Genomic DNA, 57,671 nt, shown 5'->3' with positions numbered 1-57,671 from the left:
CTCTTCTACTGTTCTATGAAAAGAATCATTCCACCTTAATAGATGAATAAATTCTTCTCTTGTTCCAGTAAAACCGTATAGATCTTTTATTCGGTTTATCATATCCGCTTGCCACACCGCTGGAATAGTAGAAATGCTTGGAAGATCATTAAAACGATAATATGTTCCATCTAACTTCAGAGCATATGGATAATAATATGCATACACTTTTTCAAACGTTTCTCCTGTTTGAAGTGTTAGTTTGCTATTAAGATGTTCTCTAAGTTCATATCCGGTTTCTGTACTATCCATAAGTTCAAGTTGATCCTTATCCATGAATGTTAGCCAAATTTCCGTTTGTGCCCCACGATTTGGTGCAATTACTGCTGGTAATGCCCCGTAAGGAGCTAAAAATGGGCCAAAAACAATATCTGAATCAAGCATCGTACCTTTCATACAAATGAGTATTTGTTTCGAGTTTTGATTTAAGCCAAATTTGTACACAAGTTGTGCAATACATACGTTTGATCCATAAGCAACAACTGGAAATCTATCATCGATCGCACTTACTCCCTCTGTCTCTAACAATTCCCCAATATTAAGTATCGCTCCATCGCCCGTTAAAAATGAACCTAGTGGGTGACTATTATTTGAAACATGAACTGAAAGTTGTTCAATTTTAGTATTATTTGATTCTTCAATTTTATGTACTCTGCCATTCATAAAAACAAATGAACTAGGTGGTCTTGGTCCTGGATAAATGTCTGGGTGGTCATAAGGGCTAATAGTAAACGGCTTGTTTTCACGGTACAAAAACATTTCTCCCCTTTTGAATTCATGTAATTTTATGTTTGTATTTTGTTAACTAATCTTAGCTAATTTTCGAAAACTTTAAAATAATAGCTTACTTCATTACCGTTTCATGGTACTATATAAACAATTTAAGCAATTAACGTAACAAAACATTTTTGAGGAGGATATTACGTGATGCGTGCATACAACTTTAATGCTGGACCATCTGCACTACCACTAGAAGTTCTACAAATCGCTCAACAAGAGTTAGTAAATTTCCAAGGAACTGGGATGTCTGTGATGGAGCTTAGTCATCGTAGTAAAGAATATGACGCCGTTCATGAGAAAGCGAAAACTCTACTAAAACAATTACTTAACATCTCAGATGAATATGAAGTTTTATTTCTTCAAGGTGGGGCTAGTCTTCAATTTACAATGATTCCAATGAATTTACTTTCCAAAAATACAGTTGCTAACTATGTTTTGACAGGATCTTGGTCTGAGAAAGCCTTAGCTGAAGCTAAAAAAATCGGGCATGTCCATGTATCTGCATCTAGTAAAGAAAATCAATACAAACACATTCCATCAATTAATGATTTAGAAATAAGTGATAATGCTGCTTATTTACATGTTACTTCAAATAATACGATTTATGGTACCCAATGGTCGGAATATCCACAGTTAAATAATGTTGAGCTTATTGCCGATATGTCTAGTGATATTTTAAGCCATGAAATTAATGTGGAGCAATTCTCGATGATTTATGCTGGTGCACAAAAAAATCTAGGACCATCTGGTGTAACGGTTGTCATTCTAAAAAAAGAGCTACTCACTAACAGCACTAATGAATTACCTACGATGCTAAACTATCGTACGCATGCTGACAAAAATTCCTTATATAACACTCCTCCTACATTTGCTATATATACTTTATCACTTGTTCTCGAGTGGTTAGCTAATAGCGGTGGTGTGAAAGGAATAGAGAGAGTTAATAATGAAAAAGCTTCTCTTCTATACAGTTGTATTGACTATAGTAATGGGTTTTATAAGCCTCATGCAAAGATGGATAGTAGGTCAAAAATGAACGTAACATTTACATTACCTTCTGAAGAGTTAACAAAGAAATTTCTCGTCGAGGCAAAAGAAAAAGGCTTTATCGGTTTGAGTGGACACCGCTCTGTAGGAGGGTGTCGCGCATCAATTTATAACGCTGTACCACTAGAAGCTTGTGAAACCTTAGCATATTTCATGAACGCCTTTTATAAGAGGAACCAGCTCTAAACGCTAAAATCTTTTATAAAATGAAATTTATAAAAACCCCGATCTTTGGTCGGGGTTTCATCATCTAAAGTAAATGATTGATAGAGCTAATAGCAAACAAACAAATCCACCTCCACCTAGGACAGCTGCTTTTTGACGAAGTATTTGTTTAGGTGGGTAGGCGACAGCTCTTTGAATTAGTGAGAAATAATTTATCATGCCAACAAAGAATAATAGACTTAAAACGAACAATAACAAGATTAACACTGTCAATGCAGTCCCCCCTTTAATTGATATTATGGTGTTTTAAGAATAACTATGTGTTTTGATTTAAATAAATTTCGTTTATTTTAAAATTTCCGAAATTTAATCCTTTATTAATTTTTATTTTATTGGCATAATAGATTGTAATAAAAAATCCAAAGAAAAGTAGGTGACTAGTTGTGACGAAAGAAAATAATTTTTCTATGAAAGAAGCAATGTTATTTAGCCAAAGAATGGCTCAACTCGGTAAAGCACTATGGAAGACTATCGAAAAGGATTGGCAACACTGGATCAAACCATATGATTTAAATATTAATGAACATCATATACTATGGATTGCTTACCATTTAAATGGTGCCTCCATCTCAGAGATTGCAAAATTCGGAGTCATGCACGTTTCAACTGCCTTCAACTTTTCTAAGAAATTGGAAGAACGAAATTTATTGCAATTTTCCAAAAAAGAGAATGATAAAAGAAATACCTATGTAAAAATTACTAGTCAAGGAGAAGAAATATTATTAGAGTTAATGGAGAGTTATGATCCAACAAGACATTCTACCTTTCAAGGTGCACTTCCAATAAAAGATTTATACGGGAAATTCCCTGAACTTACTGATGTAATGTGTATCATTCGTAGTATATACGGAGACGATTTCATGAGGATATTTGAAAAATCTTTTGAGAATATTGAAAAAGAATTTGTTGAAGTAGATGGAAAAATTAGAAAGCACAATCAGCTACAAGAAGTTATTGAAGATAACTAAAGTCTATTTTAATAATTTCATAAATTCTTCCATCAACGGAGTGTACATTTGTTGTTTTAACATAGCAGTTACTGTATCTTTTACATTCATTTTAAATTGGATTGTTTTGGAAAATTCGATAAGAAGCGGGGTAAATACTAATAGGCCTTCCGCTTTTTGTTCTTCAAGTTTTATGCTCAATTTTTCACAAATTGATAGAATTTCATCTACATCTTCTTTTGATAATTGTTCCTTGATGACCATTTGATAAAATGGCATATGATCTTCTTCAACCATTTTTAGTAACAGTGTTTGATAATACTCTATCTTTTCTATTCGACCAATAAATTCGTCCATACTACTATTCCCTTCCATAGCATTTACTTTTAATTTTTCCATATTTCTAATACAATAATATCTAAAAAGATACATGAGTACCAACATCTTTTCATAAGTTCTCTATAACAACTATTTTTCATAAAATTTGTTCGTAACCTTGTAGCTATGGTTCCTAAATTAGAAGATTACGTAATAGTCATCGTTTAAACAAGAATAGAAGACATGAAATCTATTTTATACATGCTTTTTAGTACTAAAACCTTAGACTAAGCATAAATATTGATAGTTTTGTAACAGCTATTGATTTTTTCAACAAATGAGCGTAAAGTATGTTTGTAAGTTCGTAGATTATAGATTATAGATTTTATATTATAACTCATTTAGGACTGCAATCTTATAGTTCGGAAGGTGATTATATGAATTGTTGGAAAACAATCAATTTTTCTCGAGATGTTGGATTCCATCGAATCATACTCATTTCACTATTAACCATGTTAAGTACATTTATATTATTTTATTTACCATTAAATTTATATTACTCTTCAACTAAGTTGCATGGGGATAGATTTATTTATTTTATCATAGCATTACTTATGACCATAGTATTTCATAAATGCTTGCATGCTATACCTCTTATACTTATGAGAAAGAAAGTAAAAATTGAATTAAAATGGGTTACAATCATTCCCATTTTCACGGTGCGATTTTGCAATATGATATCTAAACCAATGTCTATAATGGTGTTTTTAACACCGTTTGTCATGTTTACATCCATATGCTTGCTTCTAGCTGTGATGTTCCCAAGCTATATCCACTATTTTTCAATTATCGCAGCAGCTAACTTAGGTTTGTGTGTACCAGACTTTATATGCTTAAAGCAATTTATAAGTGCTCCTAAACGCTCAGTTATTGAAGAAATTGAAGACGGATATGATATTTTAGTAAAAAGTAATTAACTCTACAGGTACTTACTACAATAGCTTTCTTAAGGGCATCCAACAAAAATGGGTGCTCTTCACTATTTTTCAGAGTTCACTTACAGAGTAGTTCACTCATTTTCAGTAAGTAAAGCGTGTTATCGTTAATTATAGCTTTTCTTACATGGCTGTTTTCGCATTGATTGTTGTTTTTCTTTATAAAATATAATCACGTATACATCTAGCGTTTGGCATCTTTTCTATTTTTACAATTATTGAGCTTTTACGAAAAGATCCTCTTACTAAGACATAAACGCGAATAAAATTAGTGTTTACGCCATCTTTTCTTCTTAAACTTAATGCAATCGTATAAACCAATATTTAGCTTTATAAAATATATAAAATACCAACAAATTTTACGAAAAAAGCTAAATAATGACGTGTGTATAAGACCGTTGATCAAAAGCTTTAATACAATAACAAAGCATAAGGGTATCTTTTTTGCTAAATTTTTGATATTGTTATAAACATATACAAAATGTAGCATCATCAATTAAATTCCAGGGAGGGAATCTCAAATTGCTAATATATTTTATTCCTTTCGCTTTATTTGTCCTATATTATATTAATAAATTAACAAACAGTTTATGTATTCAAAAAGAGATTCCTGAAGAGCGCCAGCCAAAAGTATTTCGAACAATCAATGTCCTTATAACCATCCTGCTACTTTCATCATACGTTGAGGTCATGTACACTTGATAACTCATTACCCTAACTAAACGATCAAGTTGACTTTTAAATTTTTATAGTTTTCACTTCAAAGCTGACAAATTATTTTGTCAGCTTTTGCTGTTTTTTACTAAGTCCCTTTTCATAGACTTTTTTCACTTGTATTTGATTAACTATTGTGTACTTTATGATTTTTATAGTCTTTAGAGGAAAAAAGATAACACCAACGTTAGTTATATTCTTTTTGAGTTCTAATTACGACAAGGAACAATTAATGCGCAGCCAACTTTTACTAAAGCTCTTAGCATTAGTTTTGTTGTTTACTTCAATGTGAGTAACTAATGTATACTATTTAATTTCTTTAGTCTTTAGAGAAGAAAAGAACCCCGACCGTTAAGCTCTTATTACGATCAGCAGCAATTCATTCGATAACCGCCTTACATAGAGCTATTAACGAAAATTATGTGCCAATCGTCATGAAGACATGATATCCAGTTTTTATATCTAAGCACGAAAAACAATATTTATTAGCTAAGCTCTTTTCGTAAACTTTGTTGCTATTTTTATCAATTTAGTATAAAAAAGTGGTTTTAAATTATTAGTCATCGTAATACAGAAGAAAAGGTGTCACGAACTCTAATTGCGTACGGTTTATTTCTTAATACGAAAAAAACAATCATTGCGAAAACAGCCATTAGATAAGGTCCTTACAAATACAAACACTATATTTGGAGTAGATCTCCTTATCATTTCCGATGTTTATAATGTCACTGGAACTATGAGTTTGAATTCTAAATACAGTAACGACTAATGATGAAACTACGATACAAGATCTTCTATTTCTGTAAGGACTAAAAAATAAAATAATTTCTTTCTCATTTCAAAATATGTTATAGTAGTTGTTGTGGCTTAGATATCATTTAATTTACCGATATAGGAGTGTTTTTAATGAAGAAAATGTTTATCGCATTCACAGCAGCAGCAAGTATATTTGCGCTTTCTGCATGTAATAATGCTGGAGATAGTGAAGTGATCGTAGAAACAAGTGCAGGAAATATTACTAAAGATGAATTTTATGATGTAATGAAGGATCGCGTTGGTGAAGATGTTTTAAGAGAAATCGTATTTACTAAGGTCTTAGAGGACAAATACGAAGTTACAGATGAGGAAATTAACGAGCAACTTCAAACAATAAAAGATCAGTACGGTGAACAATTTGAAATGCTTCTTCAGCAATATGGTTATCAAGATGAAGAGCAACTTAAAGAAACGATTAAGTTAGGACTACTATCAGAAAAAGCTGCAACAGAGCGTGAAGATGAAATCGAAGTTACTGACGATGAAATTAAACAGTTACATGACAGCATGGAAGGGCAAATTAAAGCTAGTCATATATTAGTTACTGATGAAGAAACAGCAAAAGAAGTGAAGGACAAGCTTGATCAAGGTGAATCATTTGAAGACTTAGCGAAAGAGTACTCTACTGATACTTCTGCTGCAAACGGTGGAGACTTAGGTTGGTTCGGAAAAGGACAAATGGTACCTGAATTTGAAGAAGCTGCATTTGCGTTAAAAGAAGGCGAAATAAGCGATATTGTACAAACTGAACACGGATTTCATATTATCATGTTAACAGAAACTGTTAAACCACTTGATGAAATGAAAGATGAGCTTACTCAGCAGATTCGCGAATCTAAAATGCGTCAACCAGATTTTGTTGATAAGATAATGTTAGAAGACGTAGAGGCTGCTAAAGTAAAAGTGAAAGACGATGATTTAAAAGATATATTTAAAACGAATGAGTAATAAACAAAATGTACTATATAACAAAGCAAAACGCTCGTAATTAATTACGAGCGTTTTGCTTCTTCTTCATTAATGATCTCATGATTCATGTTTCGCTTCTCACGCTCTTTTTTCATTCTCTCCATGTACACATTTCCTTCTCTCTCAATATAGGATTGTTCTATTTTCCTCTCCTTCATCGTAATATGAAAGGACATATACCCAGAAAACAAAATCCCTAAGATGACCAAAAATACCCACCAAGGAATGATAAACATGCTTTATCCCCTGCCTTTAACTCAAGATTCAATGACTGTTGTCGAATGAATCGTTACTTAGATACAAATCATTAGTAACGATTGGACTTCAATAAAGAGACTACAAATTTAAAGTAGACGCTCGTACACGCTCTAGCTGTACTTCCAACTCTTTATTGATTATATGCATAGGGACAAGCATTTATCACTGTTGCAATAGACAAGATATAGTGTTTATTGCAATTGAAGGTGGGTATAGTGAACAGCTAGTTTTGAGCTAAGCTGTTAGGTGTTAAGCTCTACTTGTGAAAAGTAGGCTTATAAAATGATCTATTGTCAAGCGCAAAAACCCTTTCGCTAAACTCTCCTGGCTTCACACGTTCTAGTGCACGGTCCAGCATATTCATTTTGGCATCTATATTGTCAATATAATGCAATATTTCAGCTTCCTTTATCATTGGTGGCTTTGGACTCCCCCATTCGGCTTTGCCATGATGGCTCAAAGTCAAATGCTGGAGTACCATTACTTCTTCACCATCAATACCGAGCTCATCAGCAGCTTTACCTATTTCATTTACCATGATTGTAATATGACCTAGTAAATTACCTTCTACAGTATAAACTGTTGAGATAGGTCCAGATAATTCAATTACCTTTCCTAAATCATGTAAAATCACACCTGCATATAACAAGTCTTTATCTAGAGAAGGATATTGGTTAGCAATTGCTTTGGCTAAATCGAGCATGGAAACGACATGATATGCAAGTCCAGAGACAAACTCATGATGATTTTTTGTAGCAGCTGGATACTCTAAAAAAGATTGTTGATATTTTTTTAATAGATGCCGAGTAATCCGCTGGATATTTGGATTTTTCATTTCAAATATAAATTGGGTTATACTGTCTATCATTGACTCTTTAGACAGAGGGGCTATCTCGATAAAATCAGACATTTTAACTCCATCACTTTGATTCGCAGGACGAATGTTACGAAGCTTTAATTGATTTCTTCCTCTGTAATTATGTATATCTCCAACAACTTTAACAATATTTTCACCTGCATATACGTCCTCATCTTCAGTGGAAGCATCCCACAGCTTTGCTTCAATATCACCACTTTTATCTTGTAAGATTAACGTTAAAAATGGCTTTCCATTACTAGCTATACCTTTTGTTGCAGATTTTATTAATAGAAACACATCAACCTGCTCACCAACATCAAAATGTAAAATTCCTTTCGACGACATGTGTTCACTCCCCCTCATTCACTTATATATAAGTTCATTTCATTATATCATGATTCATTAATCCTCGACGTGAATAGTAACTTTCCGCTGTTTATTATATAACCAAACTTTCATTGAAATCATCCCAATTACCATGATCAATGCTCCAAAGAAATATGGTAAATGTATATTTGCCTCGAACAAATTACCTGCAATTAACGGACCTGCAACATTTCCTAAGCTTAGAAACGAATTATTTAACCCCATGACCATACCTTGTTTATTACCAGCAAGCTTAGAAATAAGAGAGTTTAGTGCTGGACGCAAAATTGAATTCCCAAGGAAGAAAATACTAGTTGTCAAAATAACCATGCTGTAACTCTTGGCAAATGTCATGATTACGAAGCCAATCGCACTAAGCAACAACGACCCTGTTACTACTCTTTCATCTCCAAAGCGATTTACTAACTTCCCTACTATAACTCCTTGTGCAATTGTACCAATTAACCCTACAATGAGTATAATCGTTCCTACTTCACTTGGACTGTATTGATACCGTTCCATCGAATAATACCCAAAGATTGACTGAAAATTTGCTAAACCAAAACTCATGATAAAAACGAGCACTAATAGGAAACCTACAGGACTGACAAGCGCTTTAGCTAATAGCTCAAAGTGGTTAGAAGATTTTTCTTGTGTTTGAGTTTGAGCTCGCATATCCTTCGTATACGATTCTGGTAAGATAAGCATTGATACAACCCCTGCTATAGTCGCTGCTATGCCAGCAAATAAAAATGGATAAGATAAATCAAATTCTGCTAACCATCCCCCAATACCAGGACCAACTACAATACCTAAGCCCATTGCGGCTCCGAGAATACCCATTCCTTGACCACGTTTGTCTTCACTTGTTACATCTGATACATATGCCATTGCGGTTGGCATAAGAGCAGAACCAAATGTTCCAGCAAGAATTCTAGACAAGAATAGCATCCACAAGCCTGTTGCGTAAGCAAATATAAATTCAGCTACAGCAAAACCAAAGAGGCCGATTGTAATAAGAGGCTTTCTGCCAATTTTATCAGAGAGGCGCCCCCAAAGAGGTGCAAATAAAAATTGCATAAACGCAAAAACAGCAACAAGCATCCCTAATACTCTAGCATTAGCATTGAATGCTTCTACGTAGAAAGGTAATATTGGAATGACTAAGCCAATCCCTACCATAATAATAAATAAATTAATACTTAACAACAAAAGTGGACCACGTTTAAATGTGGATTCGTGTGTTGAATTCATATACCTATCCTTTCAGTCTTATTTTCCAATAAGATAATTTCGTTTTCATGAAAATAGTCAAGTATATATTCATGACATGTAAAAAATAAAACCTGATGCTTTTTAGCTATATCTCTAATTAGCTCGACTGACTTCGCTAACCGATCTCGATCAAAATTTACGAAGCTATCGTCAATAATAATCGGGAACTTTTCTCCTTTCCCTACTTGCTCTGCAAGTGCTAGACGTAGTGCTACATACATTTGTTCGGTAGTTGCTTGACTTACTTCATTAGGTTGGAAAAAAAGGCCATCCTTACGTTTTAATAAAAAGCTATTGTTTTCATTTGGAGGCAACACTTCGATATACTCTCCATTCGTTAATAATTTCATATATGCTGTCGTGTTTTTTAGTACATTGGGTAGACGTACATGACGATAATGATCGATCGTATTCGTAAGAATTTTTTTTGCTATTGCATAGCTCGCCCATTTTTTCGCTTCCTCATGAAGCTGTGACTTTTCACTCTCAAATTTATGTAGTAATTCAGCATATGTTCCTCCTTCTTCAAGTTGAGAAAGAAGGACCTTTAATTCTGAGAGTTCTTCAATAAAACTTTGTTCTTTCATAATTATGCTTTTAAGCTCGTTATCATACTTCTCAACCTGCTCTGGTAAAGGTGCTACATCTCTAGGGAGTTGATTAGTTAACTCATCTCCACGTTGAGTTAAAATTTGAGCCTCAACGATAGCTAGTCTCTCTAAGATTTGTTGACTATCTTTAAAGGCCTTTTCTTTCAAACGAAATTGCTCTTCATCTTGGACTTCAGCAAGTTGGAATAAATGTACAATATCATTGTGCAAATGATTTTTTTTAGCGGTAATCTCATGCAGTTCATCGTCTAATGAATTTATGCTATTTGCTTTTTCTCGCAACAGCCTTTTTTTATCCTTTTCTTTCGTTAACCGCTTATCAATGTTGTATAGCGTTACACTCATATCTTTATCATTCTTTTTGATTTGGAATAAATCTGCTAACTCAGCCACTTTACCATCAAATTCATTCATATCATGTTCTAACAATTGTTTTTTTTCAGCTATCAATTGCTTTCCTATTATCAGTTCTTTTATTTTCTCTATAATAAGTAATATTTCATATAATTGCTTTGCTGAAACATCCTCTTTAATAGGAAATCCTAAATCTAAATTATGCAACTTCTTAGAAAATGCAAACTTGTCCTGTTCCCAATCTGTATATTTCTTAACGATCTTTTCATATGTTCTACCACGTTGTTCAACTGCTAATTTTTCGATCTCAAGTAATTGACTATAATGGTCATCTTTCACTAACATTCGTTCTAAGTCTGAAAGGTGATCATTAGACAAATTTAAAAGTTGTTGCTTATTTTCATCAATAGCACTTATTATCTCAGCTTTTTCTTTCTCAAGCTCATTTAACAATATTTTTTCGGAGGGCGAATTGAATCTAAGTAACAGTGGGATAAATAGGATAATAATTCCACCTAATAACATGATCCATTTACCAGTAAAGATCGCTCCTCCAACAAGCCCAACAAGCAACATGATACTCAAAAAACTGACCAAATTTATCTGTTGTTTTTTCTTCTTTTCAACAAATTTAATCGTATCAACTTTACGAGTTAAGCGAGTATAACTCTTTGCTAAATGTTCCTGTTCATGCTGTAACACTTGCAGTGAACTATGCTGTGCAATTTGTTTCTCATACTTGTCACGCTGTTCATCCTGTAAGGTTTGTTGTTCAAATTCAATGAGCCTTTGTTCGCTTTCTTCTAAATCTTCCTTTGCACGATTAAACCGCTCATCTAACACTCGTTTGTCATGAGCCAGTTCTTCTTCAATTGTTATAAGGGTAGAAAGTTGATCTTTTTTTAGTAAACCAGCATCGATTTGAAGAATATGTGTTTCGTCAAGATCAAAGGGTAACTTTGCAAACTCAAAATGTAACTCTTTTTGCTGCTGATCAATTTGAACAGATAACTCATTTTGTCTTTCCAACATCGCTTGAAATAAGCTGTAATTCGACTTGACCTCTTGAACTTTTTCTTCAGCTATTAACATGCTTTCAACTACCGCTTCATTTTGCTGCTCTTCAATAAGGTCTCTTCTTTTTGTTATTAAAGTATCATATTGTGCTTCATAAGCTCTTTTTTCAGCATATAGTTGTTCAAAGCGGACTAGTCCATCAGCAGGAAAAGGATGATATGTCGGTAGCTTGTCTAATTGTGTACGATATAATGCTCTCTTTTCAAACAATGGCTGTAGCTCAGTTAGTTTTTTTACGATTACTGTTTCTTGTTCAATCCTTTTTTTATTTACCTTTATTGTTTGTAATTCTTCCTTTATAACTGTCGTTCGATTCATTAAATTTTTGTATTGATTACTTTTTTCCTGCCATTGTAGAAGCTGTTTATTCTGTTCAGCTAGTTGAGGTAGCATCTCGTTAATTAGCGGTTTTCTACCATTTGGCTTAAAATATTCATCTATCTTTTTTGAAAGCTTTTGCTCAGCTGATAGAATGGCATCCGATCCTACAGCGCCAGAGGAAAATAAATAACGACCCAAATCCTCAGTTTTCATTGTATGGATATTTTGTAAGCCATGAATATTAAATGAAAATATCGACTGATAGTTTGATTTATCCATACCTTGAACAATCATTTGCAGTGCTTCTTCTCCAGCCTTTGTACCATCAGAAAACGTCACTGTAACAGCTCTTTCACCTTTTCTTAATAACCTTTCAACAGTTACAACACCATACTTCTCTGTTTCAAGCACCAGGCGACCACCATAATTGCTCCCTAATCTTGGCTTGTATCGATTTTCACTCTGTTGCTTAGTAGGAAAACCAAATAACATACTATGAATAAATGAATGAAGTGTAGATTTTCCTGCCTCATTTTTCCCATGAAAAACTTGAATATCACCAAGTGGCTGTAAGTCTATATGATCAAGCTTTCCATATCCATAAATGTATATACCGATAATTTTCATGTTCAATCACCCGCTTATTTCAATGATTAATATAATTCTCTGAATAATAACTTCTGAGCCTCGTTATGAATTTCACGAATATCTTCTTCAGAAAACTCTGTAAGGTATTTACGTGCTTGAGAGTGAGAAAATAGCGGTTTGAGAACTTCCTCATATTCTTCGAACTCGCTTATCATAGTAACTAAATCTTTGAGAAAAGGAGATTGCGCAATGTTCTTATCCTCAATACCTTCACTAGTATTAACGATCGTTTTGTCAACCCATATAAAATCTTGCCTTTCCTCTTCACCATCAACTATGATTGATAAGAAATCCTCTAACTGTGCTTCATTTTGCAATACTTTATGAAGCGGTCCTGATCCAATAAACTCAATAGATAGTAGAGTGCCATTATTCCTTGATCGAATCTCTTCGAATTTTGTATAGCTTACGTTTAACAATTCCTCAAATGTTTCAAGTTGCGCTATGTTAATTTCTAATTGATCCCAAATGAGATTTGTAGTTGGATGAAAAGAATAAGATACGTCTGTTGTAGCTAGGTTCACTAAATAACAACCTTTTTCACCATGCTCCTTTCGATGCCTACCTTGAGTATTCCCCGGATATATAATTGGAGGGTTATCACACAGAACTTGACGTTGATGGATATGGCCTAATGCCCAATAATCAAAGTCTTTTTCAATGAGTTGTCTAACTGTAAACGGGGCGTAATTATTATGTTCTGTTTGTCCTTCAGAACTGCCGTGTAGGATTCCAATATGAAATTTTACTTCACCTTGCTTGTTATACAGGTCAGTCATATTGTTACGTACAGATCTGTTTCGATAACTAAACCCATATAAATTGACAAGCTCTTTTCCTTCTTTTTTATAAGTCTTACATTCAACTGTTTCATCAGAAAAAATATGTACATTTTCAGGCCACGTTATATCTATCCATGATCCATTAGTATAATCATGATTCCCGTGCACAATATATACTTCTATTTGTGCTTTTTTTAATCTTTCCATTTCTTTCCTCAATCGAGCTTGGGCTCTTATGCTTCGATCCTCTTGGTCATAAATATCACCTGCTAGAATAACAAAATCTACTTGTTCTTTTATTGCTATATCAACAAGATTTGTTAAAGCAATAAATGTACTATCCATTACTCGTTGAAATATTTGTGTGGGAAGCTTTTTTAATCCAACAAAAGGACTATCCAAATGCAAATCTGCTGCATGTAGAAATTTGATTTGCTCCATATAAACTTGCTCCTTTTAAACAACTAGTTACTATTATTATAATTCTATTTATTTTACCATATGTTGCTGTTAAACCCCTCTTTTTCGTAAATCACGAAAGTATACCGTTATCTTAGCTCTATACAGGCTTATATAGCATTTCTTGATTGATCATATAACAAAGAAATGCAATCACTTGAAGGTTTATTTTCTAAGTAAAAGTAATTTCATAGTTATTGTTACGAGTATTTGTTGTTGATGCTCAATGTAATCGAGCCTCCTTTTTGTCACTATACCTCTTCTCAAACAATTTTCAGCCCTAATACAATATCATCACGTGCTAAGTACGAACTACTACAGATGCATAAGCTTTCCTTTGCAAATCTATATAAATGTCTATTGAAAAGCATTTTCAAAGTAGTAGTTACATACATTGTGTATATGTAGATCATCATGTTTTATCATTCTACTAAGTCTAAATTCAAGCCAAATGATATAACGATTAGATGTTATTCTACTTCGTTCACATAGGCTGTTTTCGTAGACTCTGTTGCTATTGTTATTGAATTAGTACCATAGTCACGTTTCACATCAGAAAAGATGTCACGAACGCTAGTTGACTACGTATTTATTTCTTAATACGAAAAAACACAACAATGTGGAAGCAGCCTTCAAATGTCATTCTATATTTTACTTCTTATTCTATCCAATTAGCGTAACATTCTATTCAATTCATGCAGGTTTTTATCTAACTGATGAGGGATGCTATTTTCCATTAGTATTACATATTTTTATTAAAGGGGGAGCTTATTTGCAATTTTATTATGGGCAGCAAATGCCTTTACGAATACTTGATGAAGCTGAATTTTGGAAGCACCAGGAGGAGGAACATACTGTTGTCATTAGAGAGCTTGTTAAAGATCTAGAATCTGAATATGTAGATCAGTTAAAGGTATGGGAAGAAACACTTAAAGAAACACATCAACATATCGTTAGGTTTATTGAAACTGTCATACGCTCAGGTAATCAAATATCTGCTAAGCTCCATCAAGACATTATGAAACTAGTACAATTTTGCTTACAGCAGAGTGAAGAGTTTATTAAACTGTGCAGGTTCCTCCAAAGACATAGCAAGCCCATCCAAGAAAACCAAACTGCAATTGTAGTAATAGATCATATTATTCGTGAATCTGAGTACTTTATCGGTATTTCAAAAGCTTTATTATACAAATAGACCACTGAGAGTGTCTCAGTGGCCTTATTATTGTTTATAAGCTTTATGCTTAACGAACATGAATAATAACAGATTGATTTCCGTTATTTTTTTGTTAATTGTAACGCCTTTTTAATATCTTTAAACGAGCTTGATTTTCCGTACATTAATACACCACCGCGATATACTTTCGCTCCGAATAATGCTAACGCTACAATTGTTCCTACTAGCAGTGTGATACTTAAGGTAATTTCCCACCAAGGAAGATTTAACATGCCTACACGTAGAAACATAATCATCGGAGTAAAAAATGGTATATAAGATGTGACTGTAATAAAGGGAGCTTCAGGTACTCCTAATCCAAACATTGCGATCATAAAAGCTGCAACGATTAACAGCGTCATTGGCATAATCATTTGCTGTACATCTTCAATCCTGCTCACTAACGAACCTAGAACTGCAGCAAGTGTTGAATATAACAAATAACCAAGTATAAAAAATACAAAACCATATATAATCGTAGATGCTGGTATATTAGCAAACCCAAAGAATTCTAAAACCCCGCCACTGTTTTGAATATTATCTACATTGCTTGATAATGAAAAGTATCCTATTGCTAGTATAGCTGCAAGCTGCGTTAAGCTAAGAAGAGCAATACCTAAAATCTTCCCAAACATTTGTGTTACAGGCGAAACACTCGAAATAATTATTTCCATTACCCGTGAAGTTTTTTCTGTAGCAACTTCAGTAGCTATCATGCTCGCATACATGATGACTGAGATATAAATAAAGAATAATAACACATAAACAATGCCTCGTGCTTGCATTAATTCTTCCTCTGTTTTTGCATCCTCCGCAAGCGCTATTTTTTCGAAAAATACTGGTTCATATAATTTCTCCACCTGTGATGGTTCAAGTCCTATTTGACTCGTTGCAATCGTTGTTTTCAATTGCTGTAAAGCTTGTTCTAGCTTCGTATTTACATCATTATCAGTTATACTCATCGCCTTAAAGGTTCCTTGAGGTAAATTTGCTTCATTATAAGAAAGAATGATAAATCCAGTATAATCTTCCTCTTCAACCTTCAATGCGGCTTCTTCTTCTGTCCCACTATATTTCTCAACGGTTAACTCTTCACTAAAAACATCTAACTGGGCTTTAAAAGGCTCAAATAACTCCTCAGTTTCGTCAATTACAGCAATCGTTGTTGCCTTATCTTGTTTATCAAAAAAGTCTATAATATTTTGCATATTTCCTAAAGCAAATACTATTAAGCCTATGATAAGAGTTGATATAATAAACGATTTTGTTTTTAACTTGGTCATGTAGGTATTTGACACAATAATCCAAAATTTATTCATGATAAGAAGCACCTACCTTTTCTATAAAAATATCATTTAACGAAGGTTCTTCTAGCATAAATTTTCTTATAAAACCCTTATTGCTAATTTGCGCAAGAATCTTTTGTGAAACATTCTCATTTTCTACTTGCAGCTCCACCCCTAGTGCCGTATCCTTAACTTTGACTACACCAGGTAACGTTTTAATGTCAGATAAATCAAAGTCAGCGTCGATCATTACATTCTTTTTACCAAATGATCTTTTAATATCTTTTAGGCTACCATGAACGACAGGTTTACCGTGATGCATAATACATAAATGCTCACATAATTCCTCTACATGTTCCATTCTATGGCTTGAGAAAACGATTGAAGTACCTTCATTCTTCAAGTCGATGACAGCTTCTTTTAGTTGTTCAACATTAACTGGGTCTAAGCCACTAAATGGTTCATCCAAAATAAGTAATTTAGGTTTATGTATAACAGCTGAAATAAATTGAATTTTTTGCTGGTTACCTTTAGATAACTCTTCAACTTTTTTATTCTTGTATTCTGGAACCTTGAATCGTTCAAGCCAGTAATCTAGTTCTTTTACCACCTTTGCTTTGTCCATCCCTCGTAGCCTACCAAAGTAAACAATCTGCTCGACAACCTTCAATTTTGGGTAGAGTCCTCGTTCTTCTGGCAAATAACCAACTAAATGGCTTGATGAATAATTAATTGGTTTTCCTTCCCAAGTAATGTTTCCTTCAGTAGCATCTAACAATCCTAAAATCATTCGAAAGGTTGTCGTTTTTCCAGCCCCATTCGCCCCTAAGAAGCCAAACATTTCTTTCTCTGGAATATCAATTGTTAACTTATCAACAGCTGAAAAACTGCCGAAACGTTTTGTTACATTCTCTAGCTTTAACCCCATAGTCTACCTCCTCCTATTTTTCGATACTATAATTACGATTAAAAAAACTAATAAGTTTCATATTTTTTGCAGAATTTCGATTATTATGTAAGAATAATAGTAAATATTTAATAAGGAGTTGTTGAATTGTGTACACTTTAACAGTATATGATGCAAGCGGTGAGAAATTACTAGAAAAGACATTTGAAGCAAGCGGTGACAAAGAAGCAAAATTGAAAGGAGAACAATTGTTAGTTGAAGCAAACTACCAAGATAAAACGCACCGCTGTACGTCTTCACAAGGAAAACTAATTTTGTTTCACCGCTAATAGCATTTACCACAGATAAGTCCGGTGTTGATGTTGTGATATGTAAAAGGAACGCATATCGTTCACAATCAATGTTAATCGACCACACGTACTGATTTACAGGTCAATCAAGCAATTTTAACGGTCAATTTTGCTGTCTTTCAGGTCAATTACGCTACTTTAACGGTCAATTTTGCTGTCTTTCAGGTCAAATCAACTATTTTATCAATTTCAGAGTTTTATTCAAAACCAAAGCGCAAGCTCACTATCGATATGTAATGTGAAACTCGCGCTTTTTTACTTACTAGAAAGTAAATAATTTATGAAATCGTTTTCAATTATATGATTATTTTCCTGTAAATTGAGGTTTTCTCTTCTCAATAAATGAGATAATACCTTCTTGATGATCAGCCGTTTGGCGCATTTTAAATTGGGCCTGCTTTTCTAACTCAAGAATATTCTTTAATGTAGGTAAATGCATTTGTTTAAAAATACTTTTAGTCTCTAACATTGTTTTGGTAGGTTTGTTTAACCACTCAGTAACTTTAGCTTGAACTGCTTCCTCGAAGTTACCTTCAACAACTTGATCGATCAGGCCTAGCTCAAGTGCCTTAGCTACAGGAAGTTTTTCGCCTTCCCAAATAATTTTTTTCGCCTTTTGTTCACCTACTCGTCTTTCGATAAAGAAATGTCCCCCACCGTCAGGAACTAAGGCGATCCCGATAAAGTTCATCGCAACAATCGAATGAGCTTCAGCCATTACGAAATCACTCGCTAAAGCAAAGCTTAACCCTAATCCAGCTGCAGGACCATGGATTGCACTAATCGTTAATAGTGGCAACTTATAAAGCGTTTCCATCATTTCGTTTATTTTGTTCATCATTTTTTCGAAGTCTTCTGGTCCAGCTGATGCGGCAGTTGCTAGCATTGATTTAATGTCACCGCCTGAACAAAAACCTTTCCCGCTTCCTTTAATAACAAGTATGTCTGCCTCACTGTCAGCAACTTCATGAAGCTTTTCTACTATACTAAAAATCATTTCTACGTCCATTGCATTTAAAACTTTCGGACGATTTAATTCTAGTGTTGCCACTCTTCCTTCGACTGTTAATAGAACTACTTCAGTAGAGCTTTGAGTTGTCATAATTATCCCCCTTTTATTTATTCTTTATAATTGTACCAAAACTATACAATAAAATAAATATTCTGAAATTATTTTTTGTTTATCGTTTTTGAAGATGCTCCTTTAACTGTTCTCTCAATGCTCTTTTTAAAAATTTTCCAACGGATGTCTTTGGTATTTCTTTCATGAATACGATATCATCTGGAAGCCACCATTTGACGAACTGAGGGCGCAAATACTCGTAAAGTTCTTCCTTCGTTACAGCATTTCTTCCATCTTTCATTACAACACAAGCAATTGGTCGCTCTTGCCATCTTTCATGAGGAACTGCAATGACAGCAGCCTCAAAAACTTCCTCATGAGCCATTAAAGCATTTTCTAAATCTACAGATGAAATCCATTCACCACCACTTTTAATAAGATCCTTTGTTCGATCTACGATTTTAATTACTCCTTCTTGGTCCACTGTTACTACATCACCTGTATGGAGCCAGCCATCACGAAATGCATCTTTACTTCTATCATCACGATAATATTCTTCTGCTACCCACGGACCTCGTAAACAGAGCTCACCCATTTCTGTTCCGTTCCATGTTACTTCGCCATCTTTACCGATCACTTTCATTTCAACACCCGGCACAAGGTAACCTTGCTTAGACCGAATTTCTAAACGCTCTTCCTCTGATAAGTTAGTTTGATAGCTTTTTAATCTAGACAAAACAACAAGTGGGCTCGTTTCAGTCATTCCATATGCATGAATAAATGGGATGCCATATTTTGATTCAAATGCTTTTATCATTCCTTTTGGTGCAGCAGAACCACCACATAAAATTCTAGTTACACTCTTTAAATTGTAGTCTCCTTGTTCAAGAACCTGTAATAACCCTAACCAAATCGTAGGAACACCAGCTGCTATTGTCACTTTTTCTGACTCCATTAATTGTGCTAATATCTTTGGTGTAAAAGAAGGTCCTGGCATAACCATGGTTGTTCCAAACCATACCCCCGCAAAAGGTAATCCCCAAGCATTAGCATGAAACATCGGTACAACTGCTAATGATACATCACTCTCAGAAATTGCTGCACTGTCGGCCAATCCTAATGCAAAACTGTGTAGAACAATTGCCCTATGAGAATAAACAACACCTTTTGGGTTCCCTGTTGTTGCTGATGTATAACATATACCTGCTGGGTCATTTTCATCCATATTATTGTCAAATGGAAAAGTTGGGTCAGCATCAGCAAGCATTTTTTCATAGTGGAAAACCGGTTCAAGTATTGTTTCAGGAATGTCTTCTTTATCTGTCATAATGATATAAGCTCGAACAGTTGGAAGCTCATCTTTAATTTTTTCAATAAGCGGAAGCAAATCCTCATCTATTAATAAAACTTTGTCCTCCGCATGATTAATAATATAGACAATATGTTCAGTAGCTAGGCGAATATTAATTGTATGAAGAACAGCTCCAATCCCAGGTATGCCAAAATACGCTTCAAGATGGCGATGGTGGTTCCACGCAAACGTTCCAACACGTTCCCCTTTGTTGATCCCCAGTTTTTGCAATGCACTTGATAAACGTCTAGTTCTCTCACCAATTTGCTTATACGTATGCGTTGTTTTTCCTAGTGCCATTCGAGAGATAACCTTCTTGTTCGGAAAATATGTTTCAGCGTGCTCCATCATCATTGGCAAAAGTAACGGTGAATTCATCATGATACCAGCCTCCTATTTGTTGGTTTTAGGAAGGAACGAGCCCCCATTTACACCTTTAGTCTCCACTTTTCCATAACAAACTCTGCAATCATCTCAGCTTCATTTCCTATTGATCTATTTAACACGTTAACTACTATAGTTCATGGCAGCTTTTCCTCTTTAGCATTATGACTAACAATATTAAACCACTTTTTATTTTTCTAATTTGATAACAAAAGCTTTCAAAGTTTACGAAAAGAGCCTTCAAAGAAGGTATTTATACTTGAGTGTTAGTCAATTGCTCTCGAAGTAAAAACTTTTGGATTTTTCCACTCGCATTGCGAGGTAGCGCATCTATAAAAACATATTTTCTAGGTCGTTTATAATTTGCAAGCTGATCGCTATTTTTCAAGTAGTCTTCTAACATCTCTGCCGTTAGCTGTGGATTTTTTTTAACTATTATTGCTATGACTTTTTCTCCCCATACCTCATCTGGCTCGCCAAGTACTGCAACATCTAGCACTCCGTCATATGCATGGAGTACGTCCTCTACTTCTCTCGGATATACGTTCTCTCCCCCACTTATAATCATGTCATCAACTCTATCTGCTACATATAAATATCCTCCTTGATCAAGATAGCCTAGATCTCCTGAATGATACCATCCTTTATACATCGCTTTATCCGATGCTTCAGTACGATTAAAATATCCTTCCATCATGCAAGGACCCCTAACAATTATTTCCCCTACTTCTCCTGGAGACAGAACATTCTCCGGATCTGCAGGTCCATCATCATTCGGCCGTACTATACGTATTTCGTGGTTTATGCATGCTCTGCCAGCAGACCCTGCTTTGAGTAATTGTTCATCTTCCATAAGAAACGAAACCGCAGGACCCATCTCCGTCATACCATATGCTTGTATTAAATCAATTCCCATTATCTCTTTTATTGACTTTACTAATACAGGAGCCATTGGCGCTGCACCATACAGCCCTAAGCGTAATGAAGTGAGTGATTTAGATTCAATTTGTTCCTGCAACAGCATATTCCACATCGTAGGTGCTGCAAACAAAACTGAGATTTTTTCTCCTTCAATTGTTTTTAACACGCTTTGTGGATCAAAATGGTGAAGTATGACATTAGTTGCTCCGACATGTATCCTCGGTATGAAGCAACAATGTAATTCAGCACAGTGAAACATCGGCGCTGTGACAAGACCTCGATCTTTATCCGTTATTTTCAGAGCGGTAAGGCAAATAATACTTTGTTCAACCATATCACGGTGACGGTGAAGGACACCTTTAGGCCTTCCTGTCGTACCACTCGTATACATAATTGCGTAGAGATCATCTTCGTTAATTTTCACTTGAGGTTGTACTCGAGAAGCTAGTTTTAATCTTTCATCATAACTTACTGCATAAGAAGGAGTATCTTCGTTTATATACCAGAAGGAGGTGTTTGTAAATTCTTCATGAATTGCAAATATATGAGGTTCTAAGGCTTTCTCAAATAAAAGTACTTTTGGTTCTGCATCACTTAAAATGTAAGCTACCTCTTTTGGTTGCAACCTAAAATTTATTGGATTAAATATAACACCAATTTTAGCACAAGCTACAAGGACCGTTGCTAGTTCACTCGTGTTAAACAGATAGGTTGATACTCTATCACCCTTTTGCACCCCTGAGGAAAGTAACGCATTTGCTAACTTATTTACCTCGATGTCCCATTGTTCATAAGTTAACCTATAACCTTTAGCAACATCGACCAACGCTTCCTTCTCAGGAAATTTAGCGACCGTTTGTTCAAATAATCTGGCAATAGTCATGTACAAAAAAATTCCTCCTTTTCACTATTATTTAAGTAATTCATTCCAATATATATTTCATCAAAAAAAAGTAAAACACCTTTATTTTTGTGAATATTCTAAAAATATAATTCACTAAAAAAAGTTGCCAGGAAAGTTAAAATTTCAAGGGCAACTTTTTTAGTGCAATAATGCAATTTTTCAATCAGAAAATATATTTGAAAGGATAGAAATTTTATCATGTGTATACTTTTCGTAACCGTCATTAAACGTTTTCGGGTCTTTAGGATTTGCAAACCTAGTTATTTTTCCGGTTTGTGGGTGCACAAGTTTACTCGACGCCCCGCAGCCTAATCCAATAATTGTTTGCTGTTCTTCCATAATCATAATATTATAGATGCTTTCTTGGTTAGGAAGAGCATATCCAACGTTTTCTAAATTTCCTAGGATATTTTTTTGTCGATACAAATAATAAGGTCTATATCCTTTTTCAGTGGTCCATACAGTAGCCATATCCATCATTTCAGCTATTTCTTGTCTATCTGCTACTGGATATTTAGCTTTGTTTTTTGTCATTTCTGAAGCACGTTTAAATGATAAAGTATGCACCGTTAATGATTCAGGCATTAATTTTTCTGTTTCTGATAATGTATGGTGAAATTGTTCTTTACCTTCTCCAGGTAATCCAATGATAAGGTCCATATTAATGTTATTCATCCCCATTTGCCTAGCAAGATGAAATTTATCAATCGTTTCTTGAACCGTATGATGGCGTCCAATTGCTTTTAATGTTTCTTGAATATACGATTGTGGATTGATGCTTATACGATCAATTTTCCATTTGTTCAACACAGTGAGCTTCTCAGGTGTAATTGTATCAGGACGACCAGCCTCTACCGTAATTTCTCGCACATTTTCAACATTTGGAAAGGACTCATACATTTCCTCGTAAAGCATATCCATTTCTTCTGCTGAAATACTTGTAGGTGTTCCACCACCAAAATATATAGTCGTAATGTTAATACCATTTTCTTTTAACCAAGCTCCAACTTTACGCATTTCATAATGGAGTCCCCCCAGAAATGAATTTACTGAGCCCTGCCTACCATTTATCGCATAAGCAGGAAAGGTACAATATGCGCATTTCGTTGGACAAAATGGAATTCCGATATAAATGCTTACTTCGTTCTTTAATTGATATAGATCTGGCACAACTGAAAGCTGTTGATCCACAATTTGCTGCATCAGTTGTATTTTTTCATCTGAAATCATATAGTTATCACGAAGCTCGTTATGAGCCTGTTTTTTAGCTATACCTAACTGAAGTTTTTTATGAAGTAATTTCGTTGGGCGAATCCCAGTTAATAATCCCCATGGTTGTCTCACTTTTGTATGCTGCTGTAACAATGATAAATACACATATAAAACGATATTTTTTATTTGGGTAAAGCGTTCCTTTTCACTTTCAAAAGAAGCAAGCGATTTTTCCATCTTTGCTTCATATATATGATTTGTCGCAAGTACATGCAATTTAGCAGTAGCTGAAGCGTTAATACTCTCGTCTAAATCAACCGTAACAATTAATGTTGGATCATCAATATTATTAAACGATAGTTCGCTTTGTTCAAAAAATAAATCTGTAATTAGTTCCATTGGACGTTGATATCGCGGATCATCCAAACCATTTATTACTATTCTCATATACATCACCTTCTTATTGTCCGATCCAAACTTATCTAAGTGTACAGAACATATGTAAATTGGTCAATCATGAGATGGGAGAATAGATTTTTCACCCCAAAAAAGATCATCTCTACTTAATATTCCTTTCCTGCTTGGAAGTAAGGATATCATTAAAAAAAAGTTATCATGATTAAACCATTTATCAATATCTACGCTGCCTTGCACAGATAATATACGGTATAAATAACGATAAGGTAATCTACTTTATATAATGATAGAAATACAAAAAATAGCTGTTGCAGGTGGCACCCTTATTATCAATTATGTTGTTGAACGAATATCAGGAGAGGATACTACAACTTTATGTAGTTACAATGTGTTTGAACAAATATCCAACCCCTACTCATAAACTCCTAATAATATAGTCTGTGATGAACCAGAATTAGGTTGTCATATGTATCAACTCTCCTTTATAGATGTCGGATCAAGCCCTACCTTAGAATTAGAAAGTAATTGCCGATGTATAACTTTTCAAAAAGATTAGTAAACACAAAAACTGCCCTACTTTAATCAAATAGTAGGACAGTTTCCATGTCATCATACCAATAATACATAATATGTTTTCCTTATTTGTTGGTGCATCCAATAAGAACAATAGTTATTCAACACAATTTTTATTATGTTTCACAAAAACATCTTCTTTCACTTCATTTGAGAGAGCTTGTGCTGAAGTGATATTAAAGATAAATTCCCTATGTTCAACATTAGTTTGACTGCCTACAATGTATATCGCTTTCGTTTTCTATATATTCTTTTCTATTGTCATTTTATTAATTTTCAACACTATCTTCTGGGGTATCAGTCAATATAATATGGATTCTATCATAGAGGAAATCACCATGATGAAATGAGTAATTTAACGTACTTGCATGAACAATATGTCTTCTGATATCTCCACTTATTCTTTCTATTTTTCACACACTGGATAAATTCAAAGTAAATTTTATTAAGGTAAGAAGAATATCTGACATATAAAGTTTCTTCAAGCAATTCATCTTTAATAGCTCCAACGTTTTCCTTTTCAACAGGATTATAATCATTTACATAATTACGTATAGTACTTGTACACCGCAATGGTCGCCATTGTACTTATGATCTTAATAGTTTTAAAAAATGGTTCAAAATATCCAACAAGACATTTTTTACAGCTTTATGTGAGATGACATTCAGATAGAGAACTTGTTAGGTGGATTCACCCTAACAAACGGATAATAAAAAATGGCTCCAATGTTGCAATATATACTGTCATCAGGAACTATGATTAGATTATATGAATTTAAGCCCCAATTAAGTAAGTCCATATATCCCATACTCATAAATTCGAAGTTCCTACTGAAATTTCTTTCAACAACGTTAGGTACCTTCTACACGCCAAGAAGAGCGATAGTTATACTTAATTAAAACAATCTTGCAACCTCTTTTGCATTGTTAGCTGCTTCAAGGTATATCTCTTCAGCTTTTGAATGATCTAAATTTACACCCTCACACAAAACAACTTTAAAGTTTTTAACCCCTAAAAAATTCATGACAGTTTCTAAATAGCTTTTTGTATGCTCGGAGCTTGCTCCTGAACCTTCTGAATAAATCCCCCCACGTGCCTCAAGTAAAACAACAGCTTTATCTCCTGCTAAGCCCACCGGTCCATTCTCTGTGTACTTAAAAGTTATGCCTGCAATGGATATGGCATCAATATATGCCTTTACCATAGGTGGAAAACCAAAATTCCACATAGGTGCAGAGAAAATGATTTTATCTGACTCTAAAAATAAGTCGGCTAGTCGGTTTATTTTATTTATTTTCTCTAACTCTATTTCATTAAGCTCTTGTTTTAACACGACCTTCCCTCTAGCAGATAACACATCACCATCAATAAAAGGAATCTCTTCCTTGTACAAATCTAACTCTATAATTTGATCATTTGGGTTCTGCGTTTGGTATTCATCAATAAACGTTTTTGCTAAACGCAGTGAATAAGATTTTTTCTCTTGTTGTGGATTTGCTTTCACTAATAGTACTTTTTTCATTTTACTTCTCTCCCTATATTACTGAGTTTACTTAGCTACTTATTTGCTGAAAATATTGGTAAACTTTTTCTAGTTTTTTTGTATGTTTTCCTTTCGGGTTCTCCATATTACCGAATTCAAAAAACTTTACATCTTTAATTCCTACAAAATTGAATACTAACTTTTCCATTGAACGCTTATGGGAATTTCTCAATATAAGTAACGGATAAAGAATTTCCGGTCCTTTCATTGTTGAGATACAAACAACGGATTTTCCCTTCAATAGCCCTTCTGGCATGATTTTTCCAACATTTTTATATGCAAAATTTGTTGAGAATATTTGATCTATAAAGCCTAAAAGCATTGCTGGTGGTCTTCCCCACCAAATTGGATAAATAAAAACAATTTTATCTGCCCGAATAATTTGATCTCTATACTTTTTTAAATCAGGATCCTTATGCATGTTCCTTCTTCTTTTATCCTTATTAAATACTAGCGCAGGATTAAATCCTTCCTCATATAAATCGAGTACTTTTATTTCCTTAATATTGGAATTCTCTCTCATTCCCTTTAAAGTTTTTTGCAAAAATGAATAACATAAACTGGAATGATTCGGATGTGTATAAATAATGAGTGTATTCATATTTTCACCTCATATTTTTTTGTATTTAAATTTGTTCTATTTTTCAGAACTAATCCAAGTGAAAGGATAAGACCTATGATTGAAAAACACAGTAATAATAAAAAAAAGAATGTATTACCTATTAAAATAGCAACTACCAAGGATGCCATTATTCCACCCAAATATCTAAAAGTAGAGTAAATGCCAGAAGCAATTCCCACTTTCTCTCTTGGTACAGATTTCAAACTATTGATCTGCATAGAGGCAATTCCAATTCCTGAAGAAAAACCACCAAAAATTAATGCAAATACAACAAACGGATAAGAAGATTCATTACTAAACGTGAAATAAAGTAGTGCTGTGATGCAACATAAGAAAAAGGATATAGAAATGACTTTTTCCTTGCCAATCATATTGGCCAATGTCCCTCCTATCCATGAAGATAATGACATAGATAGGGCAAAATAGAATAACATCATACCAATTGTGCTGATACTAAACTGATTCAGTGAAATAGGAATAAAAAGAACCGTACTGTACATGAAAAAGTTATTAATCATAATAAATAAGTTTGCAGTAGTAAAATGGATATTTTTAAACATACTAAATTCAATTAAAGGAGCTTTGCTTACTAGCTCTTGATAACTAAATAAGGCAACTAAGATAAATAAAACAAGAGTCGTCCAACCAGTTATTAATTCTTTTTTGGTTGCAAATAATGTAATAAATGTCAATATTGCACCAAGGTATAAAGTACCTGCTATATCCAAGGTTTTGTTATTAGGTGGGGCATCGTTCACATTAGGTACAATAAGCCAAGTGGCAATCACACCAATGACCAGAAAAGGAATATTAACCCAAAATATAGCTTCCCAACTGAATGAACGGATTAAAAACGAACCCAGTAGGGGGCCTATTGCTGCACCTAAACCCATCGTAAGGCCAAAAATACCAAAAGCATGACTCAATTTTTTTGTTGGAATGGCGAAACGAATAATCGCGGTAGCATTTGGGGTTAATAATGCACCGCCTAGTGCTTGTAAAGAACGGAATAGAATAAGAGAAAACAAATTAAAAGAAAAAGCACAAGCGATCGATGAGATAAGAAACACAATAAACCCGATCTGCATTACTTGTTTATTCCCATATAAATCCCCTAATTTACCCGCAATGGGCTGCACGACTGCCATAACAATTAAATAAATAGTAACCACCCATGATATATCAGTAATTGAAACATTCAAATAGGATGCAATACTAGGAAGCCCAACAGCGATCATTGTTGAATTAACAGGGACTAAAAACGTCCCTATTAATATAGACAACAAAATCAGATTTGTTTTATTCAAGAATGGTAACTTCACCTTTAGCACCATCCACTTTAACCACATCTCCGTCTTTTAGTGTAGAGGTTGCAATTTTCGTTCCAGTTACACAAGGAACTCCATATTCTCTTGCAACAGTAGCAGCATGTGATAGAATTCCACCTACATCTGTAACAATGGCACCTGCTAAGTTAAACAATACTGTCCATGGTGGTGTAGTCGTTTTACAGACAAGGATATCTCCTTTTTTCACCTTATCAAATTCACTTTGATCACTAACAACCTTTACTGTTCCAGTGTGTACTCCTGCGCTACTAGAATAACCCGTAAATGTTTTCTCCTCTTCATTTAAGTCAGCCATTCTTGTACCAAACATTCTTTCTGTGATTGGATCTGACGAACGCCCCTCCGGTCGATTACCATAGAAAGGAACAGGAGTAATTACTTCATTGTTCTTATGTTCCTCTTTTCTTTCTTTGATCAAGTCAAATACTGACTTAGGCTGTCTTAATAATTCAACTAATTCGTCTAAATAAAGGTAAGAAATATCTTCTTTCTTTTCGATGACAGAATGGTTAACTAATAAACCTCCAACATTTAATAAAAATAGACGTGCTTTTGCCGGTAACATCGCATCAATATAAAAATGATGGTCTTCATTAATTCCCCACATTCTTAGTGCCATACCATAAAGCGAAATAAATGTTTCTTTTAACTCCCCATCAGGCATTCTAGCTAATACTTCATTCACTTTTTGTTCTCTCTTATTGATCCCTTCTTGCAGCTCAGCTTCGAAATCAAAATCTTTTTCAATATAGTTTTTAACCAATGTTAAAGCATGATTCGGATTTTCCACCCATGTTTCTTCATTAAATTCATGATTGCTCGCACGGTAACCATATGTTTCCAAGAAAGTTTTGACAGTAGTTAAAAACTGACGGCCTTCATCCACATTATTAAGTGATTCACTTAAATGATTAACATCTGAATTATTAAATATTTCAGATAAATTTTCTGAGTCTTTTACAATTAAAGAAAGCCTCCACAGTTCTCGGTCTGTTTCAATTGATTTATTCATGGTTCCTAATAACAAATCATATACTCCTGTTGTGTCTTTGGTATTTAACAACTTCCCGTATATCTCCTCAAGAGCTAGCCCCATTGACATTTTTGGCATCACTACTTCAAAGTGTATGGACCAAATTTTCAAATACATCTGATAAAGTTCTAACACTCTTTCTTCTGCTTCTTCTAAGGTTAACTTCTGTTTTTTTGCTTCATCCAGTATGCTGTAGTATGGAAGTAGAGTATTTTCTACATATTCAAAAAGAATTTCTGATGCTCTTGGAAAAACTGTTGTCATCACTTCTTTATTTTCCGCTACTCTCGTCTCAGGGTTATCATGTACTTTAACTGTTTGGTAATGGTAGCCATTCGAAATTTTAAATTGAAATTGTTTTAATGGGAGTTTCAATTTTTCAAAAGCTTCCAAGGTCCCACTAGAAACTGAAGGGCCCATGAATGAAGCAAATAAGGGAGTAAGTGGCTTCGAGAAATGTGCATCATTGTATTCCCAAAACCATTTCTTCTCTTCCTCCGATATTATTAAATTTTGTTTAAGATCCTTTAAATCTACATGATATACATTGGATGTCATTATACATTTTCTCCTTTTAAAGTCGTAATAGGTCTTGATTGCAAAATATAAATGATGTTATTTTTTATAGCAAATTCTATATCTACTGGATTTTCAAAGTAATGTTCTATTTTCATTGTTATATCAACTAGTTCTAGAATTTCTTCGTCACCCAAGCAAAATATTTTTTGTAGATCCGTAGAAACCACTACAGATTCATTTCCCTCTTCCTTAGCAATTATTTGGATCTCTTTATCACCTAATTCCTTTACAATGTGTTTGTTTTCTTTGTTAATTACATACATATCTGGAGTTACACTACCATCCACAATTGCTTCTCCTAATCCATAACTTGCATTTACTAGTATTTCGTTTTGGTTATTCGTTACTGGATTAGAGCTGAAAATCACGCCCGATACATCTGCGTTAATCATCTGTTGAACAAAAACACCCATCTGGACATCCGAGAGAGATATATTATTGGTTTTAGCATAGTCTAGTATGTGTGCTGAAAAATATGAAGCCCAGCAACGCTTAATACTATCCAATAATTGATCCAAATTTTTCACATTCAAAATTGTTTCATATTGCCCTGCGAAGGATGCGTTATTTAGGTCTTCCATTGCTGAGGAAGAACGAACGGCTAGTATTACATCAGGACTGGTTTTTATAGCGTTGAAAAATTTTGATATGGATAATTCCAGTTCCCTTGGATATTCAGCAGTTAAAACTTCTTCTTGAATGTGTCGGTTATTCTTGGACCTGATATTGTTATGTGTAAGAAATTTTTTAAAAGAATCTGAAGTTAATACAAATCCATCTGGTATTGAAGGTATTGTTGATTTTATTTTAGATAGGTTCATCGCTTTTGAACCTACCAACACTTTCTCTAGTTTTATACAATCTGTTAAACTTACAACATTCATTTTTTTGATTCTCCTTCCAAGGGCACAATTTAATAAGTGTATATTACCCAACAACATGTTGATTATTTTATAACCTGTTGTTTATACTGTTATTATATTTGAAATTTACGATGACACAATAATCAATGTTTCTTCATTTGTTTTATACACGACATCGTAAAATGAATTGTTGTTTAAAATAATAAAAAAAACGATTGGATGGGTACATTATGGCAAATAAAGAAGATTTACGAATCACTCGTACGAGAAAACTAATTGGAGAAGCCTTCTTAAAATTACTCCAACAAAAAGGTTTTGATAGCATTACAATCCAAAACATTGCAGATGAAGCGATGATAAACCGCGCGACATTTTATTTACATTATCAAGACAAGTATGATTTATTAGAGCAAATGATGGATGTAGTATTAAAAGAACTCATCACATCTTATGGTGATTCTAATAATCATATCGAAGAGCAACAGTTTAAAATAACAAACCATCAAATGACCATTCAGAGAGTTTATGAAAGTGTTGAAAAACATCGTTTCTTTTACCAAGTAATGTTCGGAAAACATGGAGTTTATGAATTTAGAAAAAACTTAGAGGAAGTCATGATTGGTAAATTCGAAGAAAATTTTAATAATCTAGGAATGACAGATGCTGATTTTAAAATTCCAAAAGAAGTACTTCTTCATTTTTCTAGCTCAGCTTTTGTCGGAATAATAGATTGGTGGTTAAGAGAGGAAAATCATAAATCTCCAGAAGAAATGTCCGTTATGATATCTCAAATTATTTTGAGAGGACACACGAATGCAGCGGGAGTTGAGATTAGATAGAAATGTTATTCTATAAGTAAATTCTAAAAGAGACTGGAATCTACAATTAATAAATTTGTTTACTTCTCAGCCTTCAAATTCATTTAACCCCGTCCTAATTTTTTTGAGACGGGGTTAGAAAAGATCTTTTGTAATCTAATTGGTTGTTTCATCAGAACTAATAAAGAGTGGAATAAATATAAATTGTAAAAAAACATTGGGAAACGTGTGTGCTAAAATTGCATATTCAAAACCTTTCTTTCAAAATAAGTATCCGAATATTAGTCCACCAATACCATTTAGTATGAAAGATCTAGTGATTAGATTAGTTGTTAACTCTCCAAACATTACATCAGGTTTATACGTCTATCCTAAAAATATACAATTAATTCTTAATCGACTCAATGGACATACTAAGGACAAAACTAAAGGCCTGAATCCACCTCTAAACCGGAATCAGACCCTGTAGGCAAACTAATGAACTTGTCTAACTTTATAAGGATCATTAGTTTTTTATTTTACTAGATTATAAAACTAAACTTAGTTGAGTATTTGCATAAATTATGTAAAAGTATTATCTTGGAGTATAAAAATTTTGGGTATAATAAATGCTATATTGACTATCTGGGTTATAGTAAACACCTGTACCTAACCTTTCTCCATTACCCAAAATATTAGCACGGTGTCCTGATGAATTCATCCAACCTGCATTAGCATAAATGGCATTATACTGACCAGCTGCTATATTTTCTGCAATTAAAGAAAAGGATAAAATCCCTTCATTTCTCAACCGATCAACTACATTTTTGCCGTCTGGATTTGTATGATCAAAGAAATTTTTCAATGCCATATCTTTACTATGATTAAAAGCAGCCTTTGAAACAGTTTCATCGTAAACAAATGGCTTTAAGTCTCTTTTTACCCTCTCTACATTTGCTAAATCAAATATTTGTTTAGCATATACTTCAGTTAAATTTGTAGATGGGTTGCCATAATAACTACGAAATTGGTCTTCTGTATCCTTATTTATATATAATATCCCAGCTACTTCCTGTTGTTCATATATATCGTAGAAGAATGTTATATAAAGCTCTTCAACTGAATATGTAGCTACTTCATTAGGTGATTCGTTTATCCAAAATCTCGTGTTTCCTTTCAAATAATACTCTAATGGCTCACCATAAATTTCATCTACATTCGTCTTATTATCTCCGTATTTTAAGTGAGATGGCGTGGTCCAATTTGTCGCATTCGTAAATAAGGCAACTACTTTACTATTTTCTACACCAACCATTAAGAAGTTTTCATAGGATTGGTTATAAATATACCATGTAAATCCATATTTACTAACATCTTCACGCTGTGGTGGACCTAAGATTTCAAGAACTTGTGCTAAAGAGTCCCCTACTCCAATTTCTTGTATTTCATATCTATCAGATTGTGGGGGATTTTGATTGTCATCTCCCGCTGAATTTTCTGGTTGTTCATCCGGCTCCTCTTCTACTGACTCAACTTGACCTGTTGTACCAGTGAATACAAACCAATTTAAGTTTCCAATCCCTGGAGCTACTCCTTTGAAAACTAAATACACATCATGTTTGCCAGTGACATTAGAGATAGTAGAAGTATTTGTAACCCAATTTTGCCATCCACCAGTATGTTGAATATCTACTGTGCCCAGCAAAGGTCCATTAACACCATCTAACCTCACTTCAATTGTTCCACCGATGGTTTGACTAGCTACTCTTGCTTCAATTCCTTTCGGGGTTTCTGTGCCAAAATCAACATTTTCAAATGCGATGTAGTCGCCATTATCTGTCCAACCAACGTTTTGTCCACTACCTACGTCAGTAGTAACTTCCGTGTCAATTCCTCTCATAAAATCGTAATTTTCTGCTTCGATTTTCTCAAACGGATTAATTGTATTGAGATTCGATGGTTCTGGCTCTGGTACTGGTTCAGGTGTCGGTTCTGTTGGTTCTGGTTCTGGAACTGGTTCAGGTGTCGGTTCTGTTGGTTCTGGTTCTGGAGCTGGCTCAGGTGTCGGTTCTGTTGGCTCAGGTTCTGGAACTGGCTCAAGTGTCGGTTCTGTTGGCTCAGGTTCTGTCATAACTCCAGTAGATAATGTAAGGACCATTTCATCGATACGAACAATTTTACCAGTACCTATGCCTTCGTAACGTAAAAATATTGTATTCTTTAATTCCGCCTGAAAATCAGCTAATGGTATTGAGATTGTTTGGTAATTGCTTGTTACATTGCCGTAGTCAGATAATTTTAGCGAGTGATTTGTTCCATCATTTAAAACGATGTTTATGGAATTTTCCTCAACAACATTTGGACTTTTTAAAGTAAGCTCCAATGTATCATAAGCAGAAATATCTCGATTTATGTATTGATCAAATGACTCAGCTCTCGATCCACCGTTAAAGAAAAAATACAGATTTCTATTACCTTCAAGGTTGTAAACCCCTCCGTTACGTATAATAGATTCGTTTAAGTCGTTTTTATTTGAGTTCCATTGTTCCCATCTGTTAAAATCGTCAATCACAAGTCGCTCGACATCTGTATTAGACTCAGGTACAGGTGTTGGTTCTGGCTCAGGTACAGGTGTTGGTTCTGGTTCTGGCATCGCTTCCAATCCATGCGGACTTTCATACCAAGGTGTGTTATATGCTGGAGTACCATTGTTATAAGTAAAACTGTAATTAATAATGTCACCAGCTTCTAGCCCACCTAATTCATGTGTAAAAGTCGATCCTTCCTTATTCATTCTTACATTTTGCTGGACACCTGTATTAACTTTGTAATGAACATCTACCCAGCTCGTATTTACGTTTGAAGTAAATGAAATTTGAGATTTAGTTTCAGTTAAATTGCTAACTGCGTGCTGGTAGTTAATAGCTGCTGCAATATTACCACTTAACATTGGTGATAATAATGTTAGCATTATCATTACCAAGAATGTCTTTTTCAACATTTCGTCCCCCCGTACAGATAGTTTAAAATTTTTAGAAATTATTATTTTGAAATCTACTCCGCCTCCTTCCACATATATATTTCGTTCACCTTGTCTCTTAAAGGGGGGCTTAAAAAAACAAATCATTTAATAACCTAGTAATACTTCAAGAGTTTAAGCTTGAAAGTTTACTGTTCTTTATTTCTACCTTAAAATATCCCTTTATTATGTACGGTTGTGGTTGCATATCTAAACCTACTATATTAATTGGGTTCTTAGTATCAGCTTCTGAGAATGCATTTTTAGAACAAAATCAAACTTATGGTTATATTATGATTTACTGTAATTGTATTTCTAGTAGATTATGTTAAGCAATGGCTAGTTTCTACAAAGGTTCAAAACACGATTGAAAAAGTAACTTGGCTTGGCGTAAAATTACTTTTTACTAATGCTAAACATTAGGAACCATTTTGGTGTTCGTGTTTTATCGCAGTTTAAAGTCTGCTACGTAATATAAGAATTTTCCTAAACAATTTGACCCTAAAATAAACAAGGTGCAAATCTTTATTTCAGATTTGCACCAGATTGTAAAACAAGGTTAACCAGTTTATAAAATGTCCCCCCTTGTACAGGACAAAACTAAAAGATCATGTCACATGGAGAAGATAATTTCTGTATTGAACAGGAGTCATCTTCTTTAAGTTCCATTGATATCTAAAATTGTTGTAGTACATCATATTACTTCTTACTTCTCTTTTCAGTCCTTCCAAAGTGCTACACGGTCTTATATAGAATTCACCTTTAAAGTACCCAAAGAAGGACTCTATTGGAGTGTTATCCTAACAGATTCCTCACCTTGACATTCATTGTTTAAATCCCAGTTTTTTCACATATTACTGAAAGGTTGGGCTAGTATAGTGTACTTCTTGATTAAAGTGAAGAAAGGTACCTTCTGCAAACTTTAATTGCTTTATGTTGTATCACAGCACTACTTTATTTCATGTTTAGTAATAAATCTAATGGAACAGCTTTATGTCAATTAACAGCTATTTATTCAGATATTATTTTCTTTCCACTATAAAAACACCCCTTTAGATACCATATCCAAAGGGGAATACCAACGCATTTTTTTGTGAACATCGTGACTTTATCCAACACATCTCATCTTTCTTTCAAATCTATATCAAAATGTGTTTTGACCATAATAGGTGTTTTCTAAAAAACTATTACTTTTTTAACTTAAAGCTTTTCAATAAATATTTGATATAAAAAGTCTCGTGATTAAATTAAAATCATTTATCGGATAGGTTGTTAAATTAATTTGTAAAGTGAGGTTTACCCGATGAGACTCTCAACCGCAACTATTAACGTGACGGACAAGATTCTATTTAGTTATCACCTGAACGACTTACTTCACGGAGAAATTCTTTTCGTTGTTGCTTACGAAAATGTTCTTTAATCATATATGTTACACCTTGTTGATTACTCGTACGTGTAATCCAATCTGCTGCCTTTTTCACCTCATTAGGTGAATCCCACATCGCTACACCTAAGCCTACTTTTTTAACTATAGGTAAATCATCTATCGCATAACCAATTGCAACCATTTCATTCAAATGAATACCAATATGCTCACCTAATCTCTTCAATCCGTTAAGCTTTGACACCCCTTCTGGAATAATTTCAATTTTATTTTCAATATGTGCAAGTATAGAGAGCGTTGGGAAAGCTTTGCTAATCGTTTCCTCTACTTTTTCCTTCTCATCTTTATTGGAAAAATACACTTCTATTTTTAGAGCTGAGACTGGATTATCGCGTAAATGGTCACCTAATGAATCAACAAATTGCAATGGATAAAACAAAGGATCACCACTATTTAAAACTGCTTTTGCAACTATATTTTCTGTTGCTCTTTTTCTATTGCCTAAAGAGAATTTTTCATGAATTAATCTTATATTGCAATCATAATTTTCTAACACTTGCACAATATTAAAAGTTCTCTCCTCTGATAAACCATTTACATAGATTGGACGATCAATAGAATTAGCAATAAAAGCCCCATTAAGAGTTACAAGTACGGAATCTATTTTTAAAGCCTTCGCTACTTTTTGAGCTGACAAAAAGTTTCTGCCTGTAATTAGTGTTACATACACATCTTTATTTTGAACAAACTGAATTGCTTCCTTTACACCTTTTTGTAACCGACCATTTGACCGTAGTAGAGTTCCATCAATATTGATAGCGAGTAAGCGGTAATACATTACTACCTCTCCCTTCTAGCTGTAACTATGTTTATCTATAATACTTATGTATTAATAAAAAGAAATAGAACCATAAAAATACATTGACAAATATTTAATTATATGTTATAATTAAACATTTATTTCTATTTCTGCCATTTCTGTGTTAGAATATGATTAGCGCTGATTGAACTAGTAGTTAACTACTTAAATATGTTAAGGAGATGTTTAAGTGAATAACACAGCAAGTCTAACCGCAATTGTTAGTGCCTTTGCTAGATCCTATCATTCACAACACCATTACCCCATCATCTTTGATGATTTCCTTGCACAAGAGCTAATATCAGACGAAGAAAGTGCCATGATTGGACATAATTGGGCTAAGGCCATATCATTTTTCAATCCACAAAACGCATCAAAATATAGCAATAAAACAGACGCATTAAATTGGGTTATGAGTACCCAATGTATTCCTCAAACTGTGAGCCGTGCAAAATATGTGGAGGATTGTTTAGAAAATGCTATTACTAGAGGGGTTGAACAATATATTATATTAGGAGCAGGCTTTGACACGTGTGCGTATCGCAGAACCGAATTAATAAACCATTTACAAGTTTTTGAACTTGATCATCCTGCAACTCAGACTCTCAAAATAAAGCGAATGGCTGAACTCAAGTGGAAAATACCTAACAACGTGCAATTTATCCCTATAGACTTCACAGAAGAAAACATTACTAATGTGCTTATTAAATCTTCATTCTCACCTAAGAAATTGACGTTTATCAGCTGGTTAGGTGTAACGTATTATTTAACGATAGACACGATATTTGAAACATTACAAGCATTAAAAAGAATTATACCAACTGGAAGTTCAATTGTATTTGACTATTTAGATGATACTGCATTTGACCCAGACAGAGCATCAAAACGTATATTACAAATGCAAGAAATAGCTAAACAAGCGCAAGAACCTCTAAAAACTGGCTTAGACCCAAATACGATGGAATTATCACTTCAGCAAATAGATATGCTACTTTACGAACACCTTTCTCCTGAGGATATTGACAAGCGATATTTCAACAACAGACACGATCTATTAAGCGCTTTTGAGCATTTCAACTTTGCTCACGCTACATTTTAACAACTTGTAAAACTAAGATAATAATATAGCATGCTTTTATTAGAACATAAGGAGGGCTATTTGAAATTGATCTTTTCAAATAGCCTCATTTTTTCTATAACAACTAAACAATGTTAAATTGGTTTAAAGTTTGTCAACTTGAATGAAAACAGCGCTGCTATAATCGTTACAATCGCACCAATCAGAAAAATAATTATAGATCCAAACATTGTCCAAACTACTGCCCCTAGAATTGGGATACAAACTGCGACAACGTGCGCTATTGTACTACCCATTGCTAACGTCGCACTTAATTCATCTCTGGGAACAAGACGTCCTACGAAAGATGAAATACCGATATCGTCAAAACCAACTAACACATCATCAATGATAAAAAGAAAATAAATAAGATAGACATAATCGAACAAAGCATACCCTACGAATACAAACGTAACTAGGATATAATTAACCGCAAGTGCTCTTCCTTCACCCCATCGCTGTATTGCCTTTCCAACTAATGGACGCGTAATAACGGCGCATATACTGTGAGCAGCCATAAGTAGTGCCATTAATTGTACAGAAGTATTAAATGTTTCAACCAAGAGTAATGTCCCAAAAGTAATAAAAAACATTTCCCTTGTCGCAGACAAGATAGTCAACAAATAATAAGAAGTATACGCCCTTTTAAAAACTAATTTCACTGTGGGAGAAGAGTAACTTTTTGCTTGCACGATCTTCAGCCCAGCAATTGTGCTAACCGATGCGAAAATACTGCTTATAATAAAAATTGTTTCAAATGAAGATACCGTACTAATTCCCCACACTAAACCCATTCCTAATAAACTTGCTACTGCATTATAACTTGCAATTAGTCCAAATTTATAGGAACGATCCCGTTCTGTAGAAAAATCAGTTACTAAATAATCTCCTTGTATCCCCCTTAAATGTGTCCCAGTACTATAAATTAAAGTGAAAATAATAATGAATAACATATTGTCAGAGACAGCATATAAAACTAACCCTGCTGCAATCACAATTAGAGAGCAAATCCACACAGCTTTTGGGGTAAACCGTGATGCAATAAGGACAATTCCAACTGCAAATAATCCAGGCAGCTCCTTCATTCCATCAACCCAACCATATTGAGTCGGAGAAAAGGACAAATGATCTAATAAGTAATTTTTATAAACTCCCTGATACATAGCGACCGCTACACTTGATAAAACAAATGAATATAATAGGGTGCGGAAATTCTTTTCTTTCATTTCAGTTAACACTCCTTCAACTTTTTTGCAAACTTATACGTTCGTCAAGCAAAAATTGAAGGAGCTCTTGGGTAACAACCAATTAATAAGTTACGAGCAGATGTTCAAACTCATTTAATTCATATAAAAATAAATTCATACCCCATTGACGTCATCCTTTCTTTATAGCTTTAAACACTTCCCGATGCTAACATATATTATAGAAGATTAAAATTTAGCATTCGATATATTCATAATAATATGATTTTTATAACAAATAAATCATATATATCTAACTTATTGACTCTTCTCGTAAATTTTGTTGCTATTATCCCATAATTGAAGATTAAAAAGTCGTTTTACTCAACAGTCATCGTTTTATAGAAGAAAAGATGCCCCTAAACCTAGTAGTATACGTGTTTATTTTTTCGTACGAAAAATTCAACTATACGCATACAGCTAACTTATTTTACAGCTATAATACGAATCCTTTTATAATCCGCAACCCAAGATCCTTGATGAAACAATTGAGGTTTTATTTTCTCATTAACTAATCTGTATAAATGAAGCTGCTGTTCTTCACTAAACCCAACAAAAAATTCACTAGCAAAACTATCTAACCAATGATTCAACCCTTCTTCTTGGTCGGCCAGTAATGTCGGTCGATCGAAATATTGAGCGTAATGAACTGTAAAACCGTGCTCTTTAAGTAAAGTAGTGTATTCTCCTACACTTGGAAAATACCAAGGGTTTCTTACTGAAGCATCTATCCCAAACTCACTATATAGTACACTTGATATAGCTTTGATAATTGTTTCTACATTGTATTTCCCACCAAACTCAGCTACAAACCTTCCACCCGGCTTTAACGCATGTGAAATATTTTCAACAACTTTTGACGTCTGCTTCATCCAGTGAATAGCCGCATTGGAAAATACAGCATCATATTTATCGTGAGTTAGAAAGGTTTCACCATCTTGGATAAAAAATGAAATGGACGGATACTTGCTTCGTGCTTGTTGAATCATTTCTTCAGACGAGTCAATTCCAACTATCACTGATCCAAATTGAAATATCTCATTTGCAAGGTCACCTGTTCCACAACCTAAGTCAAGAATTTTCTCTCCTTCTTGTGGATTAAGCAGTTCTATTAGTTCTTTGCCAAAATTTGAAACAAAATGTTGCTTGTCATCGTACAAGTTTGCATTCCAGCTATTCAATGGCTTACCCCTCCTCTAGCATTAATTAAAGGTAGTTTCATCATAGCCAATGGAAAAGTATTCGTCTAAGATATATAATCTATTATATTAATAGCTTTTAGCTATGGAGGTTATATTGTTGGAAATAAGATTATTAGAATACGCACTCGCTATATCCAAGAGCCGAAATTTTACTAAAGCAGCAGAGAGCCTTCACATTGCACAACCATCATTAAGTAAGCAAATTTCTAAATTAGAGAATGAATTAGGGGTACAATTATTTATTCGTAAGCATGGCAACATTACTCCAACTCCTGCTGGAGTGAGATTCTTAAAAAAAGCGGAAAAGATTGTCCTTATGCGGAATGACTTAATTCGTGAAATGAAAGAAGTTAATCAAGGAACAAGCGGGGAGTTAATCATCGGTTCAACAGCAGTCACAGGTGGTCATGTATTACCTCCACTTCTTCAAGAATACAAACAAAGATACCCCAATGTTCAAATTAAGCTAGTTGAAGAATCAACAAAACAGCTTACTTCCTTAACTGCTAAAGGGGAAATCGACATTGCTATAGTAGCTCTCCCAATAGAAAATACATACTTAACTACAAAAACGATGTTTACCGAGCCACTTCACATCGTTCTACCGACAAAAATAACCTCTTGGATGCCGAGCCATATTCAAAGTCTCTTAACACCATCACAGATACAGCACGCCCGTACTCTTTCATTAGAAAGCTTGTCCCAATGTCCATTTATCCTGCTAAAGCAAGGTTTTGGGTTTCGAAATTCGGTATTAGAGTTATGTGCAAAGAGTGGGTTTCAACCTCAGATAGAGTTTGAAACAAGTAGTATTGAAACAGCGCAGTCACTAGTAAAAAATGGCCTCGGCGTGACGGTTGTACCGAATATGGTCGTACATCAAAATGCTAATAAACAACTTACTTACTTTAAAATAGATTCAAATCCAACAAGGACACTTGTCTTTGCTTATCATCACGAGCGTTACTTAAGCTCACCTTCTAGAGCACTCATGAATGTTTTTGCTGAATTAAATAATTAAAATTAATATGTTTACCTTTAGTAGACTTTGATCTAATTTTATAGGTGGGGTTCTACTCCACCTATAAAACCAAAAACCCCACTAAATGTAAAAGTGGGGGTTAAAATCGACTAGATTAAATCCGAATTTTTATTCACGTATGTATCTTTTGCCTAGAAAAAAATTTGTTAGAATTAAATGATATGTTTGCTAATTTTATCAGGTACCATTACAACTTCTGTAGCTATTGGTGTTTGTTCCTCTTGATCAATACATTCTTCCCAATACTCCATATGCTTCTTAATTATTTCATTCTTATTGTTTATTTCATCTTCCGTAAGTTCTACATTCATTTCATTATCACCTTGTATTGCATACCAATAAAGAAATTCACCATCAGCATTTTTTTCACGAAACATTGTTTCTACATACAAATTTTCATTTTTCAATATAATAAGTACCTTATCCATGTTTTGATTTAACATGTCCATCCATTCATCCACACGTTTCGTTTTACCTTCTTTAATACGATATTTACTTAATCGAACTTTCATTTAGCTTTACCTCCTACATTAACTTCCATCCTAATTAATATATCATACCTTTTCAAATAAGTTTGTGTTTTACTATTAAAAACCAGCTCCCTTAAAGGAAGCTGGTTTATGGGTAATTAATAACCTTATTCCTCAATGAATACAAACTCAGTTGGACATCCTCGAATACCCTTACTTATAAGCTTAATCGTCTTAGAAGTGTTCTCGATAAACTGAAGATGAAAACGATTAAACCTAGTAATAAGTTCTTTATTATTAGCTAAGTCTTCTCGTGTAATATGATAATCTTCTAAACTACTAGGGTATTGATGTTGTAGCAAAACGCTTTCGATCTCTTCAAGTAACTTGAACATATCGATATCCTGAAAGTGATGAACACTAGCTTTTATTGATGACCAATTTTTCGGTTGGGCATAAAAATATGAACTCCACCAATACAACTCTACTACGGATTTTCTTGCATGATCATAAAACATATGAAATACGAATAAAGCTTGTTGCCCAGTAGTTAGCTGTTCATAAAATTGCTCTTTAAACGCGGACATGCTTTGTAAAGTTTGCTCAGCCATACTATTTTTATAGGCTATGATCAAAGGTTCAAAGCATACTTTACAAAGCTCCTCATGAGCTAACGTGTCAAATTCCTTTCTTGTCATCTTAACTATCAACATTTATCACTCCTCCAACTCATTATACATTAATTGGAAGAAATAAAACTGTTTGTATTTACTTATCAAGCTATTAAATTCATTATAGTCTTTAAATATATTATTGGAACCCAATGAAATTTTAATAAAATATTTTAGTCGAAGCTTATCCCGATCATTTATACTGCCCTTAAGATGTAGATGATAAATTTAGTACTCTAATTTTCTCATAAATGCAACAAATTTTAATTCATTAACCTACTCCAAAATTGATGTCAATTTTGTCTTTGACTTAGAACCTTAGCTACAAAACTATTTTTTTCTTCGGAATAGGCAGATACATTATTGGGATATTTAATAGCTAGGGTCTTTTTAAGTGCTTCATATTCTTTAGCCATTTGAGGGTTATTATTTAAATAATCTCTGAAAAACGTGTGTTGTTGCCACCAATCACCCTTATATTCAACGATATGAAGAATATGAGATTTAGTCATGGTATTTAAATTGGAAAATTTCGCAAACACTTCTTTACCTTCTATTTCAACTTTAGATAAATGATAATAGCCTTCTTCTTTCAGAACGTTTGTATCAAACTGTTGTATATCACTTAAAGATTCAACACCAACTAATATGTCAAGTATGGGCTTTGCCAATATACTCCGAATAGCTGTACTACCTATATGTTGAATATCTTTTACATAGTTACCAATTAATAAATCCAAAGTCTCTTTCTCTTCTAAAAACAGGCTATTCCATTCTGAATATTTATTTTCTACTAGCTTAACTTCACCTTTGTTCAAACCTAACATTTCCCTCCCCCTTCTGAAATCACTGGATATAACGCAAACTATATAGAAATAATTTCAAATTACTAAAATAGTCTTTATCAGATAAACTTAAAAATTCAAAGTTTAACTATATTGATAATCATTTCACCATATAGTAAAATATGGATAATCATTACCTGCTTGAGGTGCAATAATGAAATAATCTTTTTTTATTGTTTTGGTATAAACAGCAATACTCATTTACTTTACTCCATATGGTAGATTAGGTTTACTTATTTTTCAAGTGACATTAATAATTAAAAACAGAATGAAATCACAACAAAAGCGTTAATAAGAAAATCCCAAGCGCTAAGCAAAAAAAAAGGTAAATAATTAAATTTTCTAAATATACTGAAAAGGGCGCGAACACTTTATTAGCTCTTAAGTTATCTCAGTATTACGCAAAATCGTTTTAAAAAAGCAAAAAACACATTCCATATTCACAAGAATTGTTGATGGATTTATAAGAAAAATATTAAAAAAAGAAGGTAAAATATGAGATTATTTCGGAAAACTTTATCATTATTCATCTATACTTTATTCACTTTTCTATATTTATCAGGATGTGAAATCCAAACATCACATAATAGTGAAAAAGTTATCTCACTGAAAGCAGATCATATCGATCAAATAAGTAGTTCTAACAAAGCTAACTTCGATTTTAAAAGCATAGATTTGAAAGGTAATGACTTTAGTGACTTAATGTTTCTGAAAGATATATTAGCAGATAAAAGAATTGTCATGCTCGGTGAAAGCTCTCATGGGGTTGCAGAATATAATCAAATGAAAGGCAGGCTCATTAAATTTTTACATGAAGAGTTAGATTACAATGTAGTAGCTTTCGAAAGCGGCATGACAGAGGTTAATCTGACAAATGAACTGTTGCTTGAGCTAGATTCAATTACTGGCATGAAGAAATCTCTTTATAATATTTGGCATACGAACAATAATACATATTTATTTAAATATATACGAGAACAGAAATCTACAAGTCAACCTATCAACCTTGTTGGATTTGATATGAATTCAACGGGTACAAGGGAGGGATTGCTATACGATTTTTTTGAGGATATAAATTTAGAGTATGCAAAAGCTATTGAAATAGCAGAAAAAGAGTTTTATTCTTTAACACAACTAGGCAATCCTATTCCAGATGAAAGAAATAAAAAGTTAATCGATCAATATAAGAATTTATTAAGTAGTTTGAACGAAGAAAATTCTAATCTAGCTCGATCTTTAAACGAGAATATCCAACAATTGTTTGATAAAATATTCAAACAAAGATTATATTTACTTTCTAACATATACAACAGTAGTGAAGAAATAAATTATATGAACTTAAGAGATAAAATCATGTCAGAAAATTTAGTATGGTTGCTTAATGAATTATATCCTGATGAAAAATTCGCTGTATGGGGACATAACGGTCACATTATGAAAAACAATTCAACCACTAGCAATGGTTGGTACGTTAGTATGGTAGAATATTTACCAGAGTCTATAAAAAATGAAGCATATGTTATCGGATTATATATGTATAGTGGTAAACATAAATCCCTTGACATTAAAGAAATTGTGGATGTTAATACGAACCACAAAACTAACTCAATAGAACATCGGCTTAATCAATCTGGATATCCAGTGACCTTTTTAAATATCAATATAAAAGATGATAAAACAAATAGTTATTGGTGGAATTCGGAAGCAATAGGAAAACACGATGGTAGAAGTGATATTCTATTTATACCGAGTGAGCAATACGATGGCCTTATATTGATAGATAAAGTAAGTCCACCATCATATACATTGCAATAGCGAATTGGCGTACCATCATCTAGATAGATTCATCGATAAATGAATCTATCTAGATTTTTCACTGTTAGTTGTAAAAATAATTTTCGTACGTTTTCTTCATTCATTTTACTAACTTTAGACAGTTAACCTTTTCTCGCTGAATTCTTGAGGATACATGCAATTGTTCGTATGTTGGTTGAGCTCACTAATGGAAAAAGCATCACATGCCTGCTCTCTTCCTAATTCTACAAATTTACCTAAGGATTTTTTCTGAAATCCACCTACACCTTGTAAATCAATTTCTATAATTACATCTGCATATTTTTCTACAAGCTGGTTTGTATGATATTTACTTGCTACGCCTATGTATCTTGAAAGCTGATGTACTATATTTTTTGGCTGTTGATCTTTTGATCCTCGTAGGCAAACAGCAGTAATATGCTTAGCACCCATTTCTTTTACGATATCGACAGGATTATTATTTAATATATATCCATCAACTAATAGCTGATTGCCATAATTAACAGGTGCAAATATGCCAGGAATGGCTACACTTGCATGAATAGCTTTGGCCACTTCACCTGAACGAATGACAACTAGTTTGCCAGATAACAGATCTAAACTAACTATTGCAAGTGGGATCTCTAGATCAGTAAAATACTTGCCGTCTGTGAGCTGTAGTAGCTTGTCATAAATTCTTTTCCCTTTAACAAATCCTTTTTTACCCAATCTTATATCTATTAATTTTCTTAATGAAAGTTCATCTAATTCCTTTTTCATTGTTTCTGGTTTCATACCACAAGCGTATAAGCCGGCAATGACAGCTCCTGCGCTCGTTCCAGCAATATGTGTAATTTCCATATTTTGTTTATTCAATTCGTTAAGTACGCCAATATGAGCAGCACCTCTTATGGAGCCACCACTCAACGATAAGCCTGTTCTGATCATTCCACTTACCTCCCAGCCCAATATTTTGATTAGAGGTTGGTAACAGCTTTCAGAGTTAACACATGATGATGTCGTTATACTGTAGTTCACTTGTTCAAAGCTACACTATCTTGTTGTTGTTTGCTGTTCTCGATTTCCTCCTTCATATAAGTTCCAGCATTATTTTTTAACTTTATCCACAATAAAATGAGATAACTAATGAGAATTAATGCGCCTAAGAGATAAATATATACATCATATTCCTGAATCAAATGCTTTACTTTCGTTCCATTTCCAAGTTTGCCAATCATGAGAACGGCAACTGACCATGGCAGGATTCCCAAAAAAGTATGAACAAGATAAATACGTAACTTTACCTTACTTATACCAGCTACATAAGAAATATAATTTCCTATACCGAATGGTCTTGATAAAGAGATACTCCAAACTCCATACTTTCTAAACCAACATCTAGCTTTCTCCATACTTATCCAAAATCTCTTTGGGAATAAGAAGGTCATTTTTGCACCTAGTACATAAGGAATGAGGCTCGCTACCGTATACATACTTGCCATACCAAGCGAGGTGAGTACAATCTCCATATGACTAGGATTTAGCAACAGACCGTACGATAAAACGACCACAATTCCCGGGAATGGTATAGATGAGCCTTCTAAAAACATGGATATAAATAAACCAATCGTACCTAGATTTTGTATAAGTTCTAGTATATTCATCTATCTTTCACCCTTTTTCCTATATAAGATGCTGGTTTAGAGACTTCAATAATCACAGATTATCCTATTAATCTGTTAACCATTTCTCCTTTGACATAAACTACCCAACCTTATCTACCTTTTTGTTGTTAATAGCTTTTATGACTGTTAATAATTTCTCAGATGCAAACTGGCACGTCTGCACATAACCCTCAATTCTTTGTTGGTGCTCATTCCATTCCTGCTTATTCGTTAGTTTCTCAATGATCTGTGATGAGATAGACATATTCAAATCAAGTTTATACACTAAGCTTTCACTTTGAAGATAAGATAAATTAATTTCTTCCTGTCCTGGTAAACCAGCTATTGCAAAGATTGGTAACTTTTTATGCAAAGCCTCACTAACAGTTACACCGCCAGGCTTCGTCACAATAGCATCAACATTTTCATACAAATCATTCATTTCATCTCGCGAAGAAAGATACTGCAACGGCGTAATATATGGTTTTTTCCAGTTTGTTAACTCTTCATACATCTTCACGTTATTTCCACACAATACAGAAAAATGAAAATACTTTGATGATTGATCTATTTGCCTTAGAAGGTCTACCATATTTCCTAAGCCACAACTTCCACCAGCTAACAAAATATGATGGATTTGTTTTTGTTCGAACTGTCGGCTTACCCGATTAAACTTGTCATTGATAGGAATACCTGTCACAACTATCTTTTCTGCAGTTACCCCGCTATCCTCTATTAAGGAAGTACGTATGTGCTCACTTGGTACAAAATGATAATCAACACCATCTCTTCCCCAGACATTGTTAATAAAAAAATCTGTATAAACATTAATTAACGGAACATCAATCATTCTCTTTTGCTTTAAGCGGCTAACTAAAAACGATGGAAAGCCATGTGTTGCTACGATAACATCAGGTTGTTCACGTTGAATAAGTTGCTCCATGTTTTTTAAAAATAACCTTTCATACCATTGTAATGAGTAGGTTGTTGATTTTGAATAACCGAAATTATTATATGCCCACTTATACGTTTTAGGTGATACTTTTATCCATTTGAGATAAAATGCTGTAATTAATTTTTCTAAAGCTGGATGAGAGTAACTAAGTAGGTCAACCTTATTCGTTGTTATTCCATTGGTAGTCCTATTAATTGAATGAATTAAAGCCTCTGCTACTTGATGATGTCCGGAAGGCATACTTAACAATGGCAAAAATAATATCTTTTTCATTCCTTCTCTCTCCCTTTCATATGATTAAGATTCCAGTTAAGGCTCTCCTCTTAAATATTGTTACAATTCTCACTAAAATCACAACAGAAGAAATTACAATGAAAAAGTAGTAGAGGGCGTGTATCATTTCTTAATTTGGATTCAGAGCAATCGATGCAAAAAAAGCTAAGATAAAAAAAGAGGACACTTCTCTCATATGATAAATGTGCCTATCATTCTACGAAGAAGTGTCCTTATTATTATAAATGATCCCCTGACATAAATGTAAATTTATTCTAATTTTAACTCTAATATGTTGGTATTTTAACAATTACTTTAAATAGATCGCCATCTAGATCTATTTGTAATGTACCGCCATGTAAATCAACGATCGATTGAGCAATCGCAAGCCCTAAGCCAGATCCCTCTGTAGCTCGTGATGTATCTGCTCGTTTAAATCTTTCAAGTAGTTCGTTAATATTCTCACCAAGCTCATATTTAGTAATGTTCTTAACAACAAATTCTGCTTGGTTATTTTCATGCTTTAGACTAACATATACTCTTGTACCTGTAAGTGAATACTTCAGTGCATTAACGATTAAATTGTCTAACACACGCCACCATCTTTGTCCGTCTACGTAGCTCATCACTGAGGTATCTGGAATTGTTACCCGAAAATCAAGACCGGATTTTTCAATATCCTCTTGGTGTTCACCAAGTACTTGATGTATTAATTGTGTTAAATCTACCTGTTGCTTATGAAGCTCTAAATTCCCGCTCGCCATTTTTGATACTTCAAACAAGTCCTCAATGAGTATTTTTAAGCGATTGGATTTTCTTTCTAATATATTTACATACTCATTTCTCTCTTCCTCTGTCAGCTGCTGATTTTTTAACAAATCGGTATATGTGATGATTGAGGTCAGAGGTGTTCTTAAATCATGACTTACATTTGTTATAAGTTCGGTTTTTAATCGTTCACTTTTTGCTTGCTCTGTTAGTGACGTCTTAATTCCAGCTCTTAGTTTATTAAGATGTTTCGCATGCTTAGCTATAACCGACTTTCCTTTTTCAGGAACTGGTTCAAGTAAGGTGCCACTTGCCATTTGCTCGGTTGCTCTAAATACACGATTTAAATAACGAATCCTTTTCATCAGAAACAAAATTGACGGTATACCGATGAAGAAGACACAAATAAGATAAAACATGATTAAACCATCATTGTAAGAATTAGCAAAGGCAATTGCAGTTCCAATCCCCCAAAAAAAGATAACGATTAATATCGCCAACATTTGCTTCCCGATAGCGGTTTTTAAAAAAGCATCCCTTACTAACTTTATATTTTTAACAACAATACCGTTTTTAAGTGTTTCGATAAAGCCCAATCCTTGCTTTAGCTCATCATACGTCCATACAACTTGGTATATGCCAAACCATATTGCAAATAAATGAATGAAATGATTAAATAATAGCCCTTCAACACTCTGATAATTGTAATAAGAAAATAATGAATAATAATCTTGCTTAAGCATGAAAGTAAATATCATGACAATCCAGCCATTGATCAAAATTAGGACAAGCCTTATGTCTAATGGCCAATTTTCATATTGTCGTCTTACAGAACTATCTACGTACCAAGATTTACGAAATTTAAATATTAATAATATAATTAATAAAGCAACAACAGCTATTGCCAGCATGATTAATGACAGATTTTTTTGATAAATGAAATATTGTGCCCTTTCTACTTGATTCATGTTTGCAACGGGTATAGTTATTTTTCCTTCAAATGTTGATGGAGAAGCTTTTAATAATGTGGTTATTTTATTATTGACATCGATTCCAGTTTCTTCGTTGTACTCTCCACCGATATAATATGATGCACTATCTAAATATTGTGATGCCTTTAAATATCCATTCTTTTTACTGAACTCCATAGTAAACGCAGCTTTTTCTGATACATCTCCAGATGAGAAGGTTTCGCCTGTCTCAATATTTTTCAACTCATATGAGAAATATGTGAAATCGGACACGAAGTCTTGTTTTTTCGCGTTTAGTTCCGCTATATACGAATCAATATTTGTGTTAATAACTGCTTTTATCTTTTTTTCGACATATTCATCATCTTCAAAGTTTTTTTGTACGTCAGCTATTTTGGCGTCTCGTTCTTTCGTAAGGGCATCTTTCACAGAGGTATTACCTGAAGCCTCCGCTTCTAAAATACGTGATTGATATTGCCCTTGTATATTTTGAATTTGCGAAGTTAAGTCACCGTAGTAAAACCTATACTGATCTATTTCTTGTTGAGAAACAGAAACTGTTTCCTTCAACTGCTCCTTATCAGGATTATTCAACACAATTGAACTTAATTCCCTTATATAGTTATGGTATTCTGATTGAAATTCATCGGTTTGAAAATAATCTTGATTACCGATAAATCGATGAGCATTTTCTAGAGTTGAAGTTACGGCAATTAGAATTATGCTAACTAATAAACTCCAACCAATTGTTTTATAGAAATTCTTCTTCATTTTACAAACCCCCTTCTTACACTCACTAAGCTATAAAAAATCCATTAAAACGTTGTTTATCTATATGTTTGCGAACTTTCTTTAAAGAAGGTTACTTCTCAATCTTATAACCAATCCCCCAAACAACCTTAACATAACGAGGATTTTTTGGATTTTCTTCTATTTTTTCTCGTATTTTTCGAATATGCACTGCTACGATATTCTCGGCGTTATATGCTGGCTCATTCCATACTCGTTCATAAATTTCATTAATGGAAAACACACGCCCTGCATTCAGTAATAATAGCTCTGTGATCTTATACTCAATCGGTGTAAGCTTAATTGAGTTGCCGTCTAGCTTCACTTCCTTTGCTTCCTGATCAAGAACTAAGCCATTTACTTCAGTGATTGTTTGTTGCTCATGATATGTGCCTAGCTGTACATACCTGCGCATTTGTGATTTTACACGCGCAATGAGCTCCATCGGATGAAATGGCTTCGTAATATAGTCGTCAGCTCCTACTGAGAGTCCATGAATTTTATCTGTATCCTCAGCTTTTGCACTGAGCATAATGATAGGAATATTGTACTTATCTCGTATTTTAAATGTTGCCGCAATTCCATCCATCTGTGGCATCATGATGTCCATTATAATTAAATGCACTTCATTATTTTCAAGCTGTTGGAGTGTTTCAATTCCATTTGCTGCTTTTATGACCTTATATCCCTCATTACTAAGATAAATCTCAATGCCATCTCTTATCTCTTTGTCGTCATCGGTAACTAGAATTGTATATTCGTTCATCATTGCACCTCATCTCCTACTCATTTGCTCATTATTATACTTGTCATTTCTTAACATTTGGATTAGAAAAATATGAAGAATTTCTTAAGGAAAGTATACAATCACCTTAAGCTTTGTAAATGTTCTTTCATAAGCTTTGTTCTATAACTTCTATAGGAATACACCATAATATTCTGCAATGCTTACTAAATTTGTGTTTAACTTTTTAACATAGCACTGTTTTCGCAGTCATTGTTGTTTATCGTAATATCAGCTAAACATGAAAACAACTATAGTTGAGGACATCTTTTCTTTTTTAATGACTGTAAAAATCATTTATATATACACATCAATAACTCAAATAAAAATATAAAAGCAACAAAGAAATTGCTAACGGTGTTTGTAATATAAGAAAATATAATGTTATAAAATGGTATTTCATATTAATTATATCAATATATTATTTGTAGTGTTATATGTTTTATTACCTTTTTTAGCTTAGTTCAGAATAAGTAACCTTAAACATTGACTAATGATGTCAAGATAATAACACATAAGTAAAAGCTGTTTACGTGTTTATCGTTCTAAGAATAAACACGTAAACAGCTAGTATTCTTGGCATCTCTTCATTTAAAAACAACAACATCTAGATAAAAATACTAATTTAAGGAAGGATTGCACAAAGCTCGAAAAAACGTAAGCAAATGAAGATCAGTCGCAACGGTAGTTTTTATGTTAATATCAACTAGATGAGTACCTCAGGCTAAAGTAGTAGACCATGTTCATCCTATTCATTGATGTACGATAAGCTCCCTTTAAGTATGCTATACATAAGAGATAGCAACAAGGAGGAATGAAAGATGAAACAATATAATCTATTACCTATAGTGGCAGGTATATTAAGTGCTGGCATAGTCGGTTTCAGCTTTTTATTTTTAAAAAATATTGTAAGTGAAACTTCACCTTTAGCTATATTATCCTACCGTTTTACTATTGCATTTATTGTCATGACAGCATTTATTTTATTAAAAGTAATACGCGTAGATTTTCGACATAAACCTGTACTCCCGCTTATATTATTCTCAATCGTTCAACCTGTACTTTCTTTTTCATTTCAAACTTATGGAATGAAATATGCTTCTTCCAGTGAAGCTGGTATTATTACAGCCTTAGTCCCCATTTTTGTCATGTTATTCGCGGCTATCTTGTTAAAAGAGAGCACGACAACAATACAGAAAGCTTCTATTCTGCTTTCCGTGGGAGGTGTAAGTTACATTACTGTTATGAAAGGCGTTGACGGTGAAGCAAATATGCTTGGTATTATACTCATCTTTTTATCTGTTGTATCAATGGCTTTTTATACTGTATTGGCAAAAAAGTTTTCTAAACAATTTTCACCAATTGAATTAACGTATGCAATGATGGGCATGGGCATGATCATGTTTAATTTAGTACTTTTTGTCTCACCTGAAAAAGCTGATTTTACAGTCTTATTAAAAACCAATTTTATTTTACCGATGTTATACTTAGCGATTTTATCTTCTGTAGTTACATCTTTCTTAAGCAATTACATGGTATCTAGAATGAAAGCTTCACAATCTGTTGTATTTATGAACCTTTCAACAATTGTAAGTATACTTGCAGGTGTTTTCATTCTGCATGAAACATTTTACACTTATCACTTGATTGGCACTATTATGATTATCATAGGTGTTGTCGGAGCAAATATAAAGGGCATAAATATACCTAAACAAATGACGCAGAAATCAACTGTCATTCATGACTAAACACCCATATATCTTTCAGTTAAAAAGAGTAGCTTTAGCATAGGTATTAACAACAAGTCTCTTAATGAATAACAAAATGGAATTTAGTGCTAATGTTATTGTTTTTCGAAGAAAAGATACTTTAGTTTACGGAGTCTTACTAAGATATCTATACGTATACAACTAAATCTGGTCACCTTTTTTGCTATAATCCTTTTGTGGTAAGGATCAAACCTCATCATAGCAACTTTTACAAAAAGCGGCTAATAATAAATAAGTCATGCTTGTAGCTTTTAGCTAATGTGCATGACTTATTTATATTTTAGTTCTTTGTGCTACTTACTTGGTGTCATATTGAAGCTTTGATCAAATACCTAAACTTTTCTAGAAGCTTCATCATTGACCAGTTAAAGCTTCATTATATGATGTCCCATCATAGAACCTTAATAAGTCTCCATAAACGATGTTATCTGAGTATTCTAGCTCATGTTTTACTTTTTCTTCATATGGTTCACAGCTAGAACTAGTCGTTTTTGCTCCAGTACGTTTGTCAAAACATATAGATTTTGTATATATATAATCCTCCGTTATAAAGCTTCCATCTCTCAAGACAGTAAGGTCACTCTTTTTTGTCGAGAAGATATCAGCACCAAAATGAACGTCATTTTTTGTTTCAATCCCCAATAAGTGCAAAAGTGTCGGCTTCACATCTATTTGTCCTGATACTTTCGAAACTACAAGTGGATTTTCATCTGTAATTCCCGGTATATGAATTATTAAAGGGACTTTTTGTAAATTCACTACATCAAATGGTGTCATTTCTTTTCCTAAAAACTCTCCCATAGCTTTTTTATGATTTTCGGAAATTCCATAGTGATCGCCATAGAATACGAGAATCGAATTTTCATATATGCCTTCTTGCTTTAGTAATTCAACGAAATCTTTAAGAGCCTCATCCATATATCGCACAGTTGGAAAATATCGATTAACTGTCCGGCTATTAGACGTAAACTCATCTACCATCTTATCCTCTTCTTCAAGTACAAACGGAAAATGATTTGTTAACGTAATAAACTTTGTATAAAACGGCTGCGGTAGTGTCTTTAATATATCTACAGATTGGGAAAAGAACTCTGCATCCTTTAACCCCCAACCAATTGAATTGTTCTCATTAACATCAAAATCAATTAATGAGAAATAACGATCATAGCCTAGGTTAGGGTACATTACATCTCTATTCCAAAAGCTTTTTTTATTCGCATGGAATACCGCTGAATAATAATTTTCTTCTTTCAAGATTTCTGGTGTCGCACGATATTCATTTTCTGAATGAGTAAAAAATACTGCCCCCCTACCTAAAGGGTATAATGAATTCTCAACTAAAAACTCACTATCAGAAGTTTTTCCCTGACCCGTTTGATGATAAAAATTATCAAAATAATAGCTTTCTTTCACAAATTCATTTAAAAAAGGCGTAATTTCTTCCCCATTAATTGTTTCATTTATCACAAAATTTTGCAAAGATTCCATTGAAACGATAATCACATTACGACCTTTTGCGATATCAAAAAAGTCTTGATTTGGTTCTTTGTAATTTGCTTTTATATAATTTTCTATTTCAACAAACTCACTACTATCTGCAAATGCTCTTTGTGCTTTTGTTTTAGATGTTAACAAAAGGTCGTAAATGTGGTAATTGTATGACCCGATGTTCTTCACTATTATTTCTCTGTCAAATGTACGCGTTAACAGCTGCGGTCTTTCCGTTTCCGCAAGTACTAAATTAACTAAAGCAATGCTTGTAACTAATATGAAATAGGCTCGTTTATCTTTCTTCGTATAAATGATTTCATTAGATCCCTTATTCCTGTGACGCATAATGCAATATAACACAAGCACATCGACAAACATAAAAATATCAGTCACATGCAATAGCTCAAAAATACTATTATGTAGATCCTTTATATTGCTAGTTTGGAAAAGTAATGGCAATGTAATAAAATCTGAAAATTCCCTATAATACAACACATTTGCATACAACACGAATGAAACTATGAAGCTTGTAACAATTAAATAACGATTACGTTTCTTGATATTAATAAACAGTGCAATTCCAAAAATAATAAGTAAAAAGCTTAGCGGATTTATAAATAGAATAAATTCTTGCTTCCAAGATTCAATCTTTAAATCAAAGCTAGTTTTATAGACAATATATGTCTTCAGCCATAATAAAGTTGTGGCGGCGAATACGAATGACATCTTTAACAATGATGATTTATTCATCCCTAAATTCCTCCCATATTCATGGCACCTACAAAGGGAATTTTTGTATTTTTAATTATGATTTTAGCATTGTTATTTATTGTTTTCTACCCATAATTTACTAAAATAATATCTTTTTAGAATGGAAATATCCTACTTCGTGTATGTACTATGAAATATTAGACGTCTACAACTAATAATCGTTACACCTTTTCTTATTTTTACGATACGAAATGGCATAACACTCCTATTAGTTGAAGGTGTTTTCGCATTTATTGTTGCTTAGTAAAACATCATCATGGGGATTGTCAATTAAGTAAATAGCAGCAACGTATATGCAAAAAAATTAGATAAAATCTAGAATTTGTATATCTACGAGATCAACATCCCCAATATTATCCTTATAATTCCATAGCATAATTTCTGAAGTTTCATCGTTATCTCTGAAAGGTTGCAATTTATCTACTGTTGAGTAATAGACAGGATTATACTTTACTTCACCACTATGTTTATTTTTCACCTTAAGTAAACCTTTAAATGATAAATCATTTACTTCTTGTCCTGTTTCCTCAAACAACTCTCTTATAGCACACTGCTTCGAGGTTTCACCTTCTTCTCTTCTACCTGCTGGTATCTCCCATTGATTTCTCCATACGTTATAGCATAAAAGAATACGCTCTCCACATATGATTACCGCAAAAGAACCGCTAAGCGGTTCATATTTCTTCATCTGTGCTTCGTTGCATTTAATAAAATCAAGAAACTGTAAACCGTTTTTATTTTCAATGATTTTCAATTTAGTTCCTCCTATTCTGAAGACTCTAGTTCAAGCTGTATTTCTATAGTAACCAGCTTTTACTAGCTTAGCTTTCACCATCAAACACTATTAGGTTACTAATGAAAAATTCTCTTATTTGTTCAACTCCATGATCCTTCTTCCAAGAAGCTGAAATGATCATTTCATCAAAAGCTTTTGTAATATCATTCTCTGTTAAGCCCTTCGCATAAAAGACAAAATCATATTTATAGGTTGCGTTAGTTTGAGAACTACCTTTACCGTACCAATACCTCTGCTCGTCAATAGCATTAATTGCATTTTTCCATTCTCCATATTCTGGGGTATCAATATTTAAGTCTATAACGTTATGCTTAGAGTCTATTTCAAAGTGAAATGTCAATTTTCTAAAGTCATTTATTGTTGGATTGACTAAATCTCCTGTTCCTACATATTGATATTCTTCTTCAGTTAAATTTGCTACGTTCACTCTAATATGAAAGCTTGGCTCTTTGAATTGGTTACAAGCAACTAGTAAAAAACAGCATAAAAAAAGTACTAGCTTTTTAATTGTGTATACCCCCTTTACTAAACAACAGGAATATTCTGTAATTTATATAAATAAGTTTATCATAACAAAATAACTTTCTCTTTATTTATAATTTTGTAAATAATTAGTTTTTTTATGATATGTTGATGTTAAAATCAAAAGTAAAGCCTTGTTCAACTTGGCACACATGCGAAAACAATCATAAAAGATGGAGGTTATTCGATGGACAAAGAAATTTTATTTAATCACTTTTCAAAAGTGATAGAACTGTTAGAGCAGCATTACGTTGTTGCATCTAAAAAAGAAAAATTACTAAGTGGCTTACGGGAAAAGAATTCTGACGATTTTAAAAATATTAAATCCCTAAGCGAATTTGCTACATTTGTAACAGAGATGTTGATGCAGCTTAGTGGAGACAAGCATTTATACATTGAATTATTCACTGATCAAGAAGATGGTAACTTTCTAGAGGAGAATTGGCTAAAAAAAGAACTGGAATCAGAAAGAACAAACAACTTTGGGTTTACCGAAGTAAAGGTTATGCCAAATAATATCGGTTACATGAAAATAACACAGTTTATGAATCCTGATAGAGGTATAGATACAGCCATTGCAGCGATGAAAATGTTAGAAAATACGGATGCAACAATTATTGATTTACGTCACAATCGTGGGGGATATGGAGAGCTAGGAGAATACATACTTAGCTACTTTTTTGATGATGAACCTATACTACTATCTACTACTCATGATATGAATATAAAAGATTTCCAAACTTTCACCCATCCTTTTGTTGTTGGCAAACGCAAACTAAATCATCCACTTTACATATTAATTAACTGTAAAACTGGATCAGCAGCTGAGTACTTTACTTATGTACTCCAAGCTCATGAGAAAGCAATTATTGTAGGTGAACCTTCAGCAGGAGCTGCAAATAGAAATACGTATTATCCATTAACTGATGGAATAAGACTATCTATTTCAACTGGGGAACCTATTGTTGAAATAACCGGTTCTAACTGGGAGGGCGAAGGTGTCATTCCAAATATCAAATGTGCTCCTGAAGATGCCTTAGACAAAGCTATAGCACATTTACAACAAAGTGAATGAAGATTAATAGCTATCTAACTTTTTTATAACTAACCTATATGTCGTTAAGTATAAGGACATTCTATCCTTTTAATGAATTGCAGTATTCTTTAAAAGGATGAATGGAGTTAGTATAGTTTTATGGACACAAAAACGTTAAGTACTTAAAATGTACTTAGAAAGGTT

At 33.5% G+C, this 57,671-nt stretch carries 48 protein-coding genes (1 of these 48 running past the window's edge); 13 read left to right on the top strand and 35 right to left on the bottom strand.

What is annotated here, in order from left to right; all coding sequences use genetic code 11:
• On the bottom strand, nucleotides 1-792 hold the 5' portion of the coding sequence (locus SLH48_RS10545; protein WP_320258119.1) for a hypothetical protein. 99 nt of this gene lie to the left of the window's left edge; only the first 792 of its 891 coding nucleotides appear in the window; its start codon is at nucleotides 790-792; its stop codon lies off the left edge, out of view.
• A 174-nt stretch (nucleotides 793-966) separates the two neighbouring features.
• Between SLH48_RS10545 and serC the strand changes: the two genes are divergently transcribed.
• The gene (serC, locus tag SLH48_RS10540; RefSeq protein WP_413785406.1) at nucleotides 967-2,052 is read left to right on the top strand and encodes a 3-phosphoserine/phosphohydroxythreonine transaminase; all 1,086 of its coding nucleotides are present in this window, start codon (nucleotides 967-969) and stop codon (nucleotides 2,050-2,052) included.
• Nucleotides 2,053-2,112: 60 nt separating this feature from the next.
• On the opposite strand, the gene SLH48_RS10535 is transcribed toward serC, so the two are convergent.
• Entirely contained in the window at nucleotides 2,113-2,304 is a 192-nt protein-coding gene (locus tag SLH48_RS10535; protein ID WP_214483454.1) for a hypothetical protein, read from the bottom strand.
• A gap of 170 nt (nucleotides 2,305-2,474) precedes the next feature.
• Here SLH48_RS10535 and SLH48_RS10530 point away from each other — a divergent pair, with 170 nt between their 5' ends.
• Nucleotides 2,475-3,059, top strand: a complete 585-nt coding sequence (locus tag SLH48_RS10530) for an HTH-type transcriptional regulator Hpr (RefSeq protein ID WP_320258117.1) — start codon at nucleotides 2,475-2,477, stop codon at nucleotides 3,057-3,059.
• 3 nt (nucleotides 3,060-3,062) lie between these two features.
• Here the strand turns inward: SLH48_RS10530 and SLH48_RS10525 are convergent, their stop codons facing one another.
• Nucleotides 3,063-3,395 (bottom strand): DUF1878 family protein, encoded by a 333-nt coding sequence (locus tag SLH48_RS10525; RefSeq protein ID WP_214483462.1) that lies wholly within the window; start codon nucleotides 3,393-3,395, stop codon nucleotides 3,063-3,065.
• Between the two features lie 398 nt (nucleotides 3,396-3,793).
• On the opposite strand from SLH48_RS10525, the gene SLH48_RS10520 reads away from it, so the two are divergent.
• The 3 genes from SLH48_RS10520 (at nucleotide 3,794) to SLH48_RS10510 (ending at nucleotide 6,829) form a co-directional block, all read left to right on the top strand.
• Nucleotides 3,794-4,333 carry a DUF3267 domain-containing protein gene (locus SLH48_RS10520; RefSeq protein WP_214483453.1) on the top strand — a complete coding sequence of 180 codons (540 nt, stop codon included), beginning with the start codon at nucleotides 3,794-3,796 and terminating at the stop codon, nucleotides 4,331-4,333.
• Nucleotides 4,334-4,873: 540 nt separating this feature from the next.
• Complete coding sequence (locus SLH48_RS10515) at nucleotides 4,874-5,053, top strand: hypothetical protein (RefSeq protein WP_250886716.1); 180 nt, start codon at nucleotides 4,874-4,876, stop codon at nucleotides 5,051-5,053.
• Nucleotides 5,054-5,971: 918 nt separating this feature from the next.
• Entirely contained in the window at nucleotides 5,972-6,829 is an 858-nt protein-coding gene (locus SLH48_RS10510; protein WP_214483452.1) for a peptidylprolyl isomerase, read from the top strand.
• 44 nt (nucleotides 6,830-6,873) lie between these two features.
• On the opposite strand, the gene SLH48_RS10505 is transcribed toward SLH48_RS10510, so the two are convergent.
• The 5 genes from SLH48_RS10505 to SLH48_RS10485 all read right to left on the bottom strand — a co-directional run bounded on the left by SLH48_RS10505 (nucleotide 6,874) and on the right by SLH48_RS10485 (nucleotide 13,842).
• Nucleotides 6,874-7,086, bottom strand: coding sequence for a sporulation YhaL family protein (locus tag SLH48_RS10505; RefSeq protein ID WP_320258116.1), 213 nt, complete (start codon nucleotides 7,084-7,086; stop codon nucleotides 6,874-6,876).
• Nucleotides 7,087-7,364: 278 nt separating this feature from the next.
• Entirely contained in the window at nucleotides 7,365-8,312 is a 948-nt protein-coding gene (gene yhaM / locus SLH48_RS10500) for a 3'-5' exoribonuclease YhaM (RefSeq protein ID WP_214483450.1), read from the bottom strand.
• Between the two features lie 57 nt (nucleotides 8,313-8,369).
• Nucleotides 8,370-9,587: an MFS transporter gene (locus SLH48_RS10495; protein WP_214483449.1), complete on the bottom strand. Its 1,218-nt coding sequence runs from the start codon at nucleotides 9,585-9,587 to the stop codon at nucleotides 8,370-8,372.
• Complete coding sequence (locus SLH48_RS10490; protein WP_320258115.1) at nucleotides 9,584-12,598, bottom strand: AAA family ATPase; 3,015 nt, start codon at nucleotides 12,596-12,598, stop codon at nucleotides 9,584-9,586. Before SLH48_RS10490 ends, SLH48_RS10495 begins: the two co-directional genes overlap by 4 nt.
• Nucleotides 12,599-12,624: 26 nt before the next feature.
• Nucleotides 12,625-13,842 carry a DNA repair exonuclease gene (locus tag SLH48_RS10485; RefSeq protein ID WP_320258114.1) on the bottom strand — a complete coding sequence of 406 codons (1,218 nt, stop codon included), beginning with the start codon at nucleotides 13,840-13,842 and terminating at the stop codon, nucleotides 12,625-12,627.
• Between the two features lie 790 nt (nucleotides 13,843-14,632).
• On the opposite strand from SLH48_RS10485, the gene SLH48_RS10480 reads away from it, so the two are divergent.
• The gene (locus SLH48_RS10480) at nucleotides 14,633-15,055 is read left to right on the top strand and encodes a DUF2935 domain-containing protein (RefSeq protein WP_214483446.1); all 423 of its coding nucleotides are present in this window, start codon (nucleotides 14,633-14,635) and stop codon (nucleotides 15,053-15,055) included.
• 83 nt (nucleotides 15,056-15,138) lie between these two features.
• On the opposite strand, the gene SLH48_RS10475 is transcribed toward SLH48_RS10480, so the two are convergent.
• Entirely contained in the window at nucleotides 15,139-16,395 is a 1,257-nt protein-coding gene (locus SLH48_RS10475; protein WP_320258113.1) for an ABC transporter permease, read from the bottom strand.
• Complete coding sequence (locus tag SLH48_RS10470) at nucleotides 16,388-17,290, bottom strand: ABC transporter ATP-binding protein (protein WP_320258112.1); 903 nt, start codon at nucleotides 17,288-17,290, stop codon at nucleotides 16,388-16,390. The genes SLH48_RS10475 and SLH48_RS10470 overlap by 8 nt, the downstream gene beginning before the upstream one ends.
• 128 nt (nucleotides 17,291-17,418) lie before the next feature.
• Between SLH48_RS10470 and SLH48_RS10465 the strand changes: the two genes are divergently transcribed.
• Nucleotides 17,419-17,598: a YhzD family protein gene (locus tag SLH48_RS10465; RefSeq protein ID WP_410625142.1), complete on the top strand. Its 180-nt coding sequence runs from the start codon at nucleotides 17,419-17,421 to the stop codon at nucleotides 17,596-17,598.
• Between the two features lie 325 nt (nucleotides 17,599-17,923).
• Here SLH48_RS10465 and SLH48_RS10460 read toward each other — a convergent pair whose 3' ends face one another.
• The 9 genes from SLH48_RS10460 to SLH48_RS10420 form a co-directional block, all read right to left on the bottom strand.
• Nucleotides 17,924-18,721: an enoyl-CoA hydratase gene (locus SLH48_RS10460; RefSeq protein WP_320258111.1), complete on the bottom strand. Its 798-nt coding sequence runs from the start codon at nucleotides 18,719-18,721 to the stop codon at nucleotides 17,924-17,926.
• A gap of 79 nt (nucleotides 18,722-18,800) precedes the next feature.
• On the bottom strand, nucleotides 18,801-20,414 hold the full coding sequence (locus SLH48_RS10455; protein WP_320258110.1) for a long-chain fatty acid--CoA ligase: 1,614 nt from the start codon (nucleotides 20,412-20,414) through the stop codon (nucleotides 18,801-18,803).
• Nucleotides 20,415-20,670: 256 nt separating this feature from the next.
• Nucleotides 20,671-22,227, bottom strand: coding sequence for a fatty acid--CoA ligase (locus SLH48_RS10450; RefSeq protein ID WP_320258109.1), 1,557 nt, complete (start codon nucleotides 22,225-22,227; stop codon nucleotides 20,671-20,673).
• A 174-nt stretch (nucleotides 22,228-22,401) separates the two neighbouring features.
• The gene (locus tag SLH48_RS10445; protein WP_320258108.1) at nucleotides 22,402-23,901 is read right to left on the bottom strand and encodes a coproporphyrinogen III oxidase; all 1,500 of its coding nucleotides are present in this window, start codon (nucleotides 23,899-23,901) and stop codon (nucleotides 22,402-22,404) included.
• A 1,439-nt stretch (nucleotides 23,902-25,340) separates the two neighbouring features.
• Entirely contained in the window at nucleotides 25,341-25,967 is a 627-nt protein-coding gene (locus SLH48_RS10440; protein WP_320258107.1) for an FMN-dependent NADH-azoreductase, read from the bottom strand.
• 31 nt (nucleotides 25,968-25,998) lie between these two features.
• On the bottom strand, nucleotides 25,999-26,589 hold the full coding sequence (locus SLH48_RS10435; protein ID WP_320258106.1) for an NAD(P)H-dependent oxidoreductase: 591 nt from the start codon (nucleotides 26,587-26,589) through the stop codon (nucleotides 25,999-26,001).
• Nucleotides 26,586-27,917, bottom strand: coding sequence for an MFS transporter (locus SLH48_RS10430; RefSeq protein ID WP_320258105.1), 1,332 nt, complete (start codon nucleotides 27,915-27,917; stop codon nucleotides 26,586-26,588). Before SLH48_RS10430 ends, SLH48_RS10435 begins: the two co-directional genes overlap by 4 nt.
• Complete coding sequence (locus tag SLH48_RS10425; RefSeq protein WP_320258104.1) at nucleotides 27,910-29,550, bottom strand: PEP-utilizing enzyme; 1,641 nt, start codon at nucleotides 29,548-29,550, stop codon at nucleotides 27,910-27,912. The genes SLH48_RS10430 and SLH48_RS10425 overlap by 8 nt, the downstream gene beginning before the upstream one ends.
• Entirely contained in the window at nucleotides 29,550-30,455 is a 906-nt protein-coding gene (locus SLH48_RS10420; RefSeq protein WP_320258103.1) for a PEP/pyruvate-binding domain-containing protein, read from the bottom strand. The genes SLH48_RS10425 and SLH48_RS10420 overlap by 1 nt, the downstream gene beginning before the upstream one ends.
• Nucleotides 30,456-30,664: 209 nt before the next feature.
• Between SLH48_RS10420 and SLH48_RS10415 the strand changes: the two genes are divergently transcribed.
• A complete protein-coding gene (locus SLH48_RS10415) occupies nucleotides 30,665-31,273 on the top strand; it encodes a TetR/AcrR family transcriptional regulator (protein WP_320258102.1) in 609 nt (202 codons plus the stop codon).
• A gap of 553 nt (nucleotides 31,274-31,826) precedes the next feature.
• Here the strand turns inward: SLH48_RS10415 and SLH48_RS10410 are convergent.
• From SLH48_RS10410 to SLH48_RS10405, 3 genes are all read right to left on the bottom strand, one after another.
• A complete protein-coding gene (locus SLH48_RS10410; protein ID WP_320258101.1) occupies nucleotides 31,827-34,229 on the bottom strand; it encodes a carbohydrate-binding protein in 2,403 nt (800 codons plus the stop codon).
• A 629-nt stretch (nucleotides 34,230-34,858) separates the two neighbouring features.
• Nucleotides 34,859-35,038, bottom strand: a complete 180-nt coding sequence (locus SLH48_RS22485; protein ID WP_413785409.1) for an IS3 family transposase — start codon at nucleotides 35,036-35,038, stop codon at nucleotides 34,859-34,861.
• A gap of 561 nt (nucleotides 35,039-35,599) precedes the next feature.
• The gene (locus SLH48_RS10405; RefSeq protein ID WP_320258100.1) at nucleotides 35,600-36,472 is read right to left on the bottom strand and encodes a Cof-type HAD-IIB family hydrolase; all 873 of its coding nucleotides are present in this window, start codon (nucleotides 36,470-36,472) and stop codon (nucleotides 35,600-35,602) included.
• A 211-nt stretch (nucleotides 36,473-36,683) separates the two neighbouring features.
• On the opposite strand from SLH48_RS10405, the gene SLH48_RS10400 reads away from it, so the two are divergent.
• Nucleotides 36,684-37,592, top strand: coding sequence for an SAM-dependent methyltransferase (locus SLH48_RS10400; RefSeq protein WP_320258099.1), 909 nt, complete (start codon nucleotides 36,684-36,686; stop codon nucleotides 37,590-37,592).
• A gap of 113 nt (nucleotides 37,593-37,705) precedes the next feature.
• Here SLH48_RS10400 and SLH48_RS10395 read toward each other — a convergent pair whose 3' ends face one another.
• Together SLH48_RS10395 and SLH48_RS10390 are read right to left on the bottom strand one after the other, a co-directional pair.
• Nucleotides 37,706-38,836, bottom strand: a complete 1,131-nt coding sequence (locus SLH48_RS10395; protein ID WP_320258098.1) for an MFS transporter — start codon at nucleotides 38,834-38,836, stop codon at nucleotides 37,706-37,708.
• Nucleotides 38,837-39,279: 443 nt separating this feature from the next.
• Nucleotides 39,280-40,035, bottom strand: a complete 756-nt coding sequence (locus tag SLH48_RS10390; RefSeq protein ID WP_320258097.1) for a class I SAM-dependent methyltransferase — start codon at nucleotides 40,033-40,035, stop codon at nucleotides 39,280-39,282.
• A 118-nt stretch (nucleotides 40,036-40,153) separates the two neighbouring features.
• Between SLH48_RS10390 and SLH48_RS10385 the strand changes: the two genes are divergently transcribed.
• Nucleotides 40,154-41,077: a LysR family transcriptional regulator gene (locus tag SLH48_RS10385; protein WP_320258096.1), complete on the top strand. Its 924-nt coding sequence runs from the start codon at nucleotides 40,154-40,156 to the stop codon at nucleotides 41,075-41,077.
• A 173-nt stretch (nucleotides 41,078-41,250) separates the two neighbouring features.
• On the opposite strand, the gene SLH48_RS10380 is transcribed toward SLH48_RS10385, so the two are convergent.
• From SLH48_RS10380 to SLH48_RS10370, 3 genes are all read right to left on the bottom strand, one after another.
• Nucleotides 41,251-41,610: a DUF6176 family protein gene (locus SLH48_RS10380; protein ID WP_320258095.1), complete on the bottom strand. Its 360-nt coding sequence runs from the start codon at nucleotides 41,608-41,610 to the stop codon at nucleotides 41,251-41,253.
• A 125-nt stretch (nucleotides 41,611-41,735) separates the two neighbouring features.
• Nucleotides 41,736-42,281 (bottom strand): hypothetical protein, encoded by a 546-nt coding sequence (locus SLH48_RS10375; RefSeq protein WP_320258094.1) that lies wholly within the window; start codon nucleotides 42,279-42,281, stop codon nucleotides 41,736-41,738.
• A 251-nt stretch (nucleotides 42,282-42,532) separates the two neighbouring features.
• On the bottom strand, nucleotides 42,533-43,066 hold the full coding sequence (locus SLH48_RS10370) for a GrpB family protein (RefSeq protein WP_320258093.1): 534 nt from the start codon (nucleotides 43,064-43,066) through the stop codon (nucleotides 42,533-42,535).
• Between the two features lie 513 nt (nucleotides 43,067-43,579).
• Between SLH48_RS10370 and SLH48_RS10365 the strand changes: the two genes are divergently transcribed.
• The gene (locus tag SLH48_RS10365; protein WP_320258092.1) at nucleotides 43,580-44,899 is read left to right on the top strand and encodes an erythromycin esterase family protein; all 1,320 of its coding nucleotides are present in this window, start codon (nucleotides 43,580-43,582) and stop codon (nucleotides 44,897-44,899) included.
• A 114-nt stretch (nucleotides 44,900-45,013) separates the two neighbouring features.
• Here the strand turns inward: SLH48_RS10365 and SLH48_RS10360 are convergent, their stop codons facing one another.
• The 5 genes from SLH48_RS10360 to SLH48_RS10340 form a co-directional block, all read right to left on the bottom strand.
• Complete coding sequence (locus tag SLH48_RS10360; RefSeq protein ID WP_320258091.1) at nucleotides 45,014-45,826, bottom strand: patatin-like phospholipase family protein; 813 nt, start codon at nucleotides 45,824-45,826, stop codon at nucleotides 45,014-45,016.
• Between the two features lie 86 nt (nucleotides 45,827-45,912).
• The gene (locus tag SLH48_RS10355) at nucleotides 45,913-46,542 is read right to left on the bottom strand and encodes a DedA family protein (RefSeq protein WP_320258090.1); all 630 of its coding nucleotides are present in this window, start codon (nucleotides 46,540-46,542) and stop codon (nucleotides 45,913-45,915) included.
• Nucleotides 46,543-46,642: 100 nt separating this feature from the next.
• Nucleotides 46,643-47,770: an MGDG synthase family glycosyltransferase gene (locus SLH48_RS10350; protein ID WP_320258089.1), complete on the bottom strand. Its 1,128-nt coding sequence runs from the start codon at nucleotides 47,768-47,770 to the stop codon at nucleotides 46,643-46,645.
• A 287-nt stretch (nucleotides 47,771-48,057) separates the two neighbouring features.
• Nucleotides 48,058-50,280, bottom strand: coding sequence for a HAMP domain-containing sensor histidine kinase (locus SLH48_RS10345; RefSeq protein WP_320258088.1), 2,223 nt, complete (start codon nucleotides 50,278-50,280; stop codon nucleotides 48,058-48,060).
• Between the two features lie 91 nt (nucleotides 50,281-50,371).
• Complete coding sequence (locus SLH48_RS10340) at nucleotides 50,372-51,064, bottom strand: response regulator transcription factor (protein WP_214483458.1); 693 nt, start codon at nucleotides 51,062-51,064, stop codon at nucleotides 50,372-50,374.
• Nucleotides 51,065-51,903: 839 nt separating this feature from the next.
• On the opposite strand from SLH48_RS10340, the gene SLH48_RS10335 reads away from it, so the two are divergent.
• Entirely contained in the window at nucleotides 51,904-52,830 is a 927-nt protein-coding gene (locus SLH48_RS10335; RefSeq protein ID WP_320258087.1) for a DMT family transporter, read from the top strand.
• Between the two features lie 375 nt (nucleotides 52,831-53,205).
• Here the strand turns inward: SLH48_RS10335 and SLH48_RS10330 are convergent, their stop codons facing one another.
• The 3 genes from SLH48_RS10330 to SLH48_RS10320 all read right to left on the bottom strand — a co-directional run bounded on the left by SLH48_RS10330 (nucleotide 53,206) and on the right by SLH48_RS10320 (nucleotide 56,336).
• The gene (locus SLH48_RS10330; protein WP_320258086.1) at nucleotides 53,206-55,092 is read right to left on the bottom strand and encodes an LTA synthase family protein; all 1,887 of its coding nucleotides are present in this window, start codon (nucleotides 55,090-55,092) and stop codon (nucleotides 53,206-53,208) included.
• A gap of 325 nt (nucleotides 55,093-55,417) precedes the next feature.
• On the bottom strand, nucleotides 55,418-55,867 hold the full coding sequence (locus tag SLH48_RS10325; RefSeq protein WP_320258085.1) for an NUDIX hydrolase: 450 nt from the start codon (nucleotides 55,865-55,867) through the stop codon (nucleotides 55,418-55,420).
• Nucleotides 55,868-55,934: 67 nt separating this feature from the next.
• Nucleotides 55,935-56,336, bottom strand: coding sequence for a hypothetical protein (locus tag SLH48_RS10320; protein WP_320258084.1), 402 nt, complete (start codon nucleotides 56,334-56,336; stop codon nucleotides 55,935-55,937).
• A 282-nt stretch (nucleotides 56,337-56,618) separates the two neighbouring features.
• Between SLH48_RS10320 and SLH48_RS10315 the strand changes: the two genes are divergently transcribed.
• Entirely contained in the window at nucleotides 56,619-57,506 is an 888-nt protein-coding gene (locus tag SLH48_RS10315; RefSeq protein WP_320258083.1) for a S41 family peptidase, read from the top strand.
• Nucleotides 57,507-57,671: the final 165 nt, after the last annotated feature.

This window comes from Cytobacillus sp. IB215316 (assembly GCF_033963865.1).
Taxonomy (GTDB): Bacteria; Bacillota; Bacilli; order Bacillales; family SM2101; genus Nanhaiella; species Nanhaiella sioensis.
This window is presented reverse-complemented; position numbering and strand designations above follow the sequence as displayed.

Bases quoted from the DNA above. Each gene is read 5' to 3' on its own strand.
- SLH48_RS10440 (WP_320258107.1), bottom strand. From the start codon at position 25,967: ATGAAAAAAGTACTATTAGTGAAAGCAAATCCACAACAAGAGAAAAAA.
- SLH48_RS10420 (WP_320258103.1), bottom strand. From the start codon at position 30,455: ATGAATGTTGTAAGTTTAACAGATTGTATAAAACTAGAGAAAGTGTTG.
- SLH48_RS10365 (WP_320258092.1), top strand. From the start codon at position 43,580: ATGAGATTATTTCGGAAAACTTTATCATTATTCATCTATACTTTATTC.
- SLH48_RS10485 (WP_320258114.1), bottom strand. From the start codon at position 13,842: ATGGAGCAAATCAAATTTCTACATGCAGCAGATTTGCATTTGGATAGT.
- SLH48_RS10445 (WP_320258108.1), bottom strand. From the start codon at position 23,901: ATGAGAATAGTAATAAATGGTTTGGATGATCCGCGATATCAACGTCCA.
- SLH48_RS10415 (WP_320258102.1), top strand. From the start codon at position 30,665: ATGGCAAATAAAGAAGATTTACGAATCACTCGTACGAGAAAACTAATT.
- SLH48_RS10350 (WP_320258089.1), bottom strand. From the start codon at position 47,770: ATGAAAAAGATATTATTTTTGCCATTGTTAAGTATGCCTTCCGGACAT.
- SLH48_RS10360 (WP_320258091.1), bottom strand. From the start codon at position 45,826: ATGATCAGAACAGGCTTATCGTTGAGTGGTGGCTCCATAAGAGGTGCT.
- serC (WP_413785406.1), top strand. From the start codon at position 967: ATGCGTGCATACAACTTTAATGCTGGACCATCTGCACTACCACTAGAA.
- SLH48_RS10495 (WP_214483449.1), bottom strand. From the start codon at position 9,587: ATGAATTCAACACACGAATCCACATTTAAACGTGGTCCACTTTTGTTG.
- yhaM (WP_214483450.1), bottom strand. From the start codon at position 8,312: ATGTCGTCGAAAGGAATTTTACATTTTGATGTTGGTGAGCAGGTTGAT.
- SLH48_RS10335 (WP_320258087.1), top strand. From the start codon at position 51,904: ATGAAACAATATAATCTATTACCTATAGTGGCAGGTATATTAAGTGCT.
- SLH48_RS10345 (WP_320258088.1), bottom strand. From the start codon at position 50,280: ATGAAGAAGAATTTCTATAAAACAATTGGTTGGAGTTTATTAGTTAGC.
- SLH48_RS10395 (WP_320258098.1), bottom strand. From the start codon at position 38,836: ATGAAAGAAAAGAATTTCCGCACCCTATTATATTCATTTGTTTTATCA.
- SLH48_RS10505 (WP_320258116.1), bottom strand. From the start codon at position 7,086: ATGTTTATCATTCCTTGGTGGGTATTTTTGGTCATCTTAGGGATTTTG.
- SLH48_RS10455 (WP_320258110.1), bottom strand. From the start codon at position 20,414: ATGATGAATTCACCGTTACTTTTGCCAATGATGATGGAGCACGCTGAA.
- SLH48_RS10435 (WP_320258106.1), bottom strand. From the start codon at position 26,589: ATGAATACACTCATTATTTATACACATCCGAATCATTCCAGTTTATGT.
- SLH48_RS10525 (WP_214483462.1), bottom strand. From the start codon at position 3,395: ATGGACGAATTTATTGGTCGAATAGAAAAGATAGAGTATTATCAAACA.
- SLH48_RS10315 (WP_320258083.1), top strand. From the start codon at position 56,619: ATGGACAAAGAAATTTTATTTAATCACTTTTCAAAAGTGATAGAACTG.
- SLH48_RS10510 (WP_214483452.1), top strand. From the start codon at position 5,972: ATGAAGAAAATGTTTATCGCATTCACAGCAGCAGCAAGTATATTTGCG.
- SLH48_RS10425 (WP_320258104.1), bottom strand. From the start codon at position 29,550: ATGACATCCAATGTATATCATGTAGATTTAAAGGATCTTAAACAAAAT.
- SLH48_RS10370 (WP_320258093.1), bottom strand. From the start codon at position 43,066: ATGTTAGGTTTGAACAAAGGTGAAGTTAAGCTAGTAGAAAATAAATAT.
- SLH48_RS10340 (WP_214483458.1), bottom strand. From the start codon at position 51,064: ATGAACGAATATACAATTCTAGTTACCGATGACGACAAAGAGATAAGA.
- SLH48_RS10460 (WP_320258111.1), bottom strand. From the start codon at position 18,721: ATGACAACTCAAAGCTCTACTGAAGTAGTTCTATTAACAGTCGAAGGA.
- SLH48_RS10470 (WP_320258112.1), bottom strand. From the start codon at position 17,290: ATGGGGTTAAAGCTAGAGAATGTAACAAAACGTTTCGGCAGTTTTTCA.
- SLH48_RS10380 (WP_320258095.1), bottom strand. From the start codon at position 41,610: ATGAAAGTTCGATTAAGTAAATATCGTATTAAAGAAGGTAAAACGAAA.
- SLH48_RS10490 (WP_320258115.1), bottom strand. From the start codon at position 12,598: ATGAAAATTATCGGTATATACATTTATGGATATGGAAAGCTTGATCAT.
- SLH48_RS10520 (WP_214483453.1), top strand. From the start codon at position 3,794: ATGAATTGTTGGAAAACAATCAATTTTTCTCGAGATGTTGGATTCCAT.
- SLH48_RS10330 (WP_320258086.1), bottom strand. From the start codon at position 55,092: ATGAATAAATCATCATTGTTAAAGATGTCATTCGTATTCGCCGCCACA.
- SLH48_RS10355 (WP_320258090.1), bottom strand. From the start codon at position 46,542: ATGAATATACTAGAACTTATACAAAATCTAGGTACGATTGGTTTATTT.
- SLH48_RS10475 (WP_320258113.1), bottom strand. From the start codon at position 16,395: ATGAATAAATTTTGGATTATTGTGTCAAATACCTACATGACCAAGTTA.
- SLH48_RS10405 (WP_320258100.1), bottom strand. From the start codon at position 36,472: ATGTATTACCGCTTACTCGCTATCAATATTGATGGAACTCTACTACGG.
- SLH48_RS10375 (WP_320258094.1), bottom strand. From the start codon at position 42,281: ATGTTGATAGTTAAGATGACAAGAAAGGAATTTGACACGTTAGCTCAT.